This is a genomic window from Haloarcula sp. MBLA0163, assembly GCF_055632435.1.
In genome coordinates, this window is sequence record NZ_CM145745.1 from 219,806 (window position 1) to 277,476 (window position 57,671).

Genomic DNA, 57,671 nt, shown 5'->3' on the forward strand with positions numbered 1-57,671 from the left:
GTCGCTAGAGACGAGTTCCTTCACGTAGAGGCCCCCCTCGCCGTGGATACGGACGTCGGCGTGGGTCTCGTCGACCAGTTCGCCGCTGGCGGCGTACACCTCGCGGGTGCGCGTGAGGTCTGCGCGGCGGTGGGCCACCCGCTGTGGCGTCTCCTGTTCGATGGTCGTGCCTTCGAGTTCCTCCAGCGCCGCCTGCAGGGCCTCGTCGGTGACGGGTTCCTCGAACTCGACGTCCATCCGGTAGGTCTTCGAGGCGTCCAGCTCCTTCACGCGCTCGACCATCTCGTGGGTCGCCAGTCGGAGGCCCTCGACCTCGACTTTCCCGTCGGCGAACTCGTTGATGTCCGCTTCGAGCGCGTCGGTGTCGACGTCGCGCGTGCGGGGTTCGTCAACCTCGATGACGAACGGGCGGCCGGACTCGAGCATCAGGGCGTCGACGTCCTCACGGCCGGCGCCGTGGAACGTCGCGCCGTCGCCGTCCATGGCCTCCTCGACGACCGGTGCGGTCAGTTGCTCGACGCTCTCGTCGTAGCGGTAGCCGGTGCCGTCACAGCCGTCACAGGGCTGGCCCTGCCAGCGACCGGTGCCGTTGCAGTCGTTGCAGGGCCACTTCGTCTGGGGGATGTCCCGCTCCAGTTTGCGGTAGCGGCCGTAGACGAACGCGGAGTTGACGCGGGCCTCGACCTCGTCCGTCGCGAGGTCGAGCGTGAACTGGACCTCCGGCCGGCCGAACTCGACTTCGGCGCCGGTCAGGTCGCCGATGCGCTTGCCGACCTCGCGGTTGAGCTCGGTCTTCAGCGCCTCGCCGGCGTCCTCGTCCAGGCCGACGTCCTCCCGGAGCAGCACGTCGTTCTCCTCCAGGAGCGGCGGGACCTTCGTCCCGACCTGATACGTCGCGAAGTCGTAGCCGCGGACGGCGGTGGCGGCCTGTTCGGCCCACCAGTCGACGCGGTCGGACTCCCCCTCACACACCCAGCAGTCCTCGCTGGCCTCGAAGTCGTCGTCGGCCTCGAGCGCGAGGGTCACCCGCAGCGCGTGGCCCCGCTCGGCGTTGGTCAGCCCGAAACTCCGGTCGGCGAACAGCCGTCCGAGGCAGGCGTCACAGAGCGGACCGGTGTCGAGCGCGGCCCCCGCGTCCTCCAGTACGGTCATTGTCGGTCCGACGCGGTCGGTCCGTAACTGCGTTTCGACCTCACTGCGCCTCAGGGAATCTTGACGTAGGCGTCGCCGGCGGCCTGCCGGCGAACGACTTCGCTGACGCCGCTCTGGACCAGCGCGACGCCGTCGGGGACGTCGTCGTGCGGGATGTCACGGGCGTCCAGACAGGTCCGCCCGACGGTGACGCCGATGCCGGACTCGAGGAGGTCGCGCAGCCACTCCCGCTCGGGCGCGTCGGGCGTGAGCAGCCAGACGCCGTCGCGGTGCGGGAGTAGCGTGACACCGTCGAGCGCCAGTTCCTCGTTCGCCGCGAGCACGGTGACACAGCGGAGCGCGTGCTGGCGGTCGTCGTCGGCGTCGCTGGTGAGGTGGACGAGCGCGTTCATCGATGCAGATAGGCTGTCAGCCGACAAGTACGTAGCTCCCGATGGACGCCGTGGCAACGCACGCAGTCATCGCACGTCGTCGCGGCTGCCGTCCGTCGGCAGCCGTTCGCCCGCGGACCGCTGGAACAGCTCGCCCGGAACGTCGGTGACAGACACCGAGACGTCCCGCTGTGGGAACGGAATCTCGATGCCGGCCTCCTGGAACCGGGTGTAGACGACCCGGTTGATGTTGTGGATGGCACGTGCGTTGAGCGCGGGGTTCGACACCCAGCACAGCAGCTCGAAGTTCAGTGCGGAGCCACCGAATTCGCGGAAGCGAACCCTCGGCTTGGGGCGGTCGACGACGAGTCCTTCAGCCTCGGCCACCTCCATGAGGATGTCCTCGACGACGTCGATGTCGGTGCCGTAGGCGACGCCGACCGGGACGCGGATGCGGCGCTTCTGTTTGGGCGTGGACTCGTTGACGATGGCGGCGTTCGAGAGCGTCGAGTTGGGGACGGTGACGAGGATGTCGTCACGGGTGCGGATGACCGTCGACCGAACGGAGATGTCCTCGACGCGGCCGCGTTCGCCCGTTTCGAGGACGACGTAGTCCCCCACTTTGTAGGTCCCGTCCAGGTACAGCGATAGCGACCCGAAGAAGTTCGCGAGCGTGTCACGCGCTGCGAGGCCGACGATGATGCCGATGAGGCCGGCCGACGCCAGCAGCGGCGTCGGGTCGATGTCCCAGAGGACGAGCAAGCACAGGACGCTCGCCCCGGCGATCAGCGCGCTCCAGACGTTCTGGAGGATGGGGACGACCTGCCGGTCGATGTAGCGGCTGTCGGTGGCGACGCTGGAGGCCTTCCGACCGACCCGCATCAGCGTCACCGCCCAGACGACGATGACCACCGAGAGCGTCCCGGCCTCCAACGGCACGGCAAGGTCCGGCGAGACGTCGTACACCTGCGTCCCGACGTAGACGCCGGCGACGCTGAGCGTGACGTACAGCGCCGAGTGGACCCCGCGGAGGACGATGTCGTCGACCTCGCCGTCGATACGGGTGGTCACGCGCTTGAGATACCGGTCGCCGACGGCGCGGACGAGGAAGCCGAGGCCGAGGCCGGCGAGAATCAACACGGCGAACCCCTGCCACACCGGGAGCGAGGCCAGCAGGTCGGTGACACCACCCAGTTGCATACCACCCGTTGGCTGGCCGACGTATATATACTGGTCACCCGACGCGCCCGACCACGAGACCGAACCGCCTTTAATCACGGCTGACCGCTCCGTAACTGTGAATCCTATCCTCGTCGCCATATTGCTGGGTCTGTTGCAGGGGATTCTGGAGTGGATTCCCGTCTCCAGCGAGGGGGGTGTCGCCCTCGCATCGACAGTCCTCGCCGGGTTGGACCCCGGCGACGCCACTCGACTCGCACTCTTTCTGCACGCCGGCACGGCTGTCGCCGCCGTCGCGTACTACCGCGGCGAGGTCCGCGAGATTCTCGACTCGTTGACCCGCCTCTCCCGGCGGCCGTTCGCCGACGAGACGGCGGACCTCTCCTTTCTCGTCCTCGCGACGCTGGCGACCGGCGTCACCGGCCTCCCGGCGTACCTCGCGCTCGACGCAGCCGTCTCGGAACTCGAGGGCGGCCTGTTCCTGGCCCTTGTCGGCGGCCTGCTCGTCCTGACCGGCCTCGTCCAGCGGTTCGCCGCGGCGCTGTCGCTGGGCGAACGCAGCCGACCGGACTGGGCCGACGCCCTCCTCGTCGGCGGCCTGCAGGGACTCGCCATCCTGCCCGGCGTCTCGCGGTCGGGGACCACCGTGAGCGCGCTCCTGTTGCGCGGCCACGAGGGCGAGTCGTCGCTCCGCCTCTCCTTCCTGCTCTCGATTCCGGCCGCGCTGGCGGCCAACGTCCTCGTGCTCGTGGATACGGGCCTCCCGTCGATAGCGCCCGCACAGGCCGTCGTCGCCCTCGCGGTCAGCGCCGTCGTCGGCTACCTCACCGTCGACGCCCTCGTTCGTCTGGTCAGGCAGGTCCCGTTCTGGGCGGTCTGTACGGTCTTTGGCGGCCTCGGCGTCGTCGGCGGTCTGCTGGTGGCGCTGTGAGCGCGGTGCTGGAAGTTATATACGATTCGGCGACAACCCTTCGATAACTGCGGCCATGAGTGGTGACGAACGAAAGATAGTGGATGCGTCCGGCGACTACCAGTACGTCGTCCGGGACGGCGACCCCGTCGCCGACCCGCAGTGGCGCTCCTGCCGGCTGATCGTCACCAACAAGCGCCTCCTGCTGGCCACGAACGACGGGAAACAGCCGATTCCTCACTCGAAGATCTCGCTGGTCGACGACGAGTCGACCGTCCCCGACGGCGTCCCGACCGACGCCACCGCCCTGCGTGTCGGTGACAACGTCCTGCTGGTCGACGCGACGAACCTCGACGACTTCGCCTTCGAGTACTGCCGGGCGACGCTGCACGGTTCGGTCATCCTCGCGCGGAGCCCGGCCGTCGTCGGCGGCGTCATCCAGGACGACGCCGAGTGGTCGAAGGCCCGCTTCCGACTGGACGACGAGGAGGTCCGCCTCCAGTTCCCCGGTGGCGGGTCGACCGTCTTCGACATCGAGGACGTCGGCACCATCGAGATCAGCGAGAGCACGGTACTGGGCGAGACACGCGGCGTCGTCGAAGTCGAACACACCGACGAATCCGACCGGAGCGTCGAGACGCACTTCTCGGGCATGCCCCACCACACGGACGCGCTCGAACGGCTGTTCTCGCAGGTGGTCGAGCGCCGCGAGGACGACTACGAACTCACCGAGATGGAGAGCCAGGTGCTGATGGCGCTGTACTCCGGTGTCTCCCCGTTCGAGATGGCCGACTTCGTCGGGACGACGCCCGACGACGTCGAGGAGATATACCAGAAACTGCTCGACGTCGGCGCCGTCGACAAGGTGCGCACCCGGACGGAGGTCAGCCTGAACGCGCAGGGCCGGAACATGGCCAGCGAAGCAATGAGCGGGGAGTAAAGAGACCGAGCGAACGAGGGGGCGCCGAGATGCGCAGTAGAACGTTCATCACGGACGGTAAGTCCCGGTTACGGCCGCTAAACGGAATGGAGCGTGATGGTAGTTAACGCACTGTGATGCGTAGGTTCTGTACCGCCTGCACCGGGGCGGCGACGCATGGACGGGGGGATGGACCGCTCCCGTCTCGCGGCCAGCGCCCCTGGCGGGCGGCACGACGGCGAGGCGTCGACGGGGACAGCGACCCGTCCGACGGCGCCCTCGCCGCGACTCAGGACCAGCTCCGCTTCGTGCCGGCTCCCGTCGCCGACGTGGCCGCACCGAGTCGCCGTGGGGGTGACGCTCGACTCGGTGACTGCCGCACTTGTCGCTCACCACCGTTCTTTCGCCCCGAAAAACGTTCGTTGTGGGCTACGCGTCGTCTTCGCGGACGGCCTCCAGCGACGCGAAGAAGCCGAAGTACGCCACGACGCCGCCGAGCAGCGTCAGGTAGTAGAGCCACTGTGGGCCGCCCGGCAGGAGGTCGAAGACGAGGGTGACGACGGTCACCCACGCGATGGCGAACACGAGGTCGACGAACATCCCCGAGCGGTGCTCACGGACGTGCTCGCCGACGGTCTCGAGTAGGCGTTTCCCGGAGGCCATGGCCATCCGTTACTCCTCCAGTTCCTCCTCGTGTTCGTCGACCACGAGCACGGGCTTGTGCGTCGAGCGCAGGACCCGCTCCGTGACGCTCCCGAGCAGGGCCCGGCGGACGCCCGACCGGCCGTGACTGCCCATCACGACGAGGTCGATACCCTTCGCCTCGGCGTAGCCGGCGATGACCTCGTGAGGTGTGCCGACCCGGACCTCCTCGTGGACCTCGATGCCGTGCTCCGCGGCGGCGTCGGCGACTACCCCAGTGGCCGCGTGGGCCTTCTCCTCCAGTTCGGTCATCTCGCCGAAGTTGCCCTGCTTGATACGGTCGACCTGCTCGGTGCCGAGGCCGAAGTTCACCGCGTCGATGTCGACGACGTACAGCGCGTGCAGTTCGGCACCGTACTTCTCCGCGAGGTCGATGGCGTGGTCGACGGCCACGTTCGCCGTGTCGCTACCGTCAGTCGGGATGAGGATTTGGTCGTACATTGTTAGTCGTCGGCGGGCGTCTCGCCCCCGCTACTGGAGACGATGTCTTCGGCGGTCTGTTGCTGGCCCATCGGCTCGGGGCTGTGACACTGCCGGACCATCTGCTTGGTCTCCATCGGCGGCTCCGGCGTCACCAGCGAGACGGCGATGGTGACGAGGAACACCAGCGGCGTCCCGACCAGCGCGGCGCCGATGGGCGGCACGTACTGTGCGTAGATGGGGATGAGCGCCTGCCCGGACCCACCGGCGATGTCCGCGAGCGCGCCGATGTAGGACGGCAGGACGCTGTTGATGATGGACGTTATCCACAGGAGGAGTCCGACGGACATCCCCGCCAGCGCCCCCTGTCGGTTGGTGTTCTCCCACCAGAGACCGAGGAAGAACATCGGGAACAGCACCGTCCCCGCGAGCGAGAACGCGTACGCGACGAGCTCGCCGATGAGTGCCGGCGGGTTGAACGCCGTCACCGTGACGAGTGCGCCGACGACGATGATCGTCGCACGGCCGATGAGGATCTGCTGTCGCTGGGTCGCGTCGGGGTTGATGAGCTCCGAGTATATGTCGTGGGCGACCGCCGACGAGGCCGTGATGAACAGGCCGGCGGTGGTCGCGATAGCGGCCGCCATCGCGCCGGCGGCGACGAGGCCGACGAACCAGCGCGGGAGGTCCGCGAACTGCGCGGCGAGGACGACGATGACGTCACCCTCCGAGCCGGACATGGCCTGCTCGCCGGTGAAGACGGCCTCCGGCGAGATGTTGTTGACCTGCGCGAACAGGTCGACGCCGAAGGCGGCCATCGCGGGCGCGGCCCAGTACAGCAGGAGGATGAAGAACAGCCCCCAGACGGTCGACCAGCGGGCGGTTCGCTCGCTCTTGACCGTGTAGAACCGCACGAGGACGTGCGGGAGGCCACAGGTCCCGAAGATGAGCGAGAACGCCGTCGCGATCCAGAGGTAGTACGTGTTCCCGCCGGTGAACGGCTCGGAGAACTGCCGGCTCAGCTCGTCGAACAGCAGCCCGTACTCTATCTGCGGGAGCACCGTCGAGTACCCCTGCGTCCAGCCGACGACGTAGACGCCGGCGAGGAACGCGACGATGAGGATGACGTACTGGACGGCCATGTTCTTCGTCGCGCCCAGCATGCCCGAGAGCGCGAGGTAGCCGACGGTGATGGTCATCATCACGACGATCATCGGGACGATGTCCAGCCCGAAGACGTACTGGCCGACAAGCCCCATACCGCGGGCCTGTCCGACCGAGTAGACGTACGCGATGAGCAGCGTCGTAAAGGCCGCCAGGGCACGCGCCGTCGGCGAGTTGAACCGGTCGGCGACGAAGTCCGGCGCGGTGTACTTCCCGAAGCGGCGCATCTGGGCCGCGAGGAAGATGAGCAGGACGAAGTAGCCGGTGGTCCAGCCGACGATGAACGCGAGGCCGTAGAAGCCCGCCAGCGCGACCAGTCCTGCGAGTCCGAGATACGACGCCGCCGACATCCAGTTTGCGCCGATAGCCATCCCGTTCTCGATGTTGCCGATGCCGCGGCCGGCGACCCACATCCCCTCGGTGTCGGCCACCTTGAACACGTAGCCGATGACGAGGAAGGATGCCATCATCAGGAAGACGATGATGGCTGGCACGAGCTTGAAGGAGATGTCGAGCGCCTCGGCTTGCAACGGAACCGTCACTGGTCGACACCCCCGTCGGTGGCCGTCGCGTCGCCGGTCTCCCCGGCCTCAGCCTCGCCGGGGCCAGAGGTGCTGTGGTCGATACCGTACTTCTCGTCGAGCTTGTCCCGCTGGCGGGCGTACACCGCCGCGAGGATGAGCGCGCCCGTCGGCGCGCCGAAGGCGACGAGGAAGTAGTGCAGCGGGAAGCCGATGACCGGCATCGTCACCGTCATCGCGCCGGGGGCGATGGCGGTCAGCGTCACCGGCCCGAAGACGAGGAGCGCCCAGATGATGAAACTCGTCCAGACGATCTTGAGGTGGTCCCGCATGAACGCCGTGCTGGGGTTCAGCAGGTTCACCTCTTCGTCGAGGTAGTTGGTGTTCTGGTGTGCCTGTGCAGCCTGCGTGGCGGTGCCGCCGTCTGCCTGTAGTGGCGACTCGCCGCCCGAGTCATGCGTCTCTGTGTCTGCCATGAATGTGACCGTGGTGTGGTGGTCGCGTGGTGGGTGCGGCCGTGGTGTGTTGGCCGCGTGGTGGTTGGTCTGTTGGAAGCCGATGCCGCTCAGTCGCCGCCGACCTTCGACTGGATGTCGCTCACGACGTCTGGGTTGCGGAGCGTGCTGGTGTCGCCCAGTTCCTCGCCGTTCGCGATGTCCTCGAGGAGTCGGCGCATGATCTTCCCGGACCGAGTTTTCGGGAGTTCAGGCGTGAATATGACCTGCTCGGGCCGGGCGATCGGGCCGATGGCGTCCTCGACGCTCTCGATGATCTCCTGCCGAAGCGCATCGGTCTCCTCGTAGCCGTCCTCGGTGATGACGTAGGCGTAGACGGCCTCGCCCTTGATCTCGTGGTCGCCGCCGACGACGGCGGCCTCGGCGACGCCCTCGACGCCGACGATGGCGCTCTCTATCTCCATCGTGCCCAGGCGATGGCCGGAGACGTTCAGCACGTCGTCGACGCGGCCCAGCACGGTGATGTAGCCGTCCTGGTCGATCTTCGCGCCGTCCTCTGGGAAGTACACCCAGTCGGCGGGGTCGTCGCTGTCGACGTCGGAGTACTCCCGCCAGTACTCGTCGATGAACCGCTCGTCGTTCTTGTACAGCGTCCGCAGCATGCCGGGCCACGGCTTGTTGACGACGAGGTAGCCGGCCTGCCCGGCCTCGACGGGACTGCCGCTCACGTCGACGATGTCGGCGCTGATACCCGGCAACGGCGGCCCGGCAGAGCCGGGTTTCATGTCGCCGACGCCGGGCAGTGTCGTCAGCATCATGCCGCCGGTCTCGGTCTGCCACCAGGTGTCGACCACCGGGGCCGACTCGTCGCCGATGTGCTTGTAGTACCACTTCCAGGCGCGCGGGTTGATGGGTTCGCCGACGGTGCCCAGCAGCCGCAGGCTGGAGAGGTCGTGGCTGTCGGGGTACTCCTCGCCCCACTTCATGAACGCTCGAATCGCGGTCGGCGCGGTGTACAGCTGGGTCGCCTCGTAGTCCTCGACGATCTCCCAGAGGCGGTCCTTGTCCGGGTAATCGGGCGTCCCCTCGTACATCATCGTCGTCGTCCCGAGCGCCAGCGGGCCGTAGATGATGTAGGAGTGGCCCGTAATCCAGCCGATGTCGGCCGAGCAGAAGTAGGTGTCCTCGGGCTTGATGTCCAGCACGGACTGTGAGGTCCAGGCGGCATAGGAGAGGTAGCCGCCGGTGGTGTGTTTGACCCCTTTCGGCTCGCCGGTGGTGCCGGAGGTGTACATGAGGAACAGCATGTCTTCGGCGTCACGGGAGACGGGCTCGACCGTCGCGCCCTCGTGGTCGGACTGCAGGTCCTCGAAGGCCACCTGGTTGTCGGCGTAGTCGTGGTCGAAGCCGTCACCATCGCGCAGGCGCTCGGCGACGGCGACCGTCTCGACCTCGTGGTCGACGCCTGCCAGCCCCTCGTTGGCCTTGTCGAGGTGGTCGAGCGGGTCCCCGCGACGGTAGTAGCCGTCACAGGTGATGAGGTACTCCGAGTCCGCCGCGTTCATCCGTGTCGCCAGGGCGTCCGCCGAGAACCCGGCGAACACCACCGAGTGGGGCGCGCCGATGCGGGCACAGGCCAGCATCGCGATCGGCAACTGCGGAATCATCGGCATGTACATCGTGACGACGTCGTCCTCCTCGACGCCCTGGTCGCGCAGCGCCGCCGCGAACTCGTTGACTTCGCGGTGGAGGTCCTCGTAGGTGTATGTGATGTCGTCCTCGTCCGTGGGTTCGCCAACCCACTCGATGGCGGCCTCGTCGCCGCGCTCGTCGAGATGACGGTCCAGACAGTTCGCCGAGGCGTTCAGCGACCCGCCGGTGAACCACTCGTAGAACGGCGGGTTCGAGTCGTCGAGAACCGTGTCGTAGGACTCCTCCCAGTCCAGCAGGTCGGCCGCCTGCTCCCAGCACTCCGGCCAGTTCTCCTCGAACTCATCGTAGATATCGGGGTCCGATACGTTCGCCTGCTCGACGAACTCCGCCGGGGGCTCGAAGACCTCCTGTTCTTCGAGTCGCGCTTCGAGTTGGACATCGTCATCTGACATGGTCTATCACGTACAATAAATGGGTCCTTCATAAACGCGGGGTCTAACTATCAGAATAACTCACTGACACTTACTCGTCGAGCGTCGTCGGCGGCTCGGTGGGTCTGTCGGCGAAAAACGCCGTCAGGAGCTTCTGCTGGGCCTTCCTGAGGTGGTTGTGGAACGTCGGCGCCGAGACGTCCAGCGACTCGGCGAGTTCCTCGGCGGTGGTCCCCCGGGGCCACTCGAAGTAGCCGCTGTGGTAGGCGGCCGCCAGCACCGTCGACTGTCGCTCGGAGAGGCGGTCCGAGAGTCGCTCGCGAAAGCCGGTGTCTGTCTCGGCGGGTCGCTCCGTCTCCCGTTTGGCCGTCAGCGACGTCTCCGGATAGGCGCCGACGACACCGTCGACCACCTCGCGGAGGTTGCTGTCGCCGGGCAACTCCACCTCGATAGTCGCGGTGCCGCTCTCGGCGTCGAGCGACCGGACGCGGGCGCCGTTCTCGACCAGCTCGAGCGTCGGCGCGGCCGTCACGACGACTTCCAGCAGGGCGCCGTCGCCGTAGTCTTCGATGAGACGCGCGTCGGCGATGTCGTCGTCCTCGGCCGCGTACGACAGCGCCGGGCCGGCGGGCGCGCCGTCGACGACTATGTAGTACAGCAGCGAGCGACCGCCGACGGGGACGACCCCCGTGAGTTCGAGCGAGCAGTCGAGGGCACGCGTCAGCGCCACGGTGAACGCCTCGTCGTCGGTACACTCGAAGGCCAGCTCCGTGACCGTGTCCGCCAACAGGAGGCGCTTGCGCTCGACGGCGGCCAGCGCTGCGCCGACCTGTGCGCCCAGCGCCGCCAGCAGGTCCTGCTCGGCGTCGACGACGTGGACGGTCGTGCCGATGGCGAGGACGCCAGCCGCGGCGTCGTCCCGGACGATGGGGACGAGCGCCATCGGTCCCTCGTCGCCCTCGACCACGCGCACCTCGTGGCTGTCCATCGCGGCCGTCGCGGCGTCGTGCTGGGTCTGCACGTGGTCGGCGACGCGACTCTCGTCGATGCCGGCGGTCGCCTGCGGCGTCAGGCCATCGCCGGTCCGTTCGCTCACCCACGCGAACCGGAACCCCTCGGTCTCGGCCAGTCGGTCGCAGACGGTCTGCTCTATCTCCTCGCCGGTGGCCGCGACGGCCAGCGACTCGCCCACGTCGGCGGCGACGCTGATGGTCCGCCGGAGACGCGCCGGCGTCGGGACGTCTTCGGACCCCTCGATGGCTCGGACCACCGTCTCCCGGTCCGGATCGTCGAGTAACGGCTCCAGCCGTGCGAGGCGGTCCCAGCCGCCCAGCGCGCAGACGACGTGTGGCGGCACGCCCTCCGAGAGCATCGTCGCCGCGAACCGCCAGCGCAGGTCGCGTGAGGAGACAGCTTCGAGGCGCGGTGTCGCCTCCGCCGCGCGGCCGGCCACCTCCGAGACGAGCATCTGGAGGCGACGGGCCGACACCGAGAACAGCGGTTCTTCCGGGTCTCTGTCGGCCGCACTGGCGAACTTCCGCATGTCGTGTTCGACGCCGGCCGGCAGGTACGCTTCCCGGTCGATACTGTCGTCGTCGCGCACGCGCAGGAAGAAGTGATTCTCGGCGCTGGTCACGTCGGCCAGCCGGACGCGGGTCATCTCTGCCGGCCGGAGGCCCACCTCCGCGCCGAACCGCAAGACGAGATCCTCGCGATGGGTCTCGGCCGCGCGGCGCAGCTGCTCGTACCCCCGCGCACCGAGGACGTCGGTCCGCTCTGCCATGCTGTTTCGCGTGTTCGAAGGTAAGCGAAATAAGCATACGGGACAGTCCACGGCTGCAGGCCGGGCCTACGGTCCAACTCCTGTCTAAATGTGAGATGCTGATTAGTATCGTTTCGGGAAACTGACTTTCAGCGAAACACGTCTCATCGCTCGGGCGTCGCCGACTGCAACTCGCCGAGTATCTCGGGGTTGCGAAGCGCGCTGGTGTCGCCCAACTCCTCGCCGTTGGCCACGGCAGTCAGCAGGCGGCGCATCACTTTGCCCGACCGCGTCTTCGGGAGGTCGGGCGTGAACACCACCGTTTCGGGTGTAGCGACACCGCCGATGGCGTCCTCAACGGCGGACTCGATGCGCCCGTGCAGGTCCGTCTCGGTGTAGCCGTCCTCGGGCGAGACGTAGGCGTAGAGGGCCGTCCCGGCCGTCTCGTGGGACGCGCCGACGACGGCGGCCTCCGCGACGCCGGTGACGCCGGTGATGGCCGATTCGAGTTCCATCGTGCTGAAGCGCCGCCCCGCGACGTTGATGGCGTCGTCGACGCGCCCAAGGACGGTGACGTAGCCGTCGGCGTCGACCGACGCGCCGTCTTCGGGGTGGTAGCGCCACTCGTCGCCGAAGGTCGCCGCCTCGCCCCATCCCTCGCCGGTCCGCAGGTCGCTGGGCATCCCCGGCCACGGGCGCGTGACGACGAGTTCGCCGGCCTCGTCTACCTCGACGCTCTCGCCCGCGGGGTCGACGACGTCCGTCTGGATGCCCGGAAGCGGTTTCCCCGCCGCGCCGGGTTTCATCGCGTCGACGCCCGGCAGCGTCGAGACGAGGATGGCGCCCGTCTCGGTCTGCCACCACGTGTCGACAACGGGACACTCGCCGCCGCCGATGTGCTCGCGGTACCAGCGCCACGCCCGTTCGTCGATGGGTTCGCCGACGGTCCCGAGTAAACGGAGGCTAGAGAGGTCGTGGCGCTCCGGGTACTCCTCGCCCCACTTCATGAACGTCCGCACGGCCGTGGGCGCGGTGTAGAACACGTCGACGGCGTACCGGTCGACGATTTCCCAGACGCGGTCTTTCTCGGGATGGTCCGGCGTCCCGTTGTACAGCACCGCCGTCGTCCCCAGCGCGAGGGGGCCGTAGACGATGTAGGAGTGGCCCGTGATCCAGCCGATGTCGGCCGAACACCAGTAGGTGTCCTCGGGCTTGATGTCCAGTACGGATTGTGAGGTCCACGCGACGTGCGCGAGGTAGCCACCTGTCGTGTGGTCGACGGCCTTCGGTTCGCCCGTAGTGCCGGAGGTGTAGATGCGAAAGAGTGTGTCGCCGGCGTTGCGTGGCACGGGGGCGACCGTCTCACCGTCGTGGGCCGCTCGCAGGGCGTCGTAGTCGTAGTAGCCGTCGCCCAGATGGACGTCACGGCTCAGGATGTCCAGCACGACCACCGAGACGTTCTGGTCGACGGCGATGCGGGCGTTGTCGGCCTTGTTCTTCTGGGCGACGGCGCTCCCCCGACGGTAGTAGCCGTCGCAGGTGACGAGCAACTCCGACCCGGTCCGCTCCATCCGCTCGGCCAGCGCGTCGGCGGAGAAGCCCGCGAAGACGACGTTGTGGACGACGCCGAGACGGACACACGCCAGCATTACGATGGGTAGTTCGGGTACCATCGGGAGGTAGATCGTGACGACGTCGTCTTCCTCGATGCCCTGCTCGCGCAGTGCAGCCGCGACGGCGTTGACTTCGCGGTGGAGTTCCCGGTAGGTGTAAGTCTGGGACTCGTTGAGGTGGCCCTCCCAGATGAGCGCCAGTTGATTCTTCCGTTCGGGGAGGTGCCGGTCGATACAGTTGTAGGAGGCGTTCAGCGATCCGCCGGGGAACCACTCGAACGGCGGGTCCTCACCGCCCTGGAACACCTCGTCGTAGGGCTCGTCCCAGTCCAGCAGGTCCGCGGCCCGCTCCCAGCAGTCTGGCCACTCCCGCTCGAACGTCTCGTACACCGACGGGTCCGAGACGTTCGCCTGGTCGACGAACCATGCGGGTGGGTCGATGGTCGGCCGGTCGCCTATGGCGGTGTCGCGGCCGGAGCCGTCGCCCCCTGTCATTGGTCGAACGTTTGGCGGTGCCGTGATAAGCGTTGGCGCTAGTCACGAAGCGGTTCGTGGGTCGTGCGACTCGCTCGGGAGTGTCTCGTCTGCTTGGTGGGCTGTCGCCTTGGTATCGGGGCGTGTGCGTACCCAGGTCATTACCGTAAACAGGCCCATAGAAATGAACTCGTTCTGACTACTACGGCGTGGTGATATGCGAGAACAGACGCAGGTAGCGTTGGCTGTCCCGTTTTCGTGTTAAACACCGCCTACGTTGGGTTTGTGTTGTGTTGACATAGGGTCTTTCAGAGACACAAAGCATTTACCAGACCCACCAGAAGAGTGGTCCGTACCCCTACCCATGGCGCCAGAAGTGAGTACACCGGTTCGGTCTACGCGCGGTCGCGGTGACTGCGTTCCGACCACGTGGAAAACGGCTGACGCCGCCCGATAGCAACCAACAAACTATGACAGATACAAACGAAAAAATCCGCAGCCTGTTCCTCGCAGGTCTGATGGTGATGTCCGTATTCGCATTCACCGTCGGCTTCGCTGGCAGCGCCGCTGCTGCCGGGAACGAGGACCCCTCGTTCGAACAGGCTATCGAGTATAACGGTAACATCGAAGTTACCTTCGAACAGCCCGTCGGAACGAATGCAAGTAGTGGCACTACCGCACTAGGCCCGAGCAATTTCACGGTCTACGTTGACGGTAATGAGCGCTCGGTCACCTCCGTGACTAATGTTGGTGGTGGTGTAACTGACAAATACGTTATCACTAACATCAATAACCTTGACCCCAATCAAGAGGTTGAGGTTGAGACTAACACCATTGCCACTGGTATTACCGGTAGCACCGGCTACGCCGACCTCGGTAACACGACGGTCGACGTGACCTCGGTCAACGCGCCTTACACTTCCTCGGCTACTACCCAGGATAGCGCTATTAGTGTCTACCGTGGCTCCGTTCTCCACCTGCAAGCGAACGGTGACAACGGTGGCATCACTATCAAACAGGTCGGCGGGAGCACCCTACTCGATGGGACGACTCCGGACAACAGCTCGCGCCTCGCCTACGACACCAGCAACCTCGACACTGGTGAGTCCTACCGCATCCAGTACGAGAACTCTGGTAACGATGTCTACTTCAACGTCAGTGACCTGAACCTCCAGATCACTGACCAGAGCTCCGATATCACGGACGAGGACGACATCGAAGTCTCGGCGAGCGCCATCCGTGGCAGCTCGCCCGTGACTGCGACGCTGTTTGACGACAGCGGTGACGAAGTCGCTACCCAGACGGCCAGCCTCAACGGCCAGGGTAACGTCGACGTCACGTTCGCTTCCTCGAACCTCGACGCTGAGGAGTCCGACTCCTACACCGTCGAGATTGTCGACAACAAGACGGCTACGTCGGCGACCACCGACCAGATTAACGTCTCCGAAGCTCAGGCAGGCTCCGCGAGCTTCGCTGATTCCGTTGTTTCGGAACAGCGCGGTGACGTTGTCGAGCTCACCGTCGAACTCGAGAACACCGACACTGCAACGGTCCAGCTCGGTGACTACGCCGACGACAACTACAACATCAGCGCCGAAGTCGTCGACGACGACGGTGACGGCGAAGTCGGTCTGCTGTTCAACACGTACGTCGCTGGTTCCGATGCGAGCGCGAGCGACGTCCTCACGCTCAACGACAGCGACGACGACATCACTGTCCTGAACGAGGGTGGCAGCTTCGCCGACGGTGGTGCTGTTGGTGCAGACATCCTGAGTGCGACTGACTACGACGCGCTGGTCGTCGCTGGGACGACGAGCGGCAACACTGTCGACAACGAGGACGACGTCGCGACGGTCTCGCTCAGCGAGCGCTCCACCGACGGCGTCCAGATGTGGACCGCACCCGGCAACAGCTACAGTGACGTTGCAGGTGCTGAAGTGAGTGAGGTCTACGGACTCGCCGGTAACGACAACCTGACCCAGACCGACACTATCGCTATCGGTGACACCGGTGTCGCGCAGGTTCAGGCCTCCGGCCTCGAAGGCCTCTTCACCTACTACGTCGACACGACGGGTACCTTCGACAACGCCACGCAGGCGTACAAGGTCGTCTCCGGCGCTGCACCCGGTCCTATCACGACTTCTGGTGGTGCCGTCGCTACCGGTCCAGTTAACCTGACGTTCGACGACCAGAACCCTGGTGCGAACGTCGACAGTGCACAGTACAACGCTGACAACCTCAACTACGAGAACGTCTCCGTCATCTACGACGAGGCGAACGACACGCACTTCGTCGTGTTCAACAGCCAGAGCCTGACGAACGCTCCGTTCAACGGTGAGGACGAGAGTGAGTTCGCGGCGAACTTCACTGTCTTCGGTGAGGACGTCAACAGCGACCTCGCCAAGGACAACGCTTCGGTCGAGGACGCCTTCGAACTCGCCGACCGCGACGCCACGCTGAACGGTGGTAACGACATCACCATCCAGGCGGCATCCGGTCAGCAGTTCTCCGGCACGACGAACCTCGCACCCGGTACCGAGGTCACCGTCCGCGTCCGGAGCACCGACTCGTCCAGTCCGTTCCTCGAGCAGCCGACCGCTATCGTCCAGCCGGACGGTAGCTTCACCGCGACGGCTGACTTCAGCGAGTACAGCCCCGGTACGAACTTCACTGCTCAGACCCGACTGCGCGGCACGTCCATCGGTGACTCCATCGACGGGACGCTCGGCTCCGCGCCGACGGCCTCTGTGAGCATCAGTGATCAGGAGTCCGCCGGTGAGACGGTCGTCGTCGACAGCGCCACGCTGTCGGAGGGCGGCTTCATCGCCATCCACAACGGCTCCGCCACGGGCGACGTCATCGGTGCCTCCAGCTACCTCGAAGCTGGCAGCCACGAGGACGTCGAGATCACGCTGGACTCCGCTCAGGACGAGGACTTCACTGCGGTCGCGATGCCGCACCTCGACACTGACGGTGACCAGACCTACGACTTCCCGGACAACGACGGTCCGTACACGTCCAACGGCTCCGCTGTGACCGACTCTGCCAACGTCACGATTGTCTCCGGCGAGGAGACCACGACGGAAGAGCCGACCACGGAAGAGCCGACCACGGAAGAGCCGACGACCGAGGAGACCACGGAAGCGCCCGAGACGATGGAGACGACCACGGAAGAGACGACCACTGGTGACAGTGGCCCCGGCTTCACCGCGGTCATCGCTCTCGTCGCTCTCGTCGCTGCCGCACTCCTCGCAGTCCGACGCGACAACTAACGGGAACTTCCCGTCCTGACTTTCGCCCTTTCTTTCGCGCGCTACGTCGATAGCGGCAGCGCTGTACGTGGTCCGCACTTGAGCTTCGCTTGAAAGCTATCTACGCAGTATACGACGGCTCGTCCCATCTCGGTCTCAGCAGCGACACTGGCGGCGGAAGCTATATCCACGGCCCTAAACAACCACGGATAGAGGCCGCGGGGTATGAGCGACACAGAGAAGAAAATCGCCGACATGCAGGGCCAGTACCTGCTCGCCGTCACGCAGGGCCAGCGTCTCACCGACGCCGAGTGGCGAAACTGTCGCGTCGTCCTCACGACCGAGCGACTCGCGCTCATCGGCGACAACAAGCGTCAGATTGCGCTGGACGACATCGACCGCATCGCCGACCGATTTGACGTGAACCAGCAGAGCGCGGGCGTCTCCGAGTACCTCGCCTTCCACGTCGGGGAGGACGTCGTCCTCGTCGCGGCGTCAGACCACGAGGTGTTCCAGACGGATTTCTACCGGGCGAGCCTCGACGGTGCGGTCATACTTGCCCAACACCCCGCAGTGAAAGGCGGCGTCGTCCAGGATGCTTCGTGGACCAAAGGGCGGCTGAAGGTGACCGACGAGGCACTTCGGCTGGCGCTGGCCGACGGACAGGCCGTCGACATCGAGCGGACCGACATCGGTGACCTGACCGTCGAGGACAAACAGGTCTCGGGTGAGGAACGTACCGTCATACAGGTTGAACACAGCGAGGGCGACATCAGCGTCGAGACGCATCTGGCCGGCGAGGAGTTCCACGCAACCGTGCTCCGGACGATGCTCGAAGACAGCGCCGAGCAGAACCGCGCTGACCTCGACCTCTCGTCGACGGAGAAGCGGGTCATCATGGCGCTGCACTCGGGCGTTTCCCCGTTCGACATCCCCAACTTCGTCGGCATCGACGTCGAGAAGACCGAGGCCATCTTCGACCGCCTCATCGAACTTGACGTCATCAGCGTCGTCCGCGAACGGACGGAGGTGGCGCTGACGACGAAAGGGCGGCGTGTCGCAGGCGACCGGATGGGCGAGCAATAACGTGGTTCGCCGCAGACAACGCGAGCGAGTGGTCACATTGACCACCGAGCCAGTAAGCAGTAGGCAGCGCCTGCGACGTTTGTGCCCACCGACCCCGTACGAACCTCGAAACCGGCAGTAGTCCCGCCATATTCAAATCCCCACTCCTGTTGATACGAGTATGGAAATCGACACGGCTGTCGTCCTCGCGGCCGGCGAGGGCACGCGGCTTCGCCCGCTGACGCGGAACCGGCCCAAGCCGATGTTGCCGGCCGGCAACCGGCCGATTCTGGCCCACGTCTTCGACGCGCTGGTAGAGGCCGGCGTCGACCGACTGGTGACCGTCGTCGGCTACAAACGTGACCGCGTACAGGACCATTTCGGGTCGACGTATCGCGGCGTTCCGATTACGTACGTCACCCAGCACAAGCAACTCGGGAGCGGCCACGCGCTGTCGCAGGCCCGCTCGGTCGTCGACGGGCCGACGCTCGTGTTGAACGGGGACCGCCTTATCGACGCCGACACTGTCGAGGCCGTCGCGGACACCTTCTCTACGACCGGTGACCCCGCACTCGCCGTCGTCGAACGACAGGACACGAGCCGGTACGGGGCCGTGGAGGTACGCGACGGTATCATCTCGGACCTCGTCGAGAAGCCCAGAGAGGGCGACTACCGCCTCATCAACGGTGGTGTGTATGCGTTTTCGGCGGCCATCTTCGACGCTATCGAGGCAACCTCCCGAGAGGAGGGTGAGCTGGCACTCACGGATACGCTCGCGAACCTCATCGAGTCGAATCGCGTTCGTGGGGTGGAAGTCGACGGGATGTGGGTCGATGCGACCTATCCCTGGGACTTGCTGACCGTTGCCCGCGAGGTACTCGCCCGCGGGCGCGTCGTCGAGAGTGCGCGGCGTGAACAGGTCTGGATCGATGACTCCGCGCGTGTCCACAACGAGGCCGTCTTGCAGGGGCCAATCGTCATCGGTCCGGACTGTGAGGTCGGCCCCGACGCTGTCATCGGGCCGAACGTCGCACTCGGTGCGAACGTGACCGTCGGAGCCAACTCTGTCGTCCAGCGCAGCGTCCTTGATGCCGACACGCGCGTCGATGCCGGGTCGACGTTGTTACAGACCGTTACGGGACAGGACGTCCACCTCGGCGCTAGTACGGTCGTTCCGGGCGGCCCCGCAGACGTCCAGGTCGGCACGCGCGTCTTCGAAGACCAGCGACTGGGCGCGGTCATCGCCGACAGAGCGCGTGCCCGCGGTGACGTGAGTTTCGCGCCAGGGGCGTTAGTCGGGCCGAACGCGACGCTGGACGCTGGTGTGACCGTGGACGGTAACGTCGACGAGGGCGTGGAGGTGACCCGCTGATGTGTGGCATCATCGGTTGTGTCGGTCGTGGCGATTCGACGCTCGATACGCTGGTGCATGGCCTCTCGAAACTGGAGTATCGGGGCTACGATTCGGCCGGTGTGGCGATGGCCAACGGCGGCGTCGACGTTGTCAAGACCTCCGGTGAGATCGACGACCTTCGCGAGACGCTCGAGGGATCGGCACTGACCGGTGAGGTTGGTATCGGGCATACGCGCTGGAGTACGCACGGGCCGCCCACCGACGCGAACGCCCACCCACACCAGGACTGTACGGGTGACGTGGCGGTCGTCCACAACGGCATCATCGAGAACTACCAGTCGCTACGCGACGAACTCGTCGGGGCCGGGCATACGTTCACGTCGGATACGGACACTGAGGTCGTCCCCCATCTGGTCGAAGACGCGCTTGCAGACGGGGCAGAGCCGGAGCGTGCGGTCCGTGAGGCGATTTCACGGCTGGAAGGGAGCTACGCTGTAGCTGTCGTCGTCGCAGGCCACGAGACGGTGTACGCCGCGCGTAACGACTCGCCGCTCGTGTTGGGGCTCGGTGAGGACGAGACGTTCCTCGCGAGCGACGTGCCGGCATTCCGCGACTACACCGACCAGGTCGTCTATCTGGCAGACGGTGAGTTCGCGCGACTCGACGCCGAGGGCTGGACCGTGACGACGCTTGGTGGCGAGCCCGTCGAGAAAGACGTGGATACGATCGAGTGGGACCCCGAGGAGACGGGCAAGAGTGGGTACGATCACTACATGCTCAAGGAGATTCACGAGCAACCGCGGGCGTTGCGGCAGTGTCTCCGCGGCCGCGTCGACGAGATGGCCGGCGCCGTCGACATCGAGGATCTGGGTGACCTTTCGCCGACGGGTGTGCAGTTCGTCGCCTGCGGGACGTCGTATCATGCAGCGCTCTATGGCGCGCAACTGTTCCGTGAGGCAGGGATTCCCGCACAGGCGTTTTTGGCTAGTGAGTACGCGACGTCGGTGCCGCCCATTGGCGATGCACTTGTCGTGGGCGTGACCCAGAGTGGGGAGACGGCCGATACGCTCTCTGCCTTGCGGGCGGCCCGCAAGCGCGGCGCACGGACGCTGGCCGTGACGAACGTCGTCGGGTCGACGGCCGCTCGGGAGTGTGACCACGCCTTCTACATCCGCGCCGGCCCCGAGATCGGCGTGGCGGCGAGCAAGACGTTCTCCTCCCAACAGGTGGCGCTGAACCTGTTGGCACTGGGGATGACCCGATCCGATGAGGTTCGGGAGATCATCTCGGCATTGCGTGAGTTGCCCGGGAACGTCCAGCGGGTGCTGGATGAATCGGCTGCGCATGAGGTGGCCGAGATGTACGAGGACGCAGGTGCGTACTTCTTCATCGGTCGCGGCTACCAGTACCCGGTCGCGCTGGAGGGCGCTCTGAAGATGAAGGAGATTACGTACAAGCACGCCGAAGGCTTCGCGTCGGGTGAGCTGAAACACGGGCCGCTCGCGCTGGTGACGGAGGACACGCCCGTGTTTGCGGTGGTGACTGGCGACGGCGAGCAGGCCCGGAAGACCGTGGGCAACGTCAAAGAGGTCGAAGCGCGAGACGCGCCGGTGGTGGCGATTTCCGACGGACAGTCGGATGTCGATCGGTATGCCGATTACGTGCTGGAGTTACCCGAGACCCATCCACGGGCGGCCGCCGTGTTGGCGAACACGCATCTCCAGCTGGTGTCCTATCACGTTGCGAACCTGCTAGGGCGGAATATCGACAAGCCGCGGAATCTGGCGAAGAGCGTGACGGTTGAGTAACCGAGGTTTACCTCCTACCACTATCCTCACTGGCAGGATTTCGAGAGTGCAGTGCCTCTCCACGTCTTGTTCGAGAAAAACTTAGCACGCCAGGACTCGAACAGTGGATACAGGAACTTGAGGTAACGGACGCATATGACCAACTCCGACGAACATCACGATCTTGCGGACAAGCACGAGCGTAATCGGGCTCAACGAATCGCACAGATCAAACGCTGGGTCGCATACATAGAGTCTCAGCCATCCGATGAGTGGGGCCCCAACTCAACTCGTTGATCGAGTCGCAACTCGACGCCGCTCGAAGCGCAGACGTCTCTGCTGAGGAGTACCAGCGAACCGAAGCGGCAAGTCATGCGCGGAGCGACGACGAATAGCTCAGGATTGATTCTGTTGAACCGTCACGTTCTGACCTCGATACACGGCTGTCTCTGCTACTGAGACGTTGTACGAGCTATCGACTGTTTGCACGTCGTACGGGCCCGGATTCGCGACGGTCACCGCAAAGCGTCCGTTCTGATCTGTGGTGGTCTGCCGTTCGTACGTGAACGAGGCTTCCGAGACAGAGGCCGTCGTCGTGACCGACACTGTCGTGTTCGGTGCAGCGGTCCCCTGTATCGTCGCACCGGGAACGATGGCGAACGCTTTGTAGTTGCCATCGGGGCTGGCATAGACCGGACGGTACCGGGCTACTCCGGCGACGCCGTTGTTACGTGAGCCATAGTTCTTGTACAGTCGTGTATAGAGTGCCGTTGGCTGCTCAACTGGGATGTCGTCTGTGAGGACGACATACCCCGCGCGGCCTTCGAGACGATTGGCCCATCGCTGTGGGTCTGTTGCAGTAGCAAACGATGCGTAGTTGCTTCGCGCGTAGCCATAGCTGCGAGACTCGCCGTTCACGAAGTAGTTGTACATCCGATTGCGGCCCCACTGACTGAGGACGTAGTTTTGGGGATACTCCAGACCACGTTGGGTGGCGTCGTCTTCTATCGCGCTCGCTGTATCGTAGGCGCCGCCGTCGATGGTTACCTGGCTCGTCTTGATCGGTGTCTGTAGCATCCCAAAGCTCCCCACAAGAAGAAACAGGGTGACGAGAGCCGCGATAGTTCTGGTATCAGGAACGTGTGGCGATACGAGCGAATCTCGCATCGTTTCTACTGACTGTGCAAGGTCGATGTGTGCGGCAAGGTAGACGAACCCATAACCGGCGAACAGCGCGCCGAAGGTCGCGAACTCACCAACGAAGCGCATCTGAATGGCTGCCAGTCCGAGGAAGTACCACGCGTAGACAGTGGCAACGAGCCAGTCTGTTCGGCCCTCCGCGGTAAGGCGAACGGCCCAGAGCATCGCTGGCAGCGCGAGCACGAGTGTAAAGCCAAGCAGGAACAGGAAGCCGAACGATTCACTACTGAATAGGCCATATACTTCGGCGATGCCGTCCGACCGGAACAAGGCATCCGTCCGTGCGAGTGCTTCGGCCCACCGTTCTGGGGACGTGAAGCGAACGAGTGCAAGCCCGAGCAGTCCAGTGACGGCGTCGACAGCGACGAGGTGTTTGGCTGTTCCGCCGAGTCGGTCGACGGCGATCGCGGTCAGGACGACGCCGACAGTTCCGACGAACAGGAGTGCTGGCGTACTGGCGACGAGTGTCGTGTGCCAGCCGGCCCCGGCGTGAATTATCCACGTGAGTAGTGCCCCGAGTCCGGTTCCGACGAGGACGGGGACGTATCGAAGTGTTGCACTGCGTCCTGCGTGGCAGTCGACGATCGTCGCCAGCATTACCGTCAGACCGACAGGTACGATTAGTAGTGGGCCAGCCTGCCAGGACAAGACCTGGCCGGCGATACCGGTACCGAGTGTGCCCGCGGCAAGCCATGGCGTCGGTGTTCGAAACCACGTCATTACGTGGTCACTTCGTCTGAAAGTGAGGATGACGACGAGTGCGAGCGCTGTGAGCCCTAACCACGGGTAGTCGAACGCGTGGTGGTCAGCAAACCCAAGGCTCGTTCGAAATGCATGGCCCGGGATGAATGCCAACACGAGTACGGCTGCCAGTCCAATTCGCCGGTCGCTAGTAATGTGGACAGCAAGTAGATACAGGAGGAGTGCTGATAGTACAGCCGAAGCAACGGGATACCACGCGAGTACGTGGCCGATGACATCAGGGGTGCCACCGAAGAGTTCTGCTAGCCACCACAGCGTCGCGATCATTAGTGGTTCGCCCTTCGTAACCGCGCCTGGAAGCACTGCGAGCGAAGAAAGGTCGGCGCCACTAGCCTGGGTGGCTACTTGTTCGACCCAGTAGCGGTAGGCATAGGGATCATTCCCTGAGAGAACGATATCGCCGTTGCGGTAAATCGAACCGAGGATATATGTGCGAGCGATAGTGACGACAGCGAGTGCTCCCACAAGCATTCCGGCGGCCGATGTATTGACCGTCGGCCAAGGGACCGTTGGCTTGGAACTATTGATGATTGCATCCGTGGTGTGTACGTCTGCCGACTCATCATCAAGGGCTCGTCTGACTGCTTCGGGATTCGCAAGTTGGTAGTGGCTGTCAGTTTTCTCGACGACGCCATGTGAGACAAGTTCACCGAATGCGCCAGAATCGATTGCGACGTCGTCAAAATTCCACTTCTCGTTCTTAGAGTCCACAGCAAGAACGGTCTCAAGTGCAGATTCTAGTCCGGGACGATTTTCCAGTAGCGTAGCTGCCCCGTTCTCCTCGCTCATGCTTCCATGCTTTCTTGTCGAGTGAATAAACCCATTGGGAATACGCTACGCATCGCGGTATGGCTGCCGCCGATTTTCATGCAGGACATAAACTCATATTGATGCTATCGAATTCCGCATATCGAATAGAACAGTTGTCTTTGAGTGGCTGTAATCCTGTCATCCAGAATTTCATCGATATACTACCGAATGTAGCCAAAAAATGGCCTGGTGTAGGTTAGTTAGCTCTTTTTCTAATACAGTTCATTATTTTTGTACATTCTTGCTATAGCGATATCAGAACAGTGACTGCAAGTTCATAGCCGCATATTCCAGAGAGTGGGGGAGATGCATGATATCATCAAATCGGTCTCTCATACTACTGGCGACTGATTTTACACGTGAGTGGCGTTAGCTCTCCTCGATTTACAGGATGATTCTGTCTCGTAAGGCAATATACGGGCCAATGATGCACGGCTCTCGAATATCTATAATGGTGATATTGGGTCGCAGTCTTTCGTGAGCCAGCAATCGCGATATGGGTTGCAAATAACTGAGCTTATTGGTTACATGTATCGCTGAACCGCTTGATGAGGAGGCAAGTGTTTCACTGTCCCCGAGCGGTCAAGAACAACCGTAGCCAGTCACCGAGGAAGGCCATGCTGCTTCAGTCAACTGCCCACACACAGATTACATCGAAACGACTGTCGCTTCGATGGTAACAGTCCCGAGGTCCAGGACGACCGTTGAGCCAGTCTGGAGTGGTCGGGCTTTGAACGTCGGTCCTGTCTCTGTCTCACGGACAGTAATCTCAGCAGTGATTGTCACATCCTTGATTCGCGGGTGGTCTCGTTCGTATATCTGCCCGTCGTCACTTGTGACGACGACTGTCGCTGGCTCACGCGTCACGTTTGTGATACGGGCGACTGTGTCTCCGTGGACAGTCTCGGTCATGCCCGTCTCAATACTCTCGGCATGTGTGGGCGGGACGTCTTGGAGTCTCAGTATGACTGCCTGTGTTGTTGGATCCCCCCGAGGCTCAGTCGCCCCAATCCTCGTGATGTTGCCGGAGAGTTCGTAGCTGTCTGTCTGGAATGGGATTGTTGCTCCTTCACGAATGGTTGTGGCGCCAAAGCGAGTTGTATCGCCGTCAGAACGTGTCGAAAGTGTGAGGCCGACGATGAGGCGCTTGCGTTCAGGCTTAGCCGTGCCATAGGCAGATACTGACTCAACCGTTCCGATATCGCGACCCGCGACGCTATAGGCATCTCCCGGCTCAATGGTCCTGGCCGTGGTTGTCTGCACGGTGTCAGTCACGACGAGTTTGGTCTGCTGTGTGTTGGGGCCCTTGCCGATGTCGCGGATAGTGCCTGAAACATTGTAGCGATTGGTCTGTATCGTCAGATTCCGGCCTAGTCGCGGTGGCGCGTTGATGTACGAGAGGGTGTCATCAGTGAGAGGTCCTTGGAGTGCGACGCCGAGGATGACATGTGTCTGACCGTCTTGGGGACTGAAGTAGATCTCAGTGATGGTGAGATTGGTGTTCTCGGTTGGTGAGTACGTATCTCCTTCTGCGAGTGCAGCAACGATATAGTCTGGTTGGGTGCCGAGATCAAGCGTGGCTTGCGTACTGCCGAGTTCCGGTTCTGGGTCAGCTTGTGGGTCGGGCTGGAGAGCGAAGGTTGCCCCGACAATAACGACAATGAGGACAAGTATGACGACAAGGGTGTCGACGACGTTAACAACGCCGAAGAGTCTGCCATCGCCATCGATGATTGGTGACGACGTATCTTTCTTAGCCATGCTGTTTACGCTTGGTGGTTGAAATATTGCTCTTTCGCTATCCTATCTTCATAACTATGCTATCTGTAGTTGTCAACAATACTGCGTAGTGGCTAGAGTTGGGAAATTGAAATATCTGCCATATGTTGGTACAGGAACAAACTCCGGAACTATGATACTGTTCAAGACAATGGATGACCCACACTGTGGCTAGATGGGCAACCGAGCGTCATAGAATAACATCAAATGCACAAATAACAATTCCGAAAAATTTTTGATATGGTTGTAGCTGCCAAGATATCAAACCAAGCGGTCCTCACAGCCTAATTTTTATGAGGCTATATTTCTATCCAAGAATTGACTCATAGACGGTACAATACTGGTCAACCATTCGTTTCTCGGTAAACCGTTCGGATGCGATTTGTTGAGCCTGTTGACTCATGGTTTGTCTTCGCTCCGGATGTTTGAGCAACTCTTCTGTCTGATTTACAAACGTTTCCTCATCTACAGCAGATGATAGTATAAATCCGGTCTCGCCATCGGTTACTGCTTCGGCTACTCCCCCACGTCGCGTGCTACAAGAGGGACACCAGCATGTAGGCATTCAAGAACCGTTAGAGGAAATCCTTCAAATCTGGATGGTAACAAGAACACATCGAAATCTGGAAGCAATTCGAGTGCATCATCCCGAAAACCAGGTATATAGACGTTGTCTAGGCCATGGTCGTCAACAAACTGGCGGCACTCACTGACAAGTGGCCCGCTACCAATGAGCACTGTCGCTATGTCATGACCTCTGTCACGGAGTTTTCGTGCAGTATCAAGGATCGCAAGCGGGTTCTTTTGTGGCGCAAGCCGCGCAATCGCTCCAATAATCGGTGTTTCAGTATCAATCCCGAATTCGTCATAAATTGTATTTCGATTAGATGAGTAACTTAGAGGCGGAATTCCATTGTGAATAACCGAGCCCGATTTTCTTGACAATATGCCGTTATTCCGTCCCTGACGCCAGTCGTTTTTTGAAACACAGACGATTTCATCCGTACGGTTAGCGAGAAATCGCTCGCCTTGAATTATGAGCGGGCGAAGCATGTCATATTCTGTATTATAAAACCCCCATCCATGGACAGTAAAAATGCTTGGGACGTCTGCCTGCGAAGCAGCTATGCGTGCGAGAGCCCCGGCCTTCGTGCTATGACTGTGAACCAGATCAAAGTCACCCTCCGTAATTAGCTTCCGAAGATCCCGATACGCCAGCACGTCCTTGGGATGTGGAGAACGCTGTAAGTTCGGTTGGACGTGTACTTGTATTCCCGCGTTTTCAAGGCGATCAATCAAACGGCCACCAGGGCCGCATGCAACCGCTGTCACATCGTCAACCTGCGTTGCTAGTGATTCCACGATCCGCGGTGCGCCACCCCAATGTGACCGGGTAATAACCTGCAAGATGCGGTGTGATGTCATTCTATGTATCCCAGCTGCTCTAGTCGATCGGTCACTGTCTCCGAGGAAGCTAACGAATCGTCGGTATAATATCGTCTTTCGTCCGGAACCGGAAGCTCTGTAAGGTCGCCTGCAAGGTGATGACCCAGTTCAGACGGTATGGACCCCTCCATCACAGCTGCCTGTTCATATCCGAACAGACTGAGTATTATCGGAGCGATGTCGGGTGCATTTGGTTCGATGTTGATGTTTGGTCCGATTGATGGCCCTGCAATGATACAGAGTCCTTGATACGTATGGCTAAACTCGTCTGTCGTCCCGAAAATCGGCTCACGAATAACATCTGTCACTTTCCAAATCATCTCGTTGGGTTGGACCACGATGTCCGGTGCTGAGGCTTCGTTAGGTACCTCGCTCCCGTGGCGGTCGTGTCGATCGTAGACTGTCGCAAACACAGGTGTTCCATCAGGTGCTGTGAGTGACTCGAGCGCCTGAACGAGCTCTGCCCGGACCGTGGGGAATTCATCTGTCGGGATGATCCCATCCGGATCACGCCCCTCAACATTACACCTGATACCAAGCGAAGAGACTGACCGGCAATATGCCTGTGATGACTCCCAATCGACGTGTTCGGCAGCCCCCACTAGGACATCGGTGGGTAGTCTCTGTTGGATTGGTGATGCGAGTCCGACAGTAGCTAAAGCTTGCTCTGCACGCTGTGGCGTGACCCCGACACGCCTCAGAGCAGCCAGAGCTGTCCCAATCAGACGCCGAGAAAGTGTACTGTCTTCACTTGTACTTTTCATTCGGAGCTTTGTCGTTTCCCCCCACGAGTGGCGCTCCGAGTCAATCGATGTCTGCAGTTTTCCTCGATTTCGAAGCCAGGTATTACAGCGAAACGTTCGTTCGTATTCGTGGATCCCGTGATCAGACACGACGAGAACAGTTGTGTCGTCGTCGACGAGGTTGAGGAGTCTACCGACTGCGTCGTCGACGCGACTGTAGACACGCTCAACCGCTTCCTTGTCATGACCCATCGTATGAAATATCGAGTCGGTCCGCTGGAACTGGACCATCATGAACGACCAGTCGTGGCGATCGGCAAGAGTTTCGGCTGCAGTCACCCGTGAGTCGATTAACTCTATGTTTTCTTCGATTTTCGCGTCTCGACTGTCGGTTTTCCGGGCGTAGATCCGGTAATTATCGTCTATATCGGTCTGTGAAGTTGGTCCACCATTGATGAGAATCTGACTGTCGTCTGGAGCGAGATACCCGGGGACCAGACTACCGGAGAAGTGATGAACTGGATGGGTAACCGGAACATTGACCACGATAGAACTGAGCCCTGCCTGATCGAGATATTCCCAGAGATATGGGACTTGTAGGTCCGTTGCACTGACGAGATGCGGGTCGTCGGTCGTGTAATCGTAGAAATCGTAGATACCGTGTGTCCATGGCGTCGTCCCGGTGGTAATTGAGGGCCACGCGGAAGGTGTCCATGGTGGTGTCGTCGTCGTTAATGGCCCTGAACTGCCTCGATCATGGAGCCGTTCAAGATTTGGCATCACACCGCGTTCAATAAGCGGGTTGATCTGTTCCGCGCAGACAGCATCAAGGCCTATACACAGAACTGTCGTCTCACTCATTGCTTCAAAGGCAAGTATACCTCGGTAGTGTGAGTGATTAGATATAGGTGCCGATTCTGCCTCCGGTAGATTGTTTATGATACTCCTGGAACGGACTGTATGGATGTTCGATCGGCTATCCGCCATTCAAGATCGTATCGACTGATTCGGAAAGGCGGGGACTATCTCTCGAACAGCCACCTCTATCGGGGCCTACAGAACCGTCGTATTCTCGGGGCGATTCTGTCCATATTTGTCGCAGCGAGCATCGTCCGAATCCTCCTGTCGGACATGAGTGATCCAGTAGCGTTCCTCAGTTTCGCGGTGATGTTTCTCGTTCTGGCGTGGTTACTGAAGGATGTCATACGTCCGTCGGAGACGTAACCACCAGTCGTCGAGAACGGGACTCGCAAATACTACCAGCAGTAGCACGAATGGGACCCGGTGGCGTGCTGTCGTTCCGAAGTTTGCGTCGATCAGACCATAGCCAACTATACCTGCGATGTACACGACCCCCAAGAAAACCAGTATGGTCCGATCGGTTTCACAGTCGTAGATCGAGGCCACTGTCCCGAGTGCAAGGACGATTAGCAGGGGGAGCGAACTGAGTGCGAGTAGGTGGAAAATCTGTTCGACATGTAGTGGGAACGGTGCAAACTGAAAATATATTGCTCGGGCAGGAGCCGAGAGCAGGACGTCAATCCACGATGCATATTCGAAGGAATCGAGATACACCGCACCGCCTGTCGCGCGGTACGTAACCTTACTGTTCAAACGATTGATTGGAAACCACCGGGTGAAAGCGAGAAAGCCTATCAATCCGAACGGCACGACCGAGACGAGGATTCCGGTCAAAGACACAGTTCGCTGGAGAACTTGATCTAGCATGAACACGAACGTCGCCGCCCCGGCGCCGACCACCACAATCAGAGCCAGCTCCGGACGGAGCAGATACAGTAGGCCCCACAAGGGTATAGCGACGGTTCCTGGTCCAGGTATGGACTTGTCGAACGCGTGAACGAGCAGTGCCAATATCGTCACGAATACCAGAACGGTGAAAGAATCACGCATCGGGATCGTGAGCATCACGAACGGTAGTGGGAGAAAAAGGATAAGGATCGTCGGTACGTGCGTCTTTCGCAAGTCCGGATAGAGACGCTGGAGTATATCCCGGAGCGGGAACGGGAGCAATACGGCCATGAATCCGTTGACGATCGACAGCGCTGTCGGGTCCGACCCGACCAGACTATACACGAGCGCCTGGAGCGTAGCGAAAGACGTCACAGTCGTCGCGTACCCCGGGAGCTGCCCGCCGAGAATCGTCAGTGCGGATTCATGGAATTTCGCGATGTCCCAGGCGTAGGGGACGCGCGGCAGGACGATGACCGCTACGAAGACGTGCCCGAATAACGCGAGCGTTGCGGCATAGCGGTATGGGGGTGCCATCCGGCGGGCCACAAACAGAAACGAGAGAGATACAATCACGAGTGCGAGCAGCCACATCGTCTTCGCAGATGACAGCGACGACACTAAACGTTCTGTCTCGAACGGGTCCTTTTTGCCCGACGGAATCAGAATGGGTAGTGATGGAGTTCGAGGAGCCGATCCGGCTCACCTACCTGATCAACACGCTCAGCGTCGGCGGCGCAGAGCGAGGAATGGCTCGTCTCCTCTCGGGCTTGCCTGTCGAGCGATTCGACGTCACAGTCGTCGCACTCGCGACTCGAGGCGGTGGTATCGTCCAGCAGTTGCCGGACCACGCCAACGTTGTTGACCTCCAGATTGACTCGCCATTGGATATCCACCGAATTCGGGAGATTTGGTACGTACTACCGGAGACAGATGTGCTGGTCACGTCGCTGTACCATGCGACCCAGATCGGCCGCGTGCTCGGGACACTCCAACGAGTGCCGGTTGTTCTGAGTTGGCAGCATAGTGAGCGATTGGCGAGTGACCTGCGACAACAATTGTTCGGTCTCCTTTCTATATTCGATTCCCGTGTATTGGCTGATTCTCATGCGGCCTCTCGCGGAGCAGCCGAATCGGGGGTCGACCCCCAGAACATTTGCTATGTGCCGATCGCGGGTATCGAGCTTGATGCGTACTCACAGGTAATTCACGGTTCACGGGAAAAAATAACAGTCGGGACATTGGGACGGCTCACACCGGAAAAAAATATGCAGGCGGTGCTGGATATCGCGGACAATCTTCGGTCAAAAGCAATCAAATTCCGTATTGGTGGTTTTGGGCCGAATCGAGAAGAGCTGGAAGAATATGCGTCGAAGAAGGAATTAGAAAATGTCACATTTGATGGAGAGATTAGCGACGTCCCGAAGTTCATGAGTGGTCTAGATATCTACCTGCAAACCTCATACCGTGAGGGCCTCTGTCTCACTGTGTTGGAAGCAATGGCAGCCGGACTGCCGATTATCGCGAGCAACGTCGGCGGAATCGTCGAAACCGTCGTCCCGGGGGAGACTGGCGTGCTCGAAGCGCCATCCGCGACGGACGCGTTCACGCAGCATGTACTCGAGTTCAGTTCCGATCCGGACCGTCGGGCACGGTACGGTGCTGCTGGGCGAGAGCGCGTGGCTGAACACTACTCCCGAGCACGATTAGTCCAAGCATTCCTCGACGTTATCGACGACATCTGACACTGTAGCTACTCCCGATATCCGAGAGCCTGTAAACGATCCTCGACAGTTTCCGTTTCGACGCCGTCCGCGGATTCGCTGTCTGCGGCACGAATCTGGCGACGCTCTCCTCGTTCGTATACTAACCATGGGACTCGGACGACAGGCTCGTCGTACAGCCCACGGGGATGACCGTATTCCCGAATCGGAATCGGAGAGGCGCGCTCCCCGACGTAGTTTCCGTGATCGGCAGTGACGACGGTCTTTCCGGTGAGCGCGTCAAGCAACGCCGCGACGTGTTCGAGTACGTATTCGAGATTCTCCTCGTAGATCGTCCACAACTCGTCGCGGGAGACATCGAGCGTCCGCTTAAACTTCTGATTCCAGACGTTCTCGTCCGTTGGTTCGCCGCCTTCACCGTTTATCTGACTGAGGTGGTGCTTGTCGAAGGCTGTATCTGCGGGCACGAACGGATAATGTGGTTGCATGTAGTGCACGACGAGTCGTTTGTTTGGATATCGCTCGGCCACTTCGAGGGCCGCCTCAGTCATCGTCTCGGCCCGGACCGTACCAGTGTCGTCGTCCCAGCCGTCTTCGAGCCAGACGTTGACCGTCTCGTGAAGGCGGATCTCCCAGCGGTCGCGATTCTGCTCGAGTTGGGGATTCGCTGTCACGTAGACAGTATCGCGGAGGTCACGTCCGTCGAAGTTCGCTTGCAACCACTCGACCGTTGAGGAGCCTTTCGAGATTCGTGCGGAAAGCGAACCGGCGAGGCGACTGGTCGATTCGAACATGTCGTATCGGCAAGCGTCGAGCACGACGAGCGTGTCCCAGTCTTCCTCGAAGATATCGACACCGGCTGTATTCACCGAGCGGCTGCCGCCGCGCCGATGAACAAGACGGTTCAAACCCCTCGCGAAGAGCCGCGGATTTCGCAGCGCTCGTGATAGACGGTCAATCGTTCCCATAGCTGTCACCTGCTCTGTCCTCGAATACGACGCCATCCAACAGCTCACCATTGGAACAGCCGCTTCGCCGTATCGCTATACTTCGCTTTATCTTTCGTAACTTCGAGACGGTGGACGGATGTATGAACGTAAGCAGATATAACAGCACACGCTCCAGTGTCCTGTCTCTTTGAAATGCCTCCTGGAAGTATTTCCGCCCCGTTCGCAAGTCTCCCTGTCTCAGATACGCTCTACCGATACGCTCTTCGATCTCTCCTTGTGCCTGCTCCCAGTACCCCCTGGTGCGAAGTAGGCCTTCGTGCTTTTCTAGGATTACTTGGTTATCCCGGCGAGCGGATTCGGGCGAGCTCGACATGCTCTCGTGAATCGTCCTGAAACATAGATGCTCTAAGATGGCAGCGACAGCCCACTCCTGGCAGAGTCGGAGGTAGAAATCCCAGTCCTGTTTGGTTGGGAGCGACTCGTCGAATGTCCCGATGTCGTCGAAGCAGTCCTGACGAACGAGAACACGAGACGGCGTGCCGATCTGGTTGCCGGCGAGCATCGTTTCCGAACAGTTCCCGCTGGGCGCACTGCTCTCACAGTAGACGAGTTCCCTATCAGGCGTGATCGCCGCTACGAGACACGTCACGAGTCCGACCGTCTCGTCCGCTTGGAGTGCCGATACCTGCCGCGCGATCTTCGTCTCGTGCCAGCGGTCGTCATCGTCGAGAAACGCGACAAACTCCCCCTCAACGGTTCGAATTCCTGTATTCCGCGCTGCGGATAGCCCCTTGTTCTCCTCGTGGCGAACACAGGTCACAGACTCGGGATACTCGGACACAATTTCTTCTGCATACGGTTCTGTGGATCCGTCATCAACGACGACTACCTCGATATTCTCGTACGTCTGTCCACACGCTGTCTCGATTGCACCCGTAAGGTACTCCGGGCGTTCGTACGTCGGAATGACGACGCTTACCAATGAATCAGATTCGTCGTTGTCAGCCATTTTATTTATATCCTAAATCGGCAAGACGCTGTGAGACTGTTTCGTTTTGACTGATGCTTGCAGCGGAAGATTCCTCTTCGACGATATTTTTCCTGTCTCTTGTATTTGTGACAAGCCACGGAATATCAGTGAGCGCAGGGATACGGATATCAGGAGGATGGCCATAGATCCGATTTGGAGCGGGCCAGGCTCGCTCACCGAGTGCGTTACCGTGGTCAGATGTAACTACTGTGTGCTCCTTGAATTCCTCCACGAGACGTTCTACATATGGCAGAACGATGTCTAGATTCTCACGATAAGCCGCCCAAACGAGGTCGGTCGGGACGGACCCTTCGTACATTTGCTCCCAGATCGATTTTTCCTCACGACGTGCCTCGTCATCAGTCGCCATTCGTTTCGAGAGTTCCATTCCTGAATGAGTCTGCAATTTAGTCTGCCCAATTTCGCCAATAAATGGATAATGAGGCTGGATAAAGTGAGCAACCAATCGCTTGTTTGGATGCGCCTGGTAGGCGGCGATCGTCTCTTCAGTCATGATCTCTGGGTGTATTGTATGGAGGTCATCATCCCAGTGATCCTCCCAAACGTTGACGACTTTGAAGAACTCATCGTCCAAATGAACGTTCACCTGCGGGTTTGCGGTGACATACACTGTATCGCTGAAGTCTCCGCCTTTGAAATTATGCTGTAGAAACTCCGGTGTGTTTGAAGCCGCAGAAGTACGTTTGTGTAGATTTCCCGAGAGGGTAGACTGCTCGGCGAACATATCGTAGCGGCAGGCGTCAAGGATTACCAAATTATCCCAGTCTTCATTTGGGAGATGAATTCCCTCATGTGGCAGATGTCTGTGTATCGTCCGTGCTGCATATGGAAACCCGGCTTGCCGCCACCAGAGTCGGTCGTTCCAATGTTTGATTGGCTTTGTAACAAAATCAATCATGCTACAGGTGAGTTTATAACCAAACATTCATTAGAAGTGGTTTTATAGCTACTGATAGTGTCTACTGATATACTGCACATATATTTCTCACCCTCAGAGTCTTATGTAAATGCTGACGAATCGCGATTTGTGATTCGCGATGAATTAAAGGGCGAGGGTGAAGACTGGTTCGTGGAACTTGCGAGATTGGATATCGATGCGACCGAGACAATCTCGTACGAGGCTTTTTGGCCGCATATCGTGATCTCTTCTCGAGGTGATCTTCTTACTAGTCTTCGCCTCTACAATCGATTAGAAGAGCGTCTTGAACAAGATACGCCTTCAACAATAGTCACTCATGGTATCAAAGATGCTTACAAAAAGTAGCCGAAGATCTCGGTGACAAATACGAGATTTGTGTTAAGCACGAACAAAAAAAGGGAATCTACGAGAAGTTTCGTTCAAGATTCGTCCTGAGATTCTCAGTACTACTATTATTGGTTGACGAAATATATTCAATATTGAAGCGTACTGTCTTTTCAACGGACTCTATTCAAAAAAATCGGCCCCTATTCTTTCCATATCCTGGGCGATACGAGAGTATGTCTCCGGTAATGACCGAGATGGAAGATGATTATAACACCTTGGTTACCCCGTTATCAATAAGTTGGAAGAGGAGAGAACACAACGAAGAGTGGGAGCGGGACGGCACAACTCTATCGGAGCACGCAACAATTCAAACGGTAGTAAAGCAGATATTTACTCTGTTTAAATTGCAGTCAGCGGTATGGTCAGAGCAAGTGACGATCGCCTCAAAAATAGGCGGCCAACTAGAATCAAAACATCACATAAGGGCCCCCCGCACTATCAAGTACATTTGCAAGAACGTAATTGTCAGAAATCTCAGGACAATTTTGTCAGGATATTTAATACATAAATCTCTGCAAGACATAGAGCCAAGTGACGTGATTGTTGGGGGAATGAGCCCGAGAGACAGACTGGCTTTGATTACCGCGGAGGAAGTAGGTGCTACCACGCATTATATACCCCACTCAATTGTGAATTCAAACGAGGTCGTACCTCCATCAGGAGAAACTCATCACTATGTAGCGGGCCCTGCTGATGAGAGGGAGCTGAGAGAAATATACCCAGAAGAAATGCTACCGGAGATCGAGCAAACTGGTCGCCCTTATCTTGATTCACTCGTTACCGAAGAAGCGAGGGAAGCGTCTGAGAGTGGTACTCAACGAATTATTCTGGGTACGCAACCTTACGATGATTGGGTTCGTGAACAATTTGTCACCGATATCTTACACAGGCTAAATAATATTGATTATAATGGAAAAGCGATTCTGAAAATCCACCCATCAGAAGACTCAGAATACTATTCGAGTAATATTGACACGGACTGGTATCAATTTGATATAGTGATAAAGGAGGGGCCTATTGAAAAATGCATTTTTGCTCGAGATGTCATGATTACAATCAATTCAAACGTGGGTATTGAGAGTATTTTATTAGGAGCATACTGTATATCGTATAACCCATTCAGACCATTTGTTCTTTCGTCATCATATATTGATGTTGATAATGTGCCGGAGGCAACTACCAGAGAAGAATTATCACTCACACTCAGGAAAGTTTTAGATTCGGCAGAAAGACACAGTCAAAAATCATATATATGCGATGCATATCTAATCGGTGATAGCGCAAATAGAATTGCAAGAATGATTGAACGCATTAATTAATCTATAGTCCAATCACATGACAAATAACCATTACTTGTATCCCAAGTTCTCGAGTTGTTCAATTGTTTCCTGCGCCGGCCTTTTCGCAACAACATCAGATTTGTATGTCGATAGATCTCTCAAAATGAATTTCTGTGCAATCTCACGAAGCTCTCGTTGCGTGTCGGTGTCAAGGCGCGTTTTAACAGATGAACTAAAATCAGTATTCGAATTATCATAAAATTCCTCCAACATAGCCCCCTCTTCAAGAGTGTTCCTACTCGGGCTGTCAGGGTAGTCAGAACCGTATGTGAATATTCCCTTCTTCCCATCTTTTTCAACCGCGACTGAATAACAATCTGGGTAGATTCGTTCAGTGATTCGAGGCCTGTCGTTTCCTGCTTTTCGAATAGAAGTTCCTTCACATTGATCTGGAGTATCAATGTCAAGAAGATCTGTGATAGTGGGAAGGAAATCGATGGTATTGATAGATTCTGGCAGGTTCCAATCTACGTCGCTTGGTGTTTTGATTGCCATGAATGGTTGGATGTTAGAATTATATAATGAAGTATGTGTGAAAAATCCTTTTTCACCAAATTCTTCACCGTGATCACCAGTGATAATTATCAAAGAATTATCAAATAGATTTTTTGTTTTTAGATAGTTGATTAACCTAGTAATTTGTGAACCCGTATATCTTACCGAACACGAATACCAGTCCCTCATAGTATCGATAAGTTCGGAGGGAAGGTTGAACGATTCATTGACACCGTCGACGTACGTCCAATTTTCAGTTTTCTTGGCAGTAAATTCGGATTTGTACTTTTTAGGGAGCGAAAAATCTATGTCAGAGGAATTTAAATATTCGACAGGTGGTATATAGGGGTAGTGAGGGTCAAACACATGCAGGAAATAAAATAGACTATGTTCACGAATTCTCGTATCGTTTTCTATCCAGTCTATGAGTTGGTTCACACTTTCTGCAGAGTCACCATCACGAGTGATCCAATCGGAGTACGACATTCCATCGTGCTTGAATCGGTGAAATCCACTTCCGAATCCGAATTCAGGAAGAATCCGACTATGGCTCACCAAGCCGGAACATTTATATCCTTGTTCGGTTAGAATCTCAGGAATAGTAATTAAATCCGGATTAATTGGACGCTGATCACCTTCTGCTTTCCCGTAGCCAACATACCCATGCTGGCTAGGATGTGTACCAGTGAACATAGAAGCGTGGGAAGGGGGTGTCCACGTACCCTGAGTTCGGGGTTCGGATGGAACGAACGCATCCGGTTCTAGTGCATCAATTAGTGACTGGAGCTCATCCTGTGTATCATATCTCAAAGTATCAATTGATATTAGGAATATGGGCGGTAGTTCCTCTTTTGGGACTACTGCTGGCGTCCCATATGCAGGGGTGGTGACTTTCCGGCTTCCATGCATGTTGCACGCCCGAGACAGAATTCCACTAAGCTTCGACCGATTGATTTCAGCCTCTATTGATATTTCAATAGGCGATTCTGGGGATTGGATGTCTACTTCTTTCCAGAAGATAGTAGGATAATCATACGAAGAGTCGAATGATATCTTTTGACTTTGATTGTTGGTTAGTTTAATCTCAATCTGGGTAGTCTCGTTTAGGCAGGCGAATGGCACCTCTATCGAATCAATTTCTTGTTCGAAATCAACCGAAAAGCTATCCTCAAAATTCTCCAGAACCGATTGAATATTCAAATAGTCACTTTGTGTCACTTGATATGATCCTGACTGTTGCGTAAGCTCCAACCAGTATGGTGCATCCGTATTAGCTACTCGTTCAATAGCATTGGGTACATGATGACTAACCCTATCAGCGGCCCCCGCTAAGACTGTTCCAAAATTACCGCGTAGAATATTTGCAATTGCTCTTTTCACAAGATAAGTGGACATCTATATACTCCATTTTCGGCAAGTGAGTAAATAATTCACGCTATTTTGCCATCAGTATCGAAAGAGATCTTAATTGGTTTTTTGCTGTGTCGGGAGTTGGAGAATGATTTCAGTCGTCTACGTAGCCGAGATCGGCCAATCGGTCACGGACTTCGCTTTTCTTAACATCGGCCGAGTGAGAGTTTATTTTACCAGGCGTAATCTCTTTTCGATCACCGTTCTCATAGATGAGCCACGGAACTTTAATTAGCGGTTCGATATGTCGCTCTATAGGATGACCGACGATTTTCCACTCCGACAAGTATCCAAACACGTTGCCGTGGTCAGATGTTACAACCGTTTTTCCCTGCAAATCGCCCATAATCTCTTCTATTGCGGGCAATGCTAATTCAAGGTTTTCTCTGTAGGCTTTCCAAACTTTTTCCTTGTCATATTCTCCTCTTCTAAGCAGTTCCCAGAGGTTTGGTTCGCCTTCATCAAATCCTCTCACTCCGCCGGAGAATTTACCTCCATGTGGAATTTTCTTCCCTGTTTCACCGATAAATGGTTGATGGGGAGGAATGTAATGGGCTAAAATCCGCTTGTTGGGGTATTTTTCAGTAGCCTCCCGAACACGTTGGTTCATAACTTCGGGGAGAACTGTGCCATACTCTTCATCCCAATCGTCTCTCCAAACGTGGATGATATCGTAAAAGCTGTCTTCCACATTTGGTTTGTAATATTTTGGGGTTGAAGTCACACAGACGAGCTCGGGGAAAATCTTATTCTGGAACGTCTTTCGAACGTACTCTGACGTATTTGATGCAACTGAATAGTATGATTCTAATTCCCCAGGAAGGGAGTGACAATCTCTGAACAAATCATATCGGCAAGCGTCGAGTAAAAGAAGATTATCCCAATCCCGTTCGGGTATCAGTGGGTCATTCCGTTTCAGAACTCTTCTTGAGATACGGGAGTGGACTTGCCAACCCTTCCTGAGAAAATGTGACTTGGCAAGCTCTGGATTTCGGACCCCCTTTTGAATTTGTGCGATTGAATACATCTAGTGCAGTGGGTTAGTGCTCCAGCGTTCATAGAAGTTATGTGTCTCGAAATTACACAACTCTAACCATTCTTCGAATTATAAATTACGCAAAATTATTTGAATTCGATAATTTTGTCTCTGTAGTTTCTGTACACGGTGGTTGATTTTACGAATATCTGACGCTACAGCGGAGGTTTTAGATGGTGGCTTTAAGTAGCATTTCACGGGACTCCAGCCACCAGCTTCGCGAACGCACGACTGCGGCGAGCGTCCGCTTGATGCTTTAGAAGGTGGTTTCAGACATGGATTGTTGGTTGATCGATCACGGTCTATGCGGGCGTTGTAGGCGTGATTGAGCGTGTTCCTGATTCTGTGCTTGATCAGTGGTCTGATGCCGTTTTCACGGAGTTCGTCGCGGAAGGCCTTCGCGTCGTATCCGAGATTAGCTGCAAGGCTCCGCAGGTCGCCCGCCAGCGGGTGACCTGCGGGCCGACCTTCGTGTCGTGTTTCTTCAAGATGGTTGAGTTGACATCGTGATGTGCAGCGTTTCGACATCCACCAAGACAGTAACTTTGAGTGCCGGACGCGGTAATGCGTGCGGTTTGCGTAGTGTCAGCTGGGTTGATCACGGTCGAAGCCAGTCGAATCGATAGCAGTGTGGCCGGTGTGTTTCTCGGCTGACGCACCGAGAAACGCACGCCACGTCTTCGTTGGAATCCGCGCAAACCCCGTGCCGAGGACGGTGAAGTGTGGCAGCCGCGTGAGGCCGATCTCGTTGAGGACACCGGGCATTTCGCTGAGCAAATCCACTGCGATGCGGTAGGATTTGCCCAGCTTGATACGGGGTCTATGCAGCGTGAGCACCGCCGACTCAGCGAACCCGCCATCCACTTCGGGGTCGTCAGGCTCGTCTGGGTTCTTGACAACTGATTTATCATTAGCCACCGTAATACGCGCGAGTAGACGGAATACTGACATTAAATCATTCCTTCTCTTCGCTTTCTACGGTAATAACGCAGTCGCGGCGTCTCCGTCTGGCGAAACTACAGAGCCAAATTTTCGATACCGAATTCAGCTACGCAGGAGGCTACGGCAGCTAACACTCAATATTGATGTTCTCGAAATCGGATTTTGGCCGGGGTACTGTTCCGGACTCAAGGAACGAGTCGCCGAAGATATCTTCATTTCTGTGACTCTCGGCGATTTCCCAGAACTCTCGATCTGAGTATCCTGTGAAATCTAGGAAATCGTCTAGGATCTGCTCGTCTAATTTGTGATCGTGTTCCCGGATGAGATTGATACCTTCCTCAATGGAGATCTCGAATTCGTCACTCCGCCGGCGGTATCCGACGACGTCTGTAGTACGCATATAGCCCATCTTCGGATACTTCATCCAGACGTTCATCAGATACGCTTTTGAGTCTATCTGATCATACGACTCGATGAATCCTTTTCGATCCCACTCGTCGTTGATTGTTCTGAATCCGTAATTTTTCGCAATTCGATAGTTCCGATAGCCATCCCATGGTCGGAAGTAGCTGAGATAGATTGGTTCGAGTCCCACAGACTCGATTTCAGAGATATCGGGATACCGCATCTGATTGAGGTTTTCTTCGCTGACACCGTTTTCGAGCCAGAGATTGAAGTCGACGGGTTTCGCGACATCGTTTTTGATCTGATCTATCGCACTGTAAGGCTCTTCGTCGTCATGATCGTACTGGACGCCGCCGTACTCCCAGCTCGTGTTCTCTCCGTACACGATCAGCGGGATATCGAAGTCGATACCCATCTGGATTGGCACGCAGTAGATAGCTCGATCGATCGGCCACGTAGGGCTCCCGAATTCCTCGAACGCGATCCGGACCATCTTCCGTACCGTCGCTGGACTGAGATCGACGGTGATGAGATCACAATCGAAAGCTTCCGCATTGTTGTACAGATTATATTCCCCAGCGTCGGTGTTCGTGAACGGATCACTGACTGCGACAAGAAGGGGGTTCATATCGAGAACCTCCTTCATCATGTACGTCTGATAGTGGCTATCTTTGCCCCCGCTTACTGGGATGATACAATCGTATGAACCGTCGTCGCGACGGTGCTCGTCACAGATCTGCCCTAGATGCTCGAATCGTTTCTCGTAATCAATCTCGCTTCGCATTTCCTGATGAACGCATCCTTGACATTTGCCCTCGACATTGAGTTCGACGCCCGGCTTGGTTGTAGGGATGAGGCAGTTGACACACCTTTTCATTGACTCATCAGACACAGGTCCGAATTATAATAGTGATGCTCCACACCGAAACGTGAGCGTTGTTCAGCGTAACCTATACACCTGCGCTCAGAGTAGGAATGTCAAGATGGCTGATCGGATTCCATTGTTCGAAATCGCCTGGGACGAGCAGGAGATACTGAATGCGGTCGAGTCGATCGGGAGGGGCGGGTACTGGGCGAAAGGGCCGTTCGTCGACGAATTCGAGGACAGACTGGAATCGTACTTCGGAGTCGAGCACGCCGTCGTGGTGAATTCGGGGACATCCGCACTCGTGGCAGCTCTAGAAGCCGCCGGTATCGGTGATGGCGACGAGGTCATCGTTCCGTCGCTGACGTTCATCGCGACCGCCAACGCGGTTCGGCTCGTCGGTGCCGAGCCCGTCTTTGCCGACATCGAACCTGACACGTACGGACTCAATCCAGAATCGGTCAAAGAGCAACTCACGGACCGGACGGCAGGAATCATTCCTGTCCATCTCTATGGTAGTCCATGCCGCATCGAGGCACTCCGAGATATCGCCGCAGAACACGAGTTGCTGCTCGTCGAAGATGCTGCCGAAGCGTTCGGATCGACGTACGGTGACGACACAGTCGGGACGTTCGGCGATGCGGGCGTCCTCTCGTTCTGCCAGAACAAAATCGTCGTCACCGGAGAAGGAGGCGCAGTCATCACCGACGACGACGAGATCGCGGCCAACGCTCGACTGTATCGATCACACGGGCGTGCGCCGGGCGACTACTTCGAAAACGTCGGCTCGGGGGAGTACCTCTCGCTCGGCGCGAATCTCCGGATGTCGGATCTTACCGCGGCGATCGGCTGCGCCCAGATGGAAAAGGTGGACGAACTAATCGGCGGCCGGCAAGCCGCAGCGCAGTATATGAACGAGAGGCTGACTGACGTAGACGGGATTCGAGTACCAGCACCGATCGACGGCGGAACGCACGTTTACCAGCTTTACACCGTTGAGTTCGACGACGAGATTGATCGTCAGGTCGTTATCGACACGCTTGAAGAACAAGGAATCTCCTCGAAGATCTACTGGGACACGCCCGTCCACGAGATGCGATATTATCAGGAAACCCTCGAGGGACCGACTCCCGAAGCTCCAATTACTGCAAAAATCACAGACAAGATTCTTTCACTGCCGATTTATCCGGATCTCGCACCGAAACAGGCGGACCGGATCGTTACAGCGGTCAGAAAGGGTGTCGACCGGGCACGGTAACGATTTGAATGCAGTTGGTCATCGGCGGCAAAAGCAAGACACTTCCCGATGGTCGTCCCTTCTGAGGGTATGAACTCTCTAAAAGGAAAGAATGTTCTCATTACAGGTGGCTGCGGCTCGGTCGGGGCAGAACTCGTCTCTCAGGTACTGAAAGCTGATCCGGCGGTCGTTCGCCTCCTAGACAACGACGAGGCGTCGCTATTCGATCTCCAGACCCACTACCACAATGAGTCTCGTCTCCGGTTTCTGCTTGGCGACATTCGTGATCGAGAGCGGCTTAGACTGGCGATCGAAGGGATTGATGTCGTATTTCATGCCGCGGCGGTCAAACACGTGGAGATCAACGAGTACAACCCCTTCGAAGCGGTCCAGACCAACGTTCGGGGAACACAGAATCTCATTCGAGCAGCGATTGAGGAGGAAGTTGAGGCGTTTGTCGGTATCAGCACGGACAAGGCTTCGAACCCGACATCGGTAATGGGGGCTACGAAGCTGCTGTCGGAACGACTCATAATCGCGGCGAACAACTATACGGGAGATAAAGACATCTGCTTCGGGTGCGTTCGATTCGGGAACGTTCTCGGCTCAAGTGGCTCCGTGATTCCGCTCTTCCTCGAACAGATCCGAGACGGTGGCCCTGTCACGGTTACCGATCCCGAGATGACGCGTTTCATCATGCCAATCGCCGAAGCGGCGGGTCTCGTTGTTGAAGCCTACGAACGAATGATGGGTGGTGAAACTTTCGTCCTCAAGATGCCGGCGTTCCGAGTGGGTACCCTTGCCGAAGCAATGGTTGAAGAGTATGCACCCCCGGCAGGATACGATCCGGACGATGTCGAGATAGAGGTCGTGGGGGCACGACCTGGCGAACGCATCCACGAGAAACTTATATCCCAGGACGAGCGCCGGCAGGCACGTGAACTTGATACGATGTACGTCATCTTGCCGCAGATCGACGTGTCTGCATACCAGGACTTCCCACATGCGGACGCAGCCCCCGTCGAACACGCCTATACATCCGCCGACGAGACGCCTCTCTCGAAAGAAGCGATTATCACGAAGATTGACGATCACATGGCGCCACGTTCGCTCTTATAAATGCGCGTGCTGCTCACCGGACTTGGATCAATCGGCCGTCGACACGCGAGATTGCTCAAGGAGTCGGCCCACGAGGCCGAGTTGATTGCATATCGCAGCGGGACCTCCGGAACAGGTAACGAACTCGGGATAGACGAGTACACGCGCTTACAGGATGCCCTCGCGACCGATCCTGACGTCTCGTTTATCACCAATCCGACCGACAAGCACGTAGAGACCGCCCTGACGTGCGCGAAAGCGGAATGTGACCTCTTCGTAGAGAAACCGCTCTCACACAATCTGGAGGGAATCGACGAACTTGTTACCGTCGCAGACGAGCGTGATCTCGTCACCTACGTCGGCTGTCAGTTGCGATTCGACCCCGTTTTGAACGCTGCTCAAGAGCGACTTTCGGACGATGCGCTCGGATCGGTTCTCTCATTTCGCGCGACTGCAGGATCGTATCTCCCCGACTGGCGTCCCGATACAGATTATCGAGACTCTTACAGTGCGGATCCGGATCGTGGCGGCGGGGTCGTACTCGACCTCGTTCACGAGATAGATTACTCCCACTGGCTGTTCGGTCCGCTGAAGTATACTGCCTCGGATATCCGGCATACAGACACCCTCGATATCGATTCAGAGGCCATCGCAGAGGCAATCGTGAGCGGTGCGGACGGTTGTCTCGGGAGTATCCATCTCGACTACTGCCGACGGCAACCACAACGAACGCTTGAGATTGTCTGCGAGAGGGGAACGATCGTCGCTGATCTCGAAGAACAGGTGCTCACTGTAGAGTACCCCTCCACGACGGAGACAGAGACGTTCGACTACGACCGTGATCGGCGCTTCCGGGAACAACTGGAGTACTTCCTCCAGCACGTCGACACCCGGAAGGCGTGTGAGAACGACCTCCGGGAGGGAAAAGAGGTATTAGAAATAGCTCTCGACATTCGAGGAGAACACAATGACTGAGATTCTATGTACGATTTGTGCCCGAGGTGGCTCCAAAGGCGTACCCGACAAGAACGTACGGGAAGTCGGTGACAAACCTCTCGTCGGACACGCAGTCTCGGACGCCCGACGATGGGAGCGAGAGGCAGACGTCGTGGTCTCGACCGACGACGATCGAATAGCCACAGTCGCCGAGGAATTCGGTGCGTCGGTTCCCTTCCGCCGCCCACCAGAACTCGCGACCGACAGTGCTGGGAAACTACCCGCCATCCAGCACACTGCCGAGCAGATAGAATCCAACCGAGGGAAAAAATACGAGTACGTCGTCGATATAGACGCGACCACACCACTCCGCCATCCCTCAGACATCGAGGATTGCTTTCTCGCCGTCGTCGAAGACGAACGAGCGACCAATGCATACACTGTCTGTGAAGCGGACAAGAATCCGTATTTCAACATGATTGAACTCGACGAGGATGGGTACGCTTCACTCTCGAAAGACGTCGGTCCCGACGTGGTCCGCCGCCAAGACACACCGACGGTGTATGAGATGAATGCGGCTGTCTACGTATATAATCGTGATTTTCTGATGGAGACTGACTCCGTACACGGCGAGTACACGCGTGTCTCGGTCATGCCAGCGGAGCGTTCAGTCGATATCGATACTGAACTTGATCTCGAATTCGTGGAGTTCATGTTCGAGCGCCAAGAGCCAGAGATATGACCGACGATCTCTTCGACTTGACGGGAAACGTCGTCCTCGTCACCGGTGGTGGGGGACTGATCGGTGCCGAGGTTTGTCGAGCACTCGATCATCGCGGTGCCACTGTCGTCGTAGGGGAGTACGACGAAAAACGAGGCCGTGAGGTCGCGGGACAACTAAACCGTGGTGAGTTCGTCGCACTAGACATCACAGACTCCGCAGCTACCGATTCGGTGTGTGAGCACGTCTTCTCGAAGTACGATCGTCTTGACGGGCTAGTGAATCTGGCGTACCCACACACAGAAGACTATGGTCAGCCTTTCGAATCAGTGGGGAAAGACGAGCTAATCCAGAACATGTCCCTTCACCTCGGCGGCTACTACGAGATGACGAAAACTGTTGTACTGGAGATGCTTGAGCGCGGCTGTGAAGGGTCTATCGTGAATTTTAGCTCGATCTACGGAACGCAAGCCCCTGATTTCACCGTCTACGAGGGAACCGAGATGACCAGTCCAGTCGAATACTCTATGCTCAAAGCGGGGGTCCTTAATTTCACCCGATACTTAGCATCGTATTTGGGTGCAGACGGGATCCGAGTCAACAGCGTCAGTCCAGGTGGTGTGTTCGACGATCAGCCCGAGCAGTTCGTCGATAACTACGAACGGAACGTCCCACTCGGCCGTATGGCGGTGCCAGAAGATGTCTCGGGAGCGGTGGTGTACTTGCTCAGTGACGCTGCGTCGTACGTCACTGGGCACAACTTAGTGGTAGATGGCGGCTGGACAATCAACTAAGGTCAACCGGTCACGACAAGATTGTAATAGTGGGTCCGGTAAGTTGAGGTATGGATTCTGACGCCCGTGAGATTCTCATCCTCACGGGAACAAGAGCGGAGTACGGGCTCCTGAAGTCTTCGATGGAGGCGATCCAAGAGCACGAGGAGCTATCGCTGTCCATCGTCGCAACTGGGATGCACCTCTCCCCGAAGCATGGGAAGACCGTTGAGCAGATTCGCGACGATGGATTCACTGTCGACCGTAAGGTCTCGATGCAACTCGATGGGGACTCCGGAGCAGCGATGGCGAAATCGCTCGGAATCGGGACGATGGGGCTCACAGACGCATTCCAGAGTCTCGATCCAGATTTCGTGTTGTTGCTGGGCGACCGGGACGAAGCATTAGCCGGCGCGCTCGCAGCGGCGCACATGAACATCCCCGTCGCTCACATCCACGGCGGAGATTCAATGCACGGGGCAACCATCGACGATAGCATTCGACACGCGATCACAAAGTTCGCGCATCTCCATTTCCCGGCTTCCGAACGGAGTGGCGAGCGAATCCGAAAGATGGGCGAAGAGGAGTGGCGAATCACAGTTTCCGGAGCCCCCGGCCTCGACGATATCCAGGCCAGCGAGTATGAGAGTCCGGACGCAGTGCTCGAAAAGTACGAGATCGATCCGAATCAGCCACTGCTACTCGTCGTTCAGCATCCGGTGACGACACAACCGAATCGGGCTGGCGAACAGATGGCAGCGACGCTCAACGCAATCGAGTCCATCGATGCACAGACAGTGCTGATTTACCCGAACTCGGATGCCGGGGGCGATCAGATGATTGCGGAGATCGAATCACGGTCGGAAGCAGGGAGGGCTCGGACATTCCGAAGCCTCCCGCGCCGTGAATATCTGGGATTGATGACCGCTGCCGACGTGATGATCGGGAACTCTTCGAGTGGAATCATCGAAGCCCCCTCGTTCGACCTTCCGGTGGTTGACGTTGGGCCCCGACAGGATGGCCGTGAGCGAGCAGCAAACACGCTCTCGGTCCCGCACGAGCGCGACGAAATCCAAGCGGCGATCTCGAAGTGCCTCACTGACGACGCTTTCCGGGAGCAAGCTACCACCTCCTCGAATCCGTATAACTACGGTGGAGCGGGGATACGGATCTGCGAACGGCTAGCTGACGTCGAAATCGATGAGCGTCTCCTTCAGAAACAGCTTGATTTCGATCGCTAATGTCCCCTACAGAATTGAGCACAGGACAACATAGATGGGTTTCCGCGCCGACTGGACTCGTATGAGTGACGACCCACGAGAGAGATTTGAAGAATGGGAGCATCCAGAGATAGTCGACGGCGAGCTCACTGAATATAATTGGCTAGTAAACCAACCAGCGGAGTTGCAGTTAGAGGAGTATGTCGATATTGGAGCGTTCACAGTGATTAATGCTCATTCTGGAGTGACGATTGAGGCGGGTGTCCAGATTGGACCACACTGCGATATCCACAGTAAATCGACGATCGATGGTAAATCGGGAGATGTTCACATCCGAGAAGGGGCACGAATCGGGTCACATACGACGGTTCTTCCCGGTGTCGAGATTGGTCGTGATGCACTCGTTGGCTCGCATAGTCTGGTCCGTGAGGACATTCCTGAAGGGGCTTTTTACAAAGGGGTACCAGCCACGAACGCGGACCAGTGAATCAAGTGGATTCGTACAGACGCTATTTCAGATCCTCTTTCCTGAGAGGGTCATCTTCCGCTTGAGAATTCGCGACTTTTCGACCAAGCACCGTCTGCAATTCACTCGGTGATAACCCCTCTGCTGGTCGAACGATTTTGAGATCGGCTTCAGAGAGTATCGTTCCCGGCTCAAGATCGTTCGCTGCATGGAGACTCTTTCGCGAGACGGTCCGAGTTTCCATTTCAGCATCGACGGGACGCTTTTCGCTGTCTCCGAGGGCCATTGCTGCGGTTTCAACCAACTCGACACAGCGATCTAACTTTGCCGGCTCGAGCGACACCTCGTGATCAGGGCCAGAAAGCGTCGAATCCAGCGTAAAGTGCTTCTCTAACACACACGCACCGGCGGCAACAGCTAGCGCCGGCGTTTCGGGCAGTGTCGTGTGATCGGAATACCCGACCGGGACCGGTAGTTCCTCATCCATCGTCTGCATCGCGCGAAGGTTGACGTCCTCGACGGCTGCCGGGTACGACGAGGTACAGTGGAGAAAGACCACCTCGGCGTCAGGGTTGGCAGCTGTGATCGCCTCGTAGGCGTCGCGGACTTCTGCCATCGTTCCCATGCCTGTACTGACGACCATGGGTAAGTTGAGATCCGAAATATGTCTGAGGAGTGGATGGTTGTCCAGTTCACCCGAGCCAACCTTGATTGCAGGAACGCCGAGATCGGCGAGCATCGTAGCGCTCTCGGGATCGAATGGCGACGAAAGAAAGGTAATCTCTCTCTCGGCACAATATTCCATCAACCGCTCGTGGTCAGCACGACCCAACTCGTACTGCCGTAACATCTCGTACTGACTGTCTTCGTCCGTCGTCTCCTCCTGATACTCGGCCGTATCGGCGTCCTTGGTGACGAGTCGATCGGCGCTGAACGTCTGGAACTTTACTGCATCGGCCCCCGCTTCGGCCGCAGCATCGATTAACTGCTCGGCCATCTCGAGGTCGCCGTTGTGGTTGACACCTGCTTCCGCGATAAAATACGGCGAATCCTGCGAGATGGATTTGTCATTGATTTCCATACGAACGATTCACCGTACGGACTCATAGATGTAGCGGGCGCCAGGTCAACGACCTCAATGACTACTGATTCGGTTGTGATTGCAGCCCGTACAGTTCCGCGTACTGCCCGTCGTTCTCAATCAGTTCTTCGTGCCGCCCCGTCTCGATTATCCTCCCCGAGTCGACGGTATAGATACGGTCAGCGTTCCGTACAGTTGAAAGCCGGTGTGCGATGCCGACCATCGCATAGTCCCGATCTAGGTTCTCGATTGACTGCTGGACCTCTTGTTCGAGCGAGGAGTCCAGATCGCTCGTGGCCTCGTCCAGGACGAGAATGTCTGCATCTTTCAGCAGTGCTCGCGCGAGCGCAACGCGCTGCTTCTGGCCGCCCGACAGCCGAACACCGTTGTCACCGAGTTGCGTGTCGTACCCCTCGGGCAACTCGTCGAAGAACTCCTCGACCTTGGCGATCCGGACCACTTCGTTGAGTTCAGCCTCGGAAACGTCCCGATTGCCGATGGTGAGATTGTATCGAAGGGTATCGTTGAAGATGAAGGGATCCTGGCGGACGACGGCGATTCGATTGCGCCACTCGTCAATTGGCATCTCGTGAATCGAGCGGTCGTTCGCTCGTATCTCGCCGGAGTCAGGTTCGTACAGCCGTGCGAGTAGCGAGACAATCGTAGATTTACCAGCGCCAGATTGACCGACGAAGCCGATGAACTCGCCTTTCTTGAACTTCAGGGAGGTTCCCGAGAGTGCCTCGTCTTCCTGGGCCTCGTAGGAGAAGTGTAGATCATCGACTGTGACCGTCTGGACTTCATCGGGCACCGGTTCAGTCTCTTCACTCGGCTCTCGGTTTCGCTCCAGTTCGTCGATGAACTCTTGCGTTCGAACGAGATGCGGGAGGTTATTCTCGATCTGGTAGAACTTCGAGTTGAGTGAACTCACTTTCGGCCCCAGCCGGAACATCGCGAACAGGAAGACACCCAGTGCACCAAGTGACATGTTGGCGAACGAGATCGCGAGGTAGATCAACAGGAACACCGATATCGCGGTCAGCAGGTTGTAGAAGTTATTGATTGCCTCCTGATTGCGTTTCTGCTTGATGCTCGAGCTTGCAAACTGATCAACTGCACCGAGGAAATCGTCGAAGAGTTCGCTCTTGAGTCCAAACAGCTTCGTATCTCTGATACCCTGAGTTCCGGCCTGAGCCGCCTGCTGGACGCGTTCGTTCGCTTCGGCCACGCGATCACCGATGTCGTACCCGGACTCCAGAACAGTGCGGAAGAGAACAGTGAATCCGCCGAGGAAGACGATTGCGAAGACTGTCAGCAGTGGCGAGAGTACGACCGCAATAGCGAGGTACATCAGGCTCAGGAGCGATTGCTCGATGAAGTTGACGACGTACTGGATAACACGGCCTGCGTATTCGGCCTGCGTCACGATAGCGTTGAGGATGTCGTCGGACCCCTCTCGGTCGAAGTATTCGATCCTAGCATCCAGCGCATTGTCGAACGCTCGCATCTGCAGATTCCGTGTGTACTCGACGGTGAGCACACTCCGAAGCCAGCGGACGACAAACGTTGATGTCCAACGAACCGTTAGGATGAGACCCACGCCGGCGACGACCGTCCCCAGTGTGAACGGAATCCCTAGCGTCTGGTAGGCCAACACGAACAGTCTCAACACACCTTCAGCGTTGGCGCCGGGATTACCTGAGGACTGGACAATCTCAACGATAGGAAGAATAAATCCCAGCCCCACCGCTTCGAGGGTGGCAGCGAAAACACCGACGACGATAATCCCAACCGTCAATTTCGGTCGAAATTTGGCAACTCGAATGAGCGCACGGAGTTGCTCAAGCCGGGAGACGCTATTTAGATCCGTATCCGTCACTAATCACTCATCTGCCATTGGAAGATAAAAGTGATACGGTACGAATACTGTGTGAGTGCTATCGGAAATAACTCAGAATATCTTTGAGACTGTTGTTAAAGGCAATTTCGACATGATATCGGTTCCAGCGATCAAGCTGTCCGATAAAATTATAATAGGATGTGAATATTTTTCATTAAGTGACACTGACAAGATCTGTTGTGTCGGAACCAGTTCTCTTCTCGGTACGCCGATACAAGAGTGCTGCCGTGAGGTTAGTCCTGTAACGCATTCACTTATGTGCAGTATCGTGAACTTTGCCGAACGTGCCTAAGAGTTGCTTTTTTGCCGACAGCCTCAATTCAGTTCCTATCGGCCGCAACCTTCAGCGTCGTCATCAACGGGCTACTATGTGTCCGGATGCGCTTATTATTCCGAATAATTGTATGTAATAACAACCGAGATTCAACCAGACAAGGACAACCTGATTTTACGCAATGACGACGATATCGTGTGAAACTGTATTTTAGTAGCAAACGGTTGTCAGCATGTGAGACTTTCCCTTTCGGGCGCCAGGTTTACTGAAATAGGCAGGAATGCCGAACAGGAATAGTCATATCTCATATTTTCCCACGAATAGAATCAATTACGTCATCTAATACCCTCCAGACCTGTCGTACAACGAGCTTTAGATCGTACTGAAATGACTGATATTTCACGTATTCTAAATCGTAGCGGAGCTTCTCCTGTGGATTTGTCCCGGTCACACCGTTCACTTGTGCAGGGCCAGTCAGGCCTGGTTTCACGAACCATCGCTTTTGCCAAGCGACAACACCTGTCTGAATATCTGAGTCCAACGCCGGTCGTTCTGGACGCGGACCAACCACGCTCATGTCTCCACGCAACACCGACCACAGCTGTGGAATCTCGTCTAGATGCGTTTGGCGAAGAACTCGACCGACCGAGGTAACACGCGGATCAACGCCACCAGCATCTTCTTCGCTGATTTTCGCACCAGTATTCTCTTCGGCGTTTTCAACCATCGACCGGAACTTATACACCGGGAACGTCTCGCCAAACACAGCAGTCCGTTCTTGGTTGTACAGTACTGACCCACCGTCATCCAATTTGATGGCGACCGCGATACCAACAATGACTGGGGACAACACCAGCAACCCCACACCGGCGAACACGATATCGAACGCTCGTTTCATCATGTAATCCTGCATGTCCCAGGGTTCGATGTCTATGTCGACGATTGTCCCAACGCCCGACTCGCTCACTAAAACCGAGTCCGCATGATCACGGTGTACCTTCGCGTTCACACCGTGTTCGTAGCAGGCATCCAGCGCACCAAAGAACTCTGCCCGATCGGATTGGTCGAACGCCAGTACGACCGTTTCCACGTCGTACTCTACGAGGACGTCTTCAATGCGCGAAAGACCACCAAGCCGGTCTAAGTTACTCACCTCAACACCCCCGTCAGGGACAACAGCGGCCTCACTGCGCCTTCTGAGCGTGTTCGTTGGACAGAGATAACCGAGCAACGGCCCCTCCACTTCAGACACAACGTGATTGATGACTTCGAGCTCGTCACCGACAACGATAGTCCGATCACCGGTTCCGGACGGCCGTTGTCGGATCCAAATGAGCCATGCGGGTAGTGCGATCAGTAATACGGGCGTCACAAGCAGAAGGCTCAATCGCGGGAGCCGATACGTGTAATCGAAGTAGCCGATAGTCGCCAGCGCGAACATAGCCACGAGAACCCGCTTGTGAGCCAGTGCGACGATATCGAGGATACGGCGTGGACGTGGCTTGTACAGCGGGAAGAACGCACCTGTGACGATAGCGACAGTTAGCAGTAATTCGATCGTAAACTCAGGCGCGGTAGCTGGATTCTCGGCTAACCGGGCAATAATAGGGAATGCCTGCGCAAGCGACTGGACGACAGGATTGTTGACCAGTGCAACTACGACTGCCGAGAGGAGGATGACTCCTGACACACTCGCCAGCCGATACCGCCACCCACTATCCATTGATGAAGTGATTGCTGAGAGAGAAAATAAGTCCTGCGTCTGGTTATCGAAATGAGTAATGGGTCACCCAAGGCTGAGCTACAGTGAATGAGCCCAGATATGGTTAGTTTATTACCTCCACAAGTATCAGCTCAGAAATACGATGCCCTCCATCGAGACACACGGCCTGACGAAACGCTACGGCGGTGATATCGTCGCCGTCGACGATCTCGATTTCACGGTCGAGTCAGGGGAAGTGTTCGGCTTTCTCGGCCCAAACGGGGCTGGGAAGTCCACGACGATCAACATGCTCCTCGACTTCGTCCGCCCGACGTCGGGCGAGAGTTGCGTCCTCGGCTACGACCCACAGACGAACCCGCGCGCCGTCCGGGAACGTATTGGTGTCCTCCCCGAAGCGACGGGGTTCTACGACGGGGACACGGCCCGTGACCACCTGCGATTCGCGACGGCGATGAAACGGACGAACGACGACCCGGATACCCTCCTCGAACGAGTGGGGCTCACCGATGCCGCCGACCGACCGGTGGGTGGCTTCTCGAAGGGCATGCGCCAGCGACTCGGCTTGGCCATCGCTCTCGTCGGCACACCAGACTTACTGATTCTGGACGAACCACTCGGTGGGTTGGATCCAGCGGGGGCTCGCCTCCTCCGTGAGGTGGTCCGGGAAGAACGCAATCGTGGGGCAGCCGTCTTCTTCTCGAGTCACATCATGGCCCAGGTGGAGACGATTTGTGACAGGGTGGGGGTCATGCACGACGGCCATCTCGTCGCGGTCGATACGATCGACGCACTCTACGCGGCGTCGGCGACGCCAGCCACAGTCTCGCTGTCGGTTGAGACGGTCCCGCAGGGCATTACGGACCGACTCGCAGCGATCAGTGGTGTTTCGGACGCAACGCTACAGAACGGATCGATCCGCATCACGTGTACCGAACCAGCAGCCAAAGCCGACGCGATCGCTCGGCTCGACGAACACGGCGTCCCTATTCGTGACATCACCACCGAGGCGGCATCACTGGAAGAGATGTTCCTGACGATCACCGATGACTCGGCCGCGGAGGGTGTAAACCGCGTATGAGTCGCGTCGCCACGATTGCTCGCGATGACGTCCGCCGGGCGTTTCGCAGTCGCCTCGTGTGGGGCGCGATCGGTCTCCTCGGGGTGATGTTCCTGCCGTCCACGGGGTCGAGTGCAACGCCAGATATCCATCCAATTAGCGAGTATCTGCTCCTCCTGCCGGCGGACCTGATGACGTTCTCGCTCGTGGTCGTCGCCGCCGTCGGCTACAGTGCCGTCGTCACCGAGCGTGTTGCCGGCACACTCCGCTTTGTCCTCGGCTTGCCGGCGACGAGACGGGATTTCGTCCTCGGCAAACTCTGCTCCCGGGTCGGGATCGCCGTGACGGCACTGGCCGTGATCCTCGCCATTGCGAACGGCCTCGTCTACCAGGGCTACGGCAGTCCGTACCTGCTCCCGTTCTGGGTGATGGGTGGCTGGATGCTCGCCTACGTCGTGGTCTGGAGTGCGATAACGGTCGGCTATTCGGCCGCATTCGACTCACCGTATCGCACACTCGGCGCACTCGTCGTGACCCACGTCGTATTTAGCTTCAACTTCGGCGTGTGGAGTGTCGTCATCCGGCCGCTGTTCGCACTCTTGTTCACTGGGTCACTCGATCCGCCGTCCTACGAGACGTTGGCCACCGCGCCGCTATGGTTGCGCATTACGGAGCGTCTCAATCCCCTCGTCGACTTCTGGGCTGCGATGCGCTGGTCGGTCGAGTTCGTCGGCCCGGGGTCGCCGACTGGCGGGCCACTCCCGCACGTGCTGGGGACGGTGGTCTTTCTGTCGTTCGGGCTCTTCCCGCTCGTGTTCGGCATGCGCCGGTTCGAACGCATGGATCTCGGCGGTGACCACGCCGAGTCGCACATCGGCAGGCAGATCTGGCGCTCACTGTGGCGTCTCCGGACATCTGTCACGGGCAGTGGGATACTCCCTCGTGTCCGGCCACGATCGAGTCGTATCTGGCGGCTCACGATCGCGGATCTCCGGCATGCACTCCAGAACTGGGTTGTTGCAGGCGCACTCGTCGCCACGCTCTTGCTCACGGCCCCAGCCCTCTGGGGTGCTATCGACCCGAGTACAGTCTTCACCGACACAGAGGTTCTCACTCGGATTCCCTACTCGTTCACGCTCCCCGTTCTGGTTCTCGGCATCGCCGTCGGGCATAACGCAATTGTCGGGGAACGCGTGTCCGGGACCAGTCGCTTCCTTCTCGGACTGCCGGTGACGCGGCGTGAGCTCGTCGTCGGCAAACTCCTCTCGCGAGTCGGCATCGTCGTCGCGACGCTGCAGCCACTCCTGGTTGTCGCCGAGGCACTCGTCGTGACGCGGCTCGGGCAGGCGTATCCCGGTGCGTTTCTCGTGTGGGCCGGCTGGACACTGCTGTACGCCACCGTGTGGACTGTCGTGACCGTGAGTTGCTCTGCAGCAGTCTCGACACGGTATCGGTCACTCGCCCTGGTAGTCGCCCTGTATCTCGTCTTCGCCAGACTGTGGGACGAACTCGTGTTGCCAGCAGTGGCCTTCGTCGTCACCGGCCAGTTCGCAACTGGGGAGTTTGCGCAGGCTGCGCACCCGCCAGCGTGGTTCCAGTATGCCGACCATCTGAGTCCGTTTGTCGCCCTCGACACCATCCGCGAGGCACTCTTCGAGGCAACCGGATACGGCACGCAGCATACGGCAGTGGTCGTCCCGCTGGTGCTGTACAGCATGGCCGTCCTGCTCCTGTTTGCAGGCGGGCTGTTCGCGATCGGAGCGCGACGATTCGACCGGTGTGACCTCAGCTAGTCACGTTTCAACTCGAAACTCGTCCATCACCGCGCGGACGATTGTCGCTTCTGCTTTCTGGATATGCTCGCTCGCTGTCGGCGCGACACAGTCGAGTTCGGCGGCTACGTCTTCGTGGGTTGCCCCGCGAGGCTGTGTATAGTAGCCGAGTTCGAGCGCGGCCTCGACCGCTTCACGCTGTCTATCGCTGAGCTGGACCAGTGGATCGTCGGTGTGACTCTCGATCCGACCGATTTCGTCTATCTGGATGTCGACGCCGTCGGGGGCGGCGTCAAGGGCGCGCTGGAGCGCTGTCGCGTCGCCGACAACGCGAGCCGACATCGTCCTGTCGCGGTAGACAATCGGTTTGCGGACGAGTATGCCGTCTTGTGCACTCGCTCGATAGATGGCAGCGAACAGTGGCGTCTCGAGCGGCCGCATTACAGCGGCAGCGAGGCGAAAGCCCATCCGTTTACGGGTGGCATGAAGCCGATAACTGGGAATCTATCCACGCTCGTAGCCACGGCTGGGGTTGGATGCTTGCATAACAGGTTATATACCGACTCTTCAGGATTGCCGCACGAGCGGTTCGTACCACTCGCGGTTGGCCTCGTACCAGTCGATGAACTTCGAGACCCCCTCTCGGATGGTGTGGCTCGCCTCGTAGTTGAGCAGTTCGCTCGCTTTCGACGTGTCGGCGTGCGTATGCTCGGCGTCGGCGTCGTGGCGCTCTTCGAAGACGAGGTCTAACTCCGGGGCCAACTGGTCGCGAATCTCCTCTGCCAGTGTCTTGATCTCGATGTTGTCCGTCGACCCGATATTGACGGCTTCGCCATCGGCGGCGTCCTCCTCTAAGAGGGTGATGTTCGCCTCGACGACGTCGTCGATGAACGTGAAGTCCCGCGTCTGGGTGCCGTCGCCGTAGATGATGGGCGGTTCGCCGTTCATACATCGGGAGACGAAGTTCGAGATGGCCATGTTCGGGCGCATCCGCGGACCGTACACCGTGAAGTACCGCAACGCCACCACGGGGAAATCGTACACCTCGCCGTAGGCACAGGCGTACCGTTCGGCCGAGAGCTTCGACGCGCCGTAGGGTGAGACGGGCGTCGTCGGGTGTTCCTCGTCGTAGGGGAGATACCGGGGGATACCGTACACCGACGACGAGGAGGCCATCACGAACCGCTCGATGCCTTCGTCGCGGCAGGCGTCGAGGATGTTGAGCGTACCGTCGGCGTTGACCTCGTGGTACTTCCGTGGGTTCTCGACGCTCGGGCGGACGCCGGCCTGTGCGGCCTGATGGTAGACATAGTCGGCGTCGGTGACGAGCTCTTGGACTAAATCGGCGTCGCGTACGTCACCCTCGACGAGTTCGTAGTTCCCGCCGCCGTCTTCGGCGGCCTCGCGGCCGGTCTCGACGTTGTGGTGCTTGATGTCGAGGTCGTAGAACGGGTCGAAGTTGTCGAGGACGGTGACCGAGTGACCATCACGGGCGAACCGCTCGGCGAGGTTACCGCCGATGAAGCCCGCACCGCCGGTGACGAGGATGTTCATTGCTTGAGTCGGGTCCGGCGACGGAGAAAAAACCGTCGGGTTCCACTTATACCTGTATGCGAAGTCGACGGCAGGACGGCGAAAGCATTACTTCGCTCCCACTGAAAGTGGGAATATGGTTACCGTCGATTCGAAGGGGCGAATCGTGCTCCCGAAAGAAATTCGCGATCGGCTCGGTATCGACCCTGGTACCGCGGTCGAGATCCACGAAGACGATGGCCGTGTGGTCATCGAGCGAGAAGACGACCCCGAACAGATTCTCGATGACATAAAGACGCTCTCCGAACACGCTGCTTCGAAGCGAAAGCAGTCGCCGTACAACGAGCTTAATTCGATAGCCCGCAACCACGTTGACTCTATTCGAGAGCAGGCGATTGACGATGAGTGACGGGCCATACCTGTTTGATGTGGGCGTGACGGCGCTTGCACATGCTGGGACTCCAGTCAGTGATACAGCACTTTCGTACGTTCGACAGGCAGTTACTGGCGAGATTTCTGCTGTCGTACCGTACGCTTCGCTCGTTGGTGCCCACCACATACTCAATTCAGTCTATGGGTTTTCTAACGAGGATGCCTCAGCACTCATGCAACGATTTATGGACGCCAAACGGATTCACTGGCACGACGGACTACCTGAGGACACCGTTCGAACGGGATTCGAGC

General features: G+C 58.3%; 45 protein-coding genes and 4 pseudogenes (2 of these 49 running past the window's edge). 22 read left to right on the plus strand and 27 right to left on the minus strand.

The genetic code is table 11. The annotated features are described in order from the left end of the window. The 3 genes from ACV7GQ_RS01150 to ACV7GQ_RS01160 all read right to left on the minus strand — a co-directional run. Nucleotides 1-1,152, minus strand: the 5' portion of a protein-coding gene (locus tag ACV7GQ_RS01150) for a tRNA pseudouridine(54/55) synthase Pus10 (RefSeq protein WP_470311730.1). 126 nt of this gene lie to the left of the window's left edge; the window shows 1,152 of its 1,278 coding nt (coding positions 1-1,152); its start codon is at nt 1,150-1,152; the stop codon falls past the left edge of the window. Between the two features lie 50 nt (nt 1,153-1,202). Further along, the gene (locus tag ACV7GQ_RS01155) at nt 1,203-1,544 is read right to left on the minus strand and encodes a DsrE family protein (RefSeq protein ID WP_470311731.1); all 342 of its coding nucleotides are present in this window, start codon (nt 1,542-1,544) and stop codon (nt 1,203-1,205) included. A gap of 66 nt (nt 1,545-1,610) precedes the next feature. Further along, nucleotides 1,611-2,723 carry a mechanosensitive ion channel family protein gene (locus tag ACV7GQ_RS01160; RefSeq protein ID WP_470311732.1) on the minus strand — a complete coding sequence of 371 codons (1,113 nt, stop codon included), beginning with the start codon at nt 2,721-2,723 and terminating at the stop codon, nt 1,611-1,613. A gap of 97 nt (nt 2,724-2,820) precedes the next feature. On the opposite strand from ACV7GQ_RS01160, the gene ACV7GQ_RS01165 reads away from it, so the two are divergent. Both ACV7GQ_RS01165 and ACV7GQ_RS01170 read left to right on the plus strand, forming a co-directional pair. Next, nucleotides 2,821-3,633: an undecaprenyl-diphosphate phosphatase gene (locus tag ACV7GQ_RS01165; protein ID WP_470311733.1), complete on the plus strand. Its 813-nt coding sequence runs from the start codon at nt 2,821-2,823 to the stop codon at nt 3,631-3,633. Nucleotides 3,634-3,688: 55 nt separating this feature from the next. Continuing rightward, entirely contained in the window at nt 3,689-4,552 is an 864-nt protein-coding gene (locus tag ACV7GQ_RS01170; protein WP_470311734.1) for a CheF family chemotaxis protein, read from the plus strand. 408 nt (nt 4,553-4,960) lie between these two features. Here the strand turns inward: ACV7GQ_RS01170 and ACV7GQ_RS01175 are convergent, their stop codons facing one another. The 7 genes from ACV7GQ_RS01175 to acs (ACV7GQ_RS01205) form a co-directional block, all read right to left on the minus strand. Beyond that, nucleotides 4,961-5,194, minus strand: coding sequence for a DUF8119 family protein (locus tag ACV7GQ_RS01175; RefSeq protein WP_470311735.1), 234 nt, complete (start codon nt 5,192-5,194; stop codon nt 4,961-4,963). A 9-nt stretch (nt 5,195-5,203) separates the two neighbouring features. Then, entirely contained in the window at nt 5,204-5,674 is a 471-nt protein-coding gene (locus tag ACV7GQ_RS01180; protein WP_470311736.1) for a universal stress protein, read from the minus strand. A 2-nt stretch (nt 5,675-5,676) separates the two neighbouring features. Continuing rightward, the gene (locus ACV7GQ_RS01185; protein ID WP_470311737.1) at nt 5,677-7,359 is read right to left on the minus strand and encodes a sodium:solute symporter family transporter; all 1,683 of its coding nucleotides are present in this window, start codon (nt 7,357-7,359) and stop codon (nt 5,677-5,679) included. Beyond that, the gene (locus ACV7GQ_RS01190) at nt 7,356-7,814 is read right to left on the minus strand and encodes a DUF4212 domain-containing protein (protein WP_470311738.1); all 459 of its coding nucleotides are present in this window, start codon (nt 7,812-7,814) and stop codon (nt 7,356-7,358) included. The genes ACV7GQ_RS01185 and ACV7GQ_RS01190 overlap by 4 nt, the downstream gene beginning before the upstream one ends. A gap of 89 nt (nt 7,815-7,903) precedes the next feature. Next, nucleotides 7,904-9,898 carry an acetate--CoA ligase gene (gene acs, locus ACV7GQ_RS01195; protein WP_470311739.1) on the minus strand — a complete coding sequence of 665 codons (1,995 nt, stop codon included), beginning with the start codon at nt 9,896-9,898 and terminating at the stop codon, nt 7,904-7,906. 70 nt (nt 9,899-9,968) lie between these two features. Next, entirely contained in the window at nt 9,969-11,660 is a 1,692-nt protein-coding gene (locus ACV7GQ_RS01200) for a bacterio-opsin activator domain-containing protein (protein ID WP_470311740.1), read from the minus strand. A 143-nt stretch (nt 11,661-11,803) separates the two neighbouring features. Then, nucleotides 11,804-13,747, minus strand: coding sequence for an acetate--CoA ligase (acs, locus tag ACV7GQ_RS01205; protein ID WP_470311741.1), 1,944 nt, complete (start codon nt 13,745-13,747; stop codon nt 11,804-11,806). A 449-nt stretch (nt 13,748-14,196) separates the two neighbouring features. Between acs (ACV7GQ_RS01205) and ACV7GQ_RS01210 the strand changes: the two are divergent. The 6 genes and pseudogenes from ACV7GQ_RS01210 to ACV7GQ_RS01235 form a co-directional block, all read left to right on the plus strand. Then, nucleotides 14,197-14,289: pseudogene (locus ACV7GQ_RS01210) on the plus strand (surface glycoprotein); the annotation flags it as partial. Nucleotides 14,290-14,619: 330 nt separating this feature from the next. Continuing rightward, the gene (locus ACV7GQ_RS01215) at nt 14,620-16,998 is read left to right on the plus strand and encodes a DUF7282 domain-containing protein (RefSeq protein ID WP_470313128.1); all 2,379 of its coding nucleotides are present in this window, start codon (nt 14,620-14,622) and stop codon (nt 16,996-16,998) included. 204 nt (nt 16,999-17,202) lie between these two features. After that, entirely contained in the window at nt 17,203-18,063 is an 861-nt protein-coding gene (locus ACV7GQ_RS01220) for a CheF family chemotaxis protein (protein WP_470311742.1), read from the plus strand. A gap of 160 nt (nt 18,064-18,223) precedes the next feature. Continuing rightward, a complete protein-coding gene (glmU, locus tag ACV7GQ_RS01225; protein WP_470311743.1) occupies nt 18,224-19,414 on the plus strand; it encodes a bifunctional sugar-1-phosphate nucleotidylyltransferase/acetyltransferase in 1,191 nt (396 codons plus the stop codon). Further along, nucleotides 19,414-21,204 (plus strand): glutamine--fructose-6-phosphate transaminase (isomerizing), encoded by a 1,791-nt coding sequence (glmS, locus tag ACV7GQ_RS01230; RefSeq protein WP_470311744.1) that lies wholly within the window; start codon nt 19,414-19,416, stop codon nt 21,202-21,204. Before glmU ends, glmS begins: the two co-directional genes overlap by 1 nt. 135 nt (nt 21,205-21,339) lie before the next feature. Then, nucleotides 21,340-21,578 (plus strand): annotated as a pseudogene (locus tag ACV7GQ_RS01235) (DUF8150 family protein). Between the two features lies 1 nt (nt 21,579). Here the strand turns inward: ACV7GQ_RS01235 and ACV7GQ_RS01240 are convergent. From ACV7GQ_RS01240 to ACV7GQ_RS01260, 5 genes and pseudogenes are all read right to left on the minus strand, one after another. Then, complete coding sequence (locus ACV7GQ_RS01240) at nt 21,580-23,934, minus strand: STT3 domain-containing protein (protein ID WP_470311745.1); 2,355 nt, start codon at nt 23,932-23,934, stop codon at nt 21,580-21,582. A 669-nt stretch (nt 23,935-24,603) separates the two neighbouring features. Further along, nucleotides 24,604-25,716 carry a DUF4330 family protein gene (locus ACV7GQ_RS01245; protein ID WP_470311746.1) on the minus strand — a complete coding sequence of 371 codons (1,113 nt, stop codon included), beginning with the start codon at nt 25,714-25,716 and terminating at the stop codon, nt 24,604-24,606. Nucleotides 25,717-26,041: 325 nt separating this feature from the next. Then, a pseudogene (locus tag ACV7GQ_RS01250) lies at nt 26,042-27,159 on the minus strand (glycosyltransferase family 4 protein). After that, complete coding sequence (locus tag ACV7GQ_RS01255; RefSeq protein ID WP_470311747.1) at nt 27,156-28,784, minus strand: alkaline phosphatase family protein; 1,629 nt, start codon at nt 28,782-28,784, stop codon at nt 27,156-27,158. Before ACV7GQ_RS01255 ends, ACV7GQ_RS01250 begins: the two are co-directional and overlap by 4 nt. A 327-nt stretch (nt 28,785-29,111) precedes the next feature. Next, nucleotides 29,112-30,266, minus strand: coding sequence for a hypothetical protein (locus ACV7GQ_RS01260; RefSeq protein WP_470311748.1), 1,155 nt, complete (start codon nt 30,264-30,266; stop codon nt 29,112-29,114). An 83-nt stretch (nt 30,267-30,349) separates the two neighbouring features. Between ACV7GQ_RS01260 and ACV7GQ_RS01265 the strand changes: the two genes are divergently transcribed. After that, on the plus strand, nt 30,350-31,417 hold the full coding sequence (locus ACV7GQ_RS01265) for a glycosyltransferase family 4 protein (protein WP_470311749.1): 1,068 nt from the start codon (nt 30,350-30,352) through the stop codon (nt 31,415-31,417). Nucleotides 31,418-31,425: 8 nt separating this feature from the next. On the opposite strand, the gene ACV7GQ_RS01270 is transcribed toward ACV7GQ_RS01265, so the two are convergent. Genes ACV7GQ_RS01270 through ACV7GQ_RS01280 form a run of 3 tightly spaced genes read right to left on the minus strand, consistent with a single transcriptional unit; the run spans nt 31,426 to nt 34,295 of the window. Further along, complete coding sequence (locus ACV7GQ_RS01270; RefSeq protein ID WP_470311750.1) at nt 31,426-32,364, minus strand: alkaline phosphatase family protein; 939 nt, start codon at nt 32,362-32,364, stop codon at nt 31,426-31,428. Then, a complete protein-coding gene (locus tag ACV7GQ_RS01275; protein WP_470311751.1) occupies nt 32,351-33,355 on the minus strand; it encodes a glycosyltransferase family 2 protein in 1,005 nt (334 codons plus the stop codon). The genes ACV7GQ_RS01270 and ACV7GQ_RS01275 overlap by 14 nt, the downstream gene beginning before the upstream one ends. Before the next feature lies 1 nt (nt 33,356). Then, entirely contained in the window at nt 33,357-34,295 is a 939-nt protein-coding gene (locus ACV7GQ_RS01280; RefSeq protein WP_470311752.1) for a hypothetical protein, read from the minus strand. A gap of 129 nt (nt 34,296-34,424) precedes the next feature. On the opposite strand from ACV7GQ_RS01280, the gene ACV7GQ_RS01285 reads away from it, so the two are divergent. Both ACV7GQ_RS01285 and ACV7GQ_RS01290 read left to right on the plus strand, forming a co-directional pair. After that, nucleotides 34,425-34,661: a hypothetical protein gene (locus ACV7GQ_RS01285; protein WP_470311753.1), complete on the plus strand. Its 237-nt coding sequence runs from the start codon at nt 34,425-34,427 to the stop codon at nt 34,659-34,661. A gap of 227 nt (nt 34,662-34,888) precedes the next feature. Further along, nucleotides 34,889-36,022, plus strand: coding sequence for a hypothetical protein (locus tag ACV7GQ_RS01290; protein ID WP_470311754.1), 1,134 nt, complete (start codon nt 34,889-34,891; stop codon nt 36,020-36,022). 30 nt (nt 36,023-36,052) lie between these two features. Here ACV7GQ_RS01290 and ACV7GQ_RS01295 read toward each other — a convergent pair whose 3' ends face one another. From ACV7GQ_RS01295 to ACV7GQ_RS01310, 4 genes and pseudogenes are all read right to left on the minus strand, one after another. Continuing rightward, nucleotides 36,053-37,933, minus strand: a complete 1,881-nt coding sequence (locus tag ACV7GQ_RS01295; protein WP_470311755.1) for a sulfatase — start codon at nt 37,931-37,933, stop codon at nt 36,053-36,055. Between the two features lie 109 nt (nt 37,934-38,042). Beyond that, nucleotides 38,043-38,975, minus strand: a complete 933-nt coding sequence (locus ACV7GQ_RS01300; RefSeq protein ID WP_470311756.1) for a hypothetical protein — start codon at nt 38,973-38,975, stop codon at nt 38,043-38,045. Nucleotides 38,976-39,153: 178 nt separating this feature from the next. Beyond that, nucleotides 39,154-39,935: pseudogene (locus ACV7GQ_RS01305) on the minus strand (IS5 family transposase). 118 nt (nt 39,936-40,053) lie between these two features. Continuing rightward, nucleotides 40,054-41,208, minus strand: coding sequence for an N-acetyl sugar amidotransferase (locus tag ACV7GQ_RS01310; protein ID WP_470311757.1), 1,155 nt, complete (start codon nt 41,206-41,208; stop codon nt 40,054-40,056). Nucleotides 41,209-41,314: 106 nt separating this feature from the next. Here ACV7GQ_RS01310 and ACV7GQ_RS01315 point away from each other — a divergent pair, with 106 nt between their 5' ends. From ACV7GQ_RS01315 to ACV7GQ_RS01345, 7 genes are all read left to right on the plus strand, one after another. Further along, nucleotides 41,315-42,454, plus strand: coding sequence for a DegT/DnrJ/EryC1/StrS family aminotransferase (locus tag ACV7GQ_RS01315; protein ID WP_470311758.1), 1,140 nt, complete (start codon nt 41,315-41,317; stop codon nt 42,452-42,454). Nucleotides 42,455-42,523: 69 nt separating this feature from the next. Then, a complete protein-coding gene (locus ACV7GQ_RS01320; protein WP_470311759.1) occupies nt 42,524-43,552 on the plus strand; it encodes an SDR family NAD(P)-dependent oxidoreductase in 1,029 nt (342 codons plus the stop codon). After that, nucleotides 43,553-44,506 (plus strand): Gfo/Idh/MocA family protein, encoded by a 954-nt coding sequence (locus ACV7GQ_RS01325; protein ID WP_470311760.1) that lies wholly within the window; start codon nt 43,553-43,555, stop codon nt 44,504-44,506. Beyond that, nucleotides 44,499-45,209: an acylneuraminate cytidylyltransferase family protein gene (locus tag ACV7GQ_RS01330; protein WP_470311761.1), complete on the plus strand. Its 711-nt coding sequence runs from the start codon at nt 44,499-44,501 to the stop codon at nt 45,207-45,209. The genes ACV7GQ_RS01325 and ACV7GQ_RS01330 overlap by 8 nt, the downstream gene beginning before the upstream one ends. Then, a complete protein-coding gene (locus ACV7GQ_RS01335; protein ID WP_470311762.1) occupies nt 45,206-45,982 on the plus strand; it encodes an oxidoreductase in 777 nt (258 codons plus the stop codon). Before ACV7GQ_RS01330 ends, ACV7GQ_RS01335 begins: the two co-directional genes overlap by 4 nt. Nucleotides 45,983-46,032: 50 nt before the next feature. After that, nucleotides 46,033-47,202 (plus strand): UDP-N-acetylglucosamine 2-epimerase, encoded by a 1,170-nt coding sequence (gene neuC, locus ACV7GQ_RS01340; protein WP_470311763.1) that lies wholly within the window; start codon nt 46,033-46,035, stop codon nt 47,200-47,202. A gap of 61 nt (nt 47,203-47,263) precedes the next feature. Then, nucleotides 47,264-47,668, plus strand: coding sequence for an acyltransferase (locus ACV7GQ_RS01345; RefSeq protein WP_470311764.1), 405 nt, complete (start codon nt 47,264-47,266; stop codon nt 47,666-47,668). Nucleotides 47,669-47,690: 22 nt separating this feature from the next. On the opposite strand, the gene neuB is transcribed toward ACV7GQ_RS01345, so the two are convergent. From neuB to ACV7GQ_RS01360, 3 genes are all read right to left on the minus strand, one after another. Further along, nucleotides 47,691-48,728: an N-acetylneuraminate synthase gene (gene neuB, locus ACV7GQ_RS01350; RefSeq protein ID WP_470311765.1), complete on the minus strand. Its 1,038-nt coding sequence runs from the start codon at nt 48,726-48,728 to the stop codon at nt 47,691-47,693. A 61-nt stretch (nt 48,729-48,789) separates the two neighbouring features. Next, nucleotides 48,790-50,607 carry an ABC transporter ATP-binding protein gene (locus ACV7GQ_RS01355; protein WP_470311766.1) on the minus strand — a complete coding sequence of 606 codons (1,818 nt, stop codon included), beginning with the start codon at nt 50,605-50,607 and terminating at the stop codon, nt 48,790-48,792. A gap of 599 nt (nt 50,608-51,206) precedes the next feature. Next, nucleotides 51,207-52,625, minus strand: a complete 1,419-nt coding sequence (locus ACV7GQ_RS01360; RefSeq protein WP_470311767.1) for a sugar transferase — start codon at nt 52,623-52,625, stop codon at nt 51,207-51,209. A 142-nt stretch (nt 52,626-52,767) separates the two neighbouring features. Here ACV7GQ_RS01360 and ACV7GQ_RS01365 point away from each other — a divergent pair, with 142 nt between their 5' ends. Continuing rightward, complete coding sequence (locus ACV7GQ_RS01365; RefSeq protein WP_470311768.1) at nt 52,768-53,703, plus strand: ABC transporter ATP-binding protein; 936 nt, start codon at nt 52,768-52,770, stop codon at nt 53,701-53,703. Further along, nucleotides 53,700-55,475: an ABC transporter permease gene (locus ACV7GQ_RS01370; RefSeq protein WP_470311769.1), complete on the plus strand. Its 1,776-nt coding sequence runs from the start codon at nt 53,700-53,702 to the stop codon at nt 55,473-55,475. The genes ACV7GQ_RS01365 and ACV7GQ_RS01370 overlap by 4 nt, the downstream gene beginning before the upstream one ends. Here the strand turns inward: ACV7GQ_RS01370 and ACV7GQ_RS01375 are convergent, their stop codons facing one another. Together ACV7GQ_RS01375 and ACV7GQ_RS01380 are read right to left on the minus strand one after the other, a co-directional pair. Continuing rightward, nucleotides 55,476-55,895, minus strand: coding sequence for a helix-turn-helix domain-containing protein (locus ACV7GQ_RS01375; RefSeq protein ID WP_470311770.1), 420 nt, complete (start codon nt 55,893-55,895; stop codon nt 55,476-55,478). Between the two features lie 126 nt (nt 55,896-56,021). Continuing rightward, entirely contained in the window at nt 56,022-57,008 is a 987-nt protein-coding gene (locus tag ACV7GQ_RS01380; protein ID WP_470311771.1) for an SDR family oxidoreductase, read from the minus strand. A 115-nt stretch (nt 57,009-57,123) separates the two neighbouring features. Between ACV7GQ_RS01380 and ACV7GQ_RS01385 the strand changes: the two genes are divergently transcribed. Further along, nucleotides 57,124-57,396 carry an AbrB/MazE/SpoVT family DNA-binding domain-containing protein gene (locus tag ACV7GQ_RS01385; RefSeq protein ID WP_470311772.1) on the plus strand — a complete coding sequence of 91 codons (273 nt, stop codon included), beginning with the start codon at nt 57,124-57,126 and terminating at the stop codon, nt 57,394-57,396. Then, on the plus strand, nt 57,389-57,671 hold the 5' portion of the coding sequence (locus ACV7GQ_RS01390; RefSeq protein ID WP_470311773.1) for a type II toxin-antitoxin system VapC family toxin. The gene runs 179 nt beyond the window's last position; only the first 283 of its 462 coding nucleotides appear in the window; the start codon lies at nt 57,389-57,391; the stop codon falls past the right edge of the window. Before ACV7GQ_RS01385 ends, ACV7GQ_RS01390 begins: the two co-directional genes overlap by 8 nt.

Excerpts from the sequence above, each read along its gene's own strand:
- ACV7GQ_RS01155 (WP_470311731.1), bottom strand. The coding sequence starts at position 1,544 with ATGAACGCGCTCGTCCACCTCACCAGCGACGCCGACGACGACCGCCAG.
- ACV7GQ_RS01160 (WP_470311732.1), bottom strand. The coding sequence starts at position 2,723 with ATGCAACTGGGTGGTGTCACCGACCTGCTGGCCTCGCTCCCGGTGTGG.
- ACV7GQ_RS01170 (WP_470311734.1), top strand. The coding sequence starts at position 3,689 with ATGAGTGGTGACGAACGAAAGATAGTGGATGCGTCCGGCGACTACCAG.
- ACV7GQ_RS01175 (WP_470311735.1), bottom strand. The coding sequence starts at position 5,194 with ATGGCCTCCGGGAAACGCCTACTCGAGACCGTCGGCGAGCACGTCCGT.
- ACV7GQ_RS01180 (WP_470311736.1), bottom strand. The coding sequence starts at position 5,674 with ATGTACGACCAAATCCTCATCCCGACTGACGGTAGCGACACGGCGAAC.
- ACV7GQ_RS01190 (WP_470311738.1), bottom strand. The coding sequence starts at position 7,814 with ATGGCAGACACAGAGACGCATGACTCGGGCGGCGAGTCGCCACTACAG.
- acs (WP_470311739.1), bottom strand. The coding sequence starts at position 9,898 with ATGTCAGATGACGATGTCCAACTCGAAGCGCGACTCGAAGAACAGGAG.
- ACV7GQ_RS01200 (WP_470311740.1), bottom strand. The coding sequence starts at position 11,660 with ATGGCAGAGCGGACCGACGTCCTCGGTGCGCGGGGGTACGAGCAGCTG.
- acs (WP_470311741.1), bottom strand. The coding sequence starts at position 13,747 with ATGACAGGGGGCGACGGCTCCGGCCGCGACACCGCCATAGGCGACCGG.
- ACV7GQ_RS01220 (WP_470311742.1), top strand. The coding sequence starts at position 17,203 with ATGAGCGACACAGAGAAGAAAATCGCCGACATGCAGGGCCAGTACCTG.
- glmU (WP_470311743.1), top strand. The coding sequence starts at position 18,224 with ATGGAAATCGACACGGCTGTCGTCCTCGCGGCCGGCGAGGGCACGCGG.
- glmS (WP_470311744.1), top strand. The coding sequence starts at position 19,414 with ATGTGTGGCATCATCGGTTGTGTCGGTCGTGGCGATTCGACGCTCGAT.
- ACV7GQ_RS01240 (WP_470311745.1), bottom strand. The coding sequence starts at position 23,934 with ATGAGCGAGGAGAACGGGGCAGCTACGCTACTGGAAAATCGTCCCGGA.
- ACV7GQ_RS01245 (WP_470311746.1), bottom strand. The coding sequence starts at position 25,716 with ATGGCTAAGAAAGATACGTCGTCACCAATCATCGATGGCGATGGCAGA.
- ACV7GQ_RS01255 (WP_470311747.1), bottom strand. The coding sequence starts at position 28,784 with ATGAGTGAGACGACAGTTCTGTGTATAGGCCTTGATGCTGTCTGCGCG.
- ACV7GQ_RS01260 (WP_470311748.1), bottom strand. The coding sequence starts at position 30,266 with ATGTGGCTGCTCGCACTCGTGATTGTATCTCTCTCGTTTCTGTTTGTG.
- ACV7GQ_RS01265 (WP_470311749.1), top strand. The coding sequence starts at position 30,350 with ATGGAGTTCGAGGAGCCGATCCGGCTCACCTACCTGATCAACACGCTC.
- ACV7GQ_RS01270 (WP_470311750.1), bottom strand. The coding sequence starts at position 32,364 with ATGGGAACGATTGACCGTCTATCACGAGCGCTGCGAAATCCGCGGCTC.
- ACV7GQ_RS01275 (WP_470311751.1), bottom strand. The coding sequence starts at position 33,355 with ATGGCTGACAACGACGAATCTGATTCATTGGTAAGCGTCGTCATTCCG.
- ACV7GQ_RS01280 (WP_470311752.1), bottom strand. The coding sequence starts at position 34,295 with ATGATTGATTTTGTTACAAAGCCAATCAAACATTGGAACGACCGACTC.
- ACV7GQ_RS01290 (WP_470311754.1), top strand. The coding sequence starts at position 34,889 with ATGACCGAGATGGAAGATGATTATAACACCTTGGTTACCCCGTTATCA.
- ACV7GQ_RS01295 (WP_470311755.1), bottom strand. The coding sequence starts at position 37,933 with ATGTCCACTTATCTTGTGAAAAGAGCAATTGCAAATATTCTACGCGGT.
- ACV7GQ_RS01300 (WP_470311756.1), bottom strand. The coding sequence starts at position 38,975 with ATGTATTCAATCGCACAAATTCAAAAGGGGGTCCGAAATCCAGAGCTT.
- ACV7GQ_RS01310 (WP_470311757.1), bottom strand. The coding sequence starts at position 41,208 with ATGAAAAGGTGTGTCAACTGCCTCATCCCTACAACCAAGCCGGGCGTC.
- ACV7GQ_RS01315 (WP_470311758.1), top strand. The coding sequence starts at position 41,315 with ATGGCTGATCGGATTCCATTGTTCGAAATCGCCTGGGACGAGCAGGAG.
- ACV7GQ_RS01320 (WP_470311759.1), top strand. The coding sequence starts at position 42,524 with ATGAACTCTCTAAAAGGAAAGAATGTTCTCATTACAGGTGGCTGCGGC.
- ACV7GQ_RS01325 (WP_470311760.1), top strand. The coding sequence starts at position 43,553 with ATGCGCGTGCTGCTCACCGGACTTGGATCAATCGGCCGTCGACACGCG.
- ACV7GQ_RS01330 (WP_470311761.1), top strand. The coding sequence starts at position 44,499 with ATGACTGAGATTCTATGTACGATTTGTGCCCGAGGTGGCTCCAAAGGC.
- ACV7GQ_RS01335 (WP_470311762.1), top strand. The coding sequence starts at position 45,206 with ATGACCGACGATCTCTTCGACTTGACGGGAAACGTCGTCCTCGTCACC.
- neuC (WP_470311763.1), top strand. The coding sequence starts at position 46,033 with ATGGATTCTGACGCCCGTGAGATTCTCATCCTCACGGGAACAAGAGCG.
- ACV7GQ_RS01345 (WP_470311764.1), top strand. The coding sequence starts at position 47,264 with ATGAGTGACGACCCACGAGAGAGATTTGAAGAATGGGAGCATCCAGAG.
- neuB (WP_470311765.1), bottom strand. The coding sequence starts at position 48,728 with ATGGAAATCAATGACAAATCCATCTCGCAGGATTCGCCGTATTTTATC.
- ACV7GQ_RS01360 (WP_470311767.1), bottom strand. The coding sequence starts at position 52,625 with ATGGATAGTGGGTGGCGGTATCGGCTGGCGAGTGTGTCAGGAGTCATC.
- ACV7GQ_RS01365 (WP_470311768.1), top strand. The coding sequence starts at position 52,768 with ATGCCCTCCATCGAGACACACGGCCTGACGAAACGCTACGGCGGTGAT.
- ACV7GQ_RS01370 (WP_470311769.1), top strand. The coding sequence starts at position 53,700 with ATGAGTCGCGTCGCCACGATTGCTCGCGATGACGTCCGCCGGGCGTTT.
- ACV7GQ_RS01375 (WP_470311770.1), bottom strand. The coding sequence starts at position 55,895 with ATGCGGCCGCTCGAGACGCCACTGTTCGCTGCCATCTATCGAGCGAGT.
- ACV7GQ_RS01380 (WP_470311771.1), bottom strand. The coding sequence starts at position 57,008 with ATGAACATCCTCGTCACCGGCGGTGCGGGCTTCATCGGCGGTAACCTC.
- ACV7GQ_RS01385 (WP_470311772.1), top strand. The coding sequence starts at position 57,124 with ATGGTTACCGTCGATTCGAAGGGGCGAATCGTGCTCCCGAAAGAAATT.